Here is a 57,671-nt window from a genome sequence, read left to right as displayed (position 1 = left end):
TTGAAAAGATTCAGGCCCTTAATAAAGACCTGGAGCTGCGAAATGCAGAACTGAATCAAACCATTGCCGAACTGACCGATGCCGTAAACAAAATTACGATTCTGGAAAAGGCAAAGGCCCATATCAAATCCCTTGTCAGAGGGGAACTTCAACGAATGGACCGGGTGAAGCCGTTTGATTTCGTATTGATATTGGCGACGGCGATACTCATCGGATTTTTTTTCAACCTGTCCAGTCCAAACGGAATCCCGCTGATACCGGAATCCTATTTTCAGCCCGCATCCGAGACGATCAACGTCGATCAGGCGCAGGCACTCCTCTACCAGGGAAAAGCCATCATGATCGATGCCCGGCCCAAGGAATTTTACAATCAGAATCACATTAAAAGCGCTATCAATCTCCCGCCCGCTATTTTTGACTTTGTGTATATGATGAAGTTGAACAATCTGAATCCGGATAAGGAAATTATTGTTTATGGCCGCACCATCAGTAAACATTATGATGAAGAGGTGGCCAGCCAGCTGTTACAACGCGGGCATAAAATCGTCAAAGTGCTGGAAGGCGGGCTGTCTGCATGGAAGAAAAAAGGATTTTCAATCGACGCATGAAGGTATTTGAATTCATAACAAAAATCCTGTTTAACAAATACACGGCACTGATACTGCGGCTTTATATCGGCGGCGTTTTTATTTATGCCAGCATGTCCAAAATCAATTATGCCGGAGAATTTGCCGAGACCATTGCCAGCTATCAACTGGTACCATTCTGGGGGGTTCACATCGTAGCGGTATTGATGCCCTGGACGGAACTGATCTGCGGCCTGCTTCTGTTTGCCGGGGTAAGAACCAAGGCAGCGGCTGTTTCCATCATGGCCATGCTGGTATTATTTATTTTTGCCATCGGCATAACACTCATCAGAGATATTCCCATCGGATGCGGCTGCTTTCACACGGTTGAAGAACCCATGGGCTTGTCAACACTGCTGCGCGACATCATCTGGCTGATGATGACCCTCCATGTTTATGTGTATGATTCGGCCCTGCAACTAGAACAAAAATTTTTGTTGACCATCAAGGATATTTAATTATGAAACGGCCCATAGTGATATTCTGCTGCCTGCTCCTGAGCGGCCTTGTTTTCCTGTCCTGCAGCCGCAGGTATGAAACAGCCGGTAAATATGAAGAACTCAACCCTATCAATAAAGATTTTTCAATTGTCCTTGACCTCAAACCCGACGGAAAGGGGGTTTGGACGGCGGGAGATGAGGTCATCGATTTTAAATGGGAAGTCAGAGGACAGGATATATGGCTGCATACAAAATCCGGAGGGGTAATTTCCGGTCGGATAGTAGAGGACAATTCCATTGACATCACGCTGCCCGGAGTTGGAAATTTCTTTTTAAAACGGGTCTATTGACCCGGGCATCATGATTTCCCATGACACATTTCCAAGGTATGCCCAATGAGGTTTCCATTAAAACCGCAACATTTCACCAGGTAAAAGCCCCTCCCCCCGAACCTGCCATCTTTCTTATCACTTAAAAAACAACCGCCGCTGATCCGAATTGGCGTTTTTTCAGGCCTTGATCATATCTTCGGTTACAGTGTCACGAAATCCGTCCCGACGGTTCCAAGCTTCTCCCGCACGATCCAAAAAATGTCTTACGGCGGCAACGGACAGGCCTCCGAAGCTACATGTACCAAAATATGGCCGCAGTATGATCGAGCCCCATTTTCCTGAATCAGCGCCCTGCGGGCGGACTGAAAAGCGCTATTTCTTGAGGCGTACTTCGTTTGAGGTAAAAAACAAGAATGGAAATGCCTGTACTGTCCAGCTATTTTCATACGCTCCGGATTTCCGCCGCGGGAATGACAAAAACGGCAGATGATAGAAGCAATTCCAGAATTATTAATCAGCATAGAATGTGCTTATTGAGGTCGCGGGCACAGCTCGCTTTAAATTCTACATGAATGTAGAATTTCTGGAACAAAACTACAATAATGTAGGAAATAGAGACCTGTTTTTTTGCACTCCTGATTGTTTATATATTATAGCTGATTGAAAATATTAAACATACTGTATTTTTAGGTTATCATCGTCGAACATGGTATATATATTGCAATAAATTATGGGTTTACTTTTTCCAGTAAATATTACTGGATTATCAATACAGCATGGATGCGGAGGCCTGGCCGGGCGGGGAATAAAGGCGATATGCTTGAGCTTGAAATTACCGGAAGAAGCGGTTTGTATGATCAAGCTCCTTTTTGGCAAAAATATTACTTTTTTTGTCAGCCTTTAACGAATACGGCACCGATTTTATTTCGGGGTTAGCAAGCCACCCCTCCCCGATATTAAGGATACCGGCAAGCCATTTTTCAGGCGTTTTCCATGGACTGGTTTATTTATTAAAGGATTTTTATATCGAACAGCTGCAATATTTCACTCAATGGCAAGGGTTCTTTAAAGTTTTAAAATCACCTGAACGCATGCATGCGCCGTCTTTTGTTCCTGCAGCATGCGGCTTCATTTTTCTCACTGTTACCCGTAGTCATTTTTAACAGATTAGACTTATTTTAAAATGTTAGAGGAAGGAAAAAATCATGAGCGACATTCTTCAATTGGTTAAAGAAAAAGACCCCAATGAGCGGGAGTTTCACCAGGCAGTTGGTGAAGTGATGGAATCAATCCAGCCGGTCCTTGACCGAAATCCGGCATATCGCAAAGAAAAAATACTGGAAAGACTGATCGAACCCGAACGGGTTATAATGTTTCGGGTTCCCTGGTTTGATGATAAAGGCGAAATTCATGTAAACAGAGGCTTTCGTATTCAAATGAATAGCGCAATCGGTCCATACAAAGGCGGGCTTCGATTTCATCCTTCCGTCAATCTGGGAATTCTCAAATTTCTCGCTTTCGAACAGGTATTCAAAAACGCCCTGACCACTCTTCCCATGGGCGGAGGCAAGGGCGGTTCAGACTTTGATCCCAAAGGCAAGTCCGACTATGAAGTCATGCGGTTCTGCCAGAGTTTCATGACCGAACTCTTCCGGCATATCGGACCCGATACAGATGTACCGGCGGGCGATATCGGTGTTGGCGGCAGGGAAATCGGTTACCTGTTCGGGATGTACAAAAAGCTGCGCAATGAATTTTCCGGGGTACTGACCGGAAAGAGTCTGAGCTGGGGAGGAAGTCTGATCCGTCCGGAAGCGACTGGATATGGATCAGTCTATTTTGCGGCAGAAATGCTGGCAACTCAAAACGAAACCCTCGAAAACAAGACATGCCTGGTTTCAGGATCCGGAAATGTGGCACAATACACCATAGAAAAAATACTGGATCTTGGCGGCAAAGTCATCACTTTTTCTGACTCTTCAGGTTACATCTATGATGAAACCGGTATCGACAGAGAAAAACTCGCCTATATCATGATGCTGAAAAATATCAAACGGGGACGGGTTAAGGAATATGCGGGAAAATACCCGTCTGCGGTCTTCACCCCGGTAGATCCTGCTCTGGATTATAATCCGCTGTGGAACCAGAAAGCCGACTGCGCATTCCCGAGCGCTACTCAGAACGAAATAAACGGAACGGATGCACAGAATCTGATCAATAACGGCATTGCCATGGTCTGTGAAGGGGCAAACATGCCCAGCACGCCCGAAGCAATTGAAATTTTCCTCAGCAATCACATCCTGTATGCCCCGGGCAAAGCCTCCAATGCCGGCGGGGTATCTGTATCCGGACTGGAAATGTCCCAAAACAGCATGCGCCTGGCCTGGTCCAGTGAAGAAGTGGACAATCGCCTCAAACGGATCATGCAAAGCATCCACAAGACCTGTCTGGATACCGCAGAAGAATACGGCACGCCGGGCAATTACATGAATGGAGCCAATATTGCCGGTTTCGTTAAAATTGTAGATGCCATGCTGGATCAGGGTCTGGTATAAAACAGCATACCCCACCCGGATTAATACCAGAGGTGAATAATACCAAATAAAAGAGCCCTTCAAAATTTATTACGCAAAATTTTGAAGGGCTCTTCAATCATGGCAGATGATGCCATCATCTTGTATAATATTCATCGAACAGGAATTTCCCCGCCATCGTGCCATGACGACACGATATGAATTCAGGGCTTGATCATAACTGCGGCCACCATGTCGCGGAGTCCGTCCCGCCCATTGCCGGCTTCTCCAGCACGATCCGGGGGATGCCGGCAACGGGCGGGACTCAGCGGCTGCGCACGGCAAAATATGGCTGCAGTTATGATCAAGCCCTGAATTTGCATGGACCGGATATTTGACCCTTTCCGTTCAAACCTGATCCATTCTGTTTTGATAGCAATCCAGAAGTATGGTATAGATAGGGGCATCTGCCTGATATTTATATGAACGGAGAAAACGCTGCTTCCCATGGACAGTCTCAACCAACGACCCTATTTTTTTGATCACGGTCTTTATTTCCAATGTCGCCAGTGCGGCGGGTGCTGCACGGGAAGCCCCGGAATCATCTATGTGGAACCGGCTGAAATAGCATGTATTGCCCGTTTTTTAAAGTTGCCCGAACCGGATTTTATTTCGGATTATCTTTATCCCTGCAGACAAAGCTACAGCATCCGTGAACATGCGGACGGAAGATGTTTTTTCTATGAAAACGGCTGCCGGATCTATCCGGTTCGCCCCCGACAGTGCAAAACATTTCCCTTCTGGTTTAGAAATCTTCGTTCGGAACAAACCTGGAAAGCCGTTTCCCGTCAATGCCCGGGCATCGGAGGCGGCCGATTCTTTTCAAAACAAGAAATTATCGAAATCATCGACTGGTCGATTTAACCGTGAATGCTTTAGTGTCTTATCCCTCAAACTCTGTCAAAAAAAACAAAAATTTTCCCGTTATAGTTACCGCCCGCTTCGCTCGAGACGCGAAGAACGCAGAGCCTCGAAACGGTGGTTTTTGTCTCTGCGAGCTCTGTGTCTCGAGCGAAGCGAACGGGCGGTAGAAAATTAAAGAGTTTTTTGTAACGGCAATTCCATGGAAATTGGGTTGCGGGCACGGACCGCATCAGTAAAATTGATCGCACGCGCACCAAAGTCGCAAAGGTTTTAATTTTCTTGCGGCGTTGCGTGATTTTTTTGATTCCGGCCGGATCTGACCTCAGTCCTTAATTTAATTGAAGACAGGCCAGATAATCCCCACTGGCAAAACTGTAGGGAATCGAACAGCTCCACCCGGCGCTCCGGGCATATTCGGCAAGCGTTTCATGATCCACCTGAAGCCATTTAAACGGCAGGCCTTTTTTGCCCCGGTACTCAAATATCAATTGAGTTTCCCCGAAATAACGCCCGTTGCGCCGGTTGTACTCCTGATATGCCAGATGGACCTGGTTGGTTGTTTTTCTCATGTCCACCGAATCCATCAGAATCTGCCCCTCGGGATGGATCAGTCCCCGGGCATGAACCAGAAATCGTTGCAGGCCGTTTAAGTCCTTTACCACACCGATTCCATGCATCATGAGCAAAACCGTATCAAACGATGTTTCATCAAAGTCAAACACATCAACGCACCGGGCATCCGCAACACCTCTTTTTTTCATGATCGCGACAGCCTCAGGACATATATCGATGGAACAGACACGATATCCTTTTTTTTGAAGCGCAAGACTGTGGCGCCCGGCACCTCCCCCCACATCCAGAACATTCCCCCGGCACAGATCAATGGCTGCTTTATTCAACGACGAAAGCGTTTCCCCCTCCTGAAAATAGGTACTGATACAATGATCTTCCCTGTAACCGTCATCCCGGTAGATAATCAGTTTGGCCAGTGTATCCCCGTTATAGCAATCAATCATGGCATGTCGATACGGCGCTAACGATTCAAAATCCATCAGACGTCCTCCTTTGGGTTAGCGGGTACATTCCCCTGACCGGGGTTAACTCCACAATGCCCTCAGCCAGGAGAGCATAATGATAAGGATGCCGGACAACAGGCTGATGCATTGATATCCTGCCGACGGCATACGTTTGACAAACAGCGTCCATCCCGAGCCGAAAACAAGCCCGGCAGAAAAGCCGAACAGATGGGCGGTGATATCCACACGGCTCCCGGAACTCATCAGCCCCAGAAGCGCCAGTCCTGCCGCTACAGGGACCACTGCACTGAATCTGCGGCCCGGCACAGACATTTTTTTAAACACTTGATGAGCACAGAGCAGACCAATACAGCCGAAAACCGCTGTTGAAGATCCGATCGAAATATGGGCTGTTTGATAGCAGACCGCATTGATGAAATTGCCGGCAATACCGGTAAAAAGTATCATCAACAATCCAACGCCCCACCCCGCAATGGAACACACCGCCGATCCGAATATGGCAATGGCTGCCATATTGCCTGCCAGGTGAAGGGCATCGGCATGCAGAAGCATCGCGGTCACACACCGGTAAAGCTCTCCGTTGATTATTTTATCGGCCGAGGCGCCGAACACCGGAATAAAACGATTCAGATCATTTCCCGAAACAATCGCCACATGCCACACGAGCAGGAACAACGCTGCCCATATTCCGGCGTAGCTGCCGCGATAGTCAAATCCTGCGTTTTTATCATTTTTAGCAGGATCCGGATTTTCCTCCAGATAGGCATTGATGGAGCAGACAGCCTTTTCAACATCGGACTGTTTGACCCGTATCTGACTGCCGCAACCCGTTCGAACCAGTTCATATTCGATACCGGCCGACGAGAGAACCAGGCCGTATATATGACTCTTCTGATCAGAAAGATTATCTGCAGCGGTCACCATCCTGTCGCCGTAATGTACTTCCATTGATTGTAACGTCAACGCTTCTGTATCTTTCGTCATTTTGCTTATGCAATGCACCGCTGGGGGTTATGCAGGGTCAGAATAAATCAAGTTTACCCTATCATATCCTCCAAAGGCAAGCGCAGAGTTCCTTGCCTCCGCTCCTCCAATTTACTGCTGTCCGGCTCCGCGTTTTCCCGTTTGCTGCGCGTCGGACATATCAGAAGCAGAGGGCTTGATCATAACTGCTGCCATATTTTGCTGTGCGTAGCCTCGGAGTCCCGCCCGCTGCCGGCGTACGGCATCCCCCGGATCGTGCTGGAGAAGCCGGCAATGGGCGGGACGGACCCCGTGACATTGTGGCCGCAGTTATGATCAAGCCCGAAACAGACAAAAAAAATCTATATAAAACAAGGCGTAAAATTATTGGCTATGTAAAAAATCATATTCAGCCCTTATTTGCCATTCGACTAAAAAGATAAGTAAAGTTATTTCAGCATATTCTGGATTCCCGCCGCGCGGGAATGACGGGTTCAGGTAGTTTTTACGAATTCATCAAAATTGAATTTTCTGAATTCAGCCTGCCAGCAATTCGAAAGGCGTCCATCTATTTGACATAACTTGTCATATATGCTAGCCTCTCATTAAATCAGCACCCTTCGGTCGGACTGGGGAGCAAAATTTTCGACCCTAAAGCGCAGCGCCACTCAGCCTGTAACCAGCTGATAAAATTAACCTATTATTTCACATCGGTCACCAGCTCGCGCCATGGCAGAAACGCTTTTATTACTTAAAAACCTCGACAAGAATACCGGTTTTCAGACATCTGATTATCATTCAACACAATGGAGGAGCCCATGAAAGATTCCTTAAAACCCGGCTTGACGTTTGAATTCAAATTTGAAGTCCCCGACTCAAAAACCGTACCCAGTCTGTATCCCGAAGCTTCCGAATTTCAGGTCATGCCAAAGGTCTTTGCGACCGGCTATCTGGTCGGTTTATTCGAATGGGCCTGTATCCGGGCAATTAACGCCCATATTGAATGGCCCGAAGAACAGACCGTGGGAATCAGCGTCAACATGAGCCATCTGGCCGCCACCCCTCCCGGGCTGACCGTGACCGTTAAGGGGACATTAACGCAGGTCAAAGGCCGTAAGCTTACCTTTGACCTGGTAGCCGATGACGGGGTGGAAAAAATTTCAGACTGTACCCATGAACGCTTTGTCGTCTACGCAGACAAGTTTAATGAGGGCGTCAAAAAAAAACATGCCCGGGCACTGAGATAGCCTCCATCCGGAAACAGAATATTTTTTCAAATGCCGACCGATACGGGGATTCACACCGACACATCCTGATTCCCCGCATCGCGCATTTTGCAGGCCATCCGCGGGCAACTTGTCACCGGCAACATTACTGCCCTGTCATATCCTTTTACCAGCAGTAACTGATTTTCCGCTTGATATAAATACCCATTTTAGCACAATGATGATATTCTGTTTTTTCCCGGTAGATCTTGAACGGTCTGCGCTGCTTCTATTACCCTACAGGATATTGCCACAATGAAACGACAAAATACGGCCTTTGTGAACTCAATACCGACAAGGATATTCGCGTATCTGCTTCTGATATGCCTCCTGCCCATGGATATTTCTGTTTCCTTTTCACAAAATGCGACACCCGAGCGGCTTCCCCCGCCCTCCAGTTATGCCGACCTTGCCGCATCCATGGAAACGGCCCTTCAAACCGAAAAAAGCCAGATCAACGAGCTCAAACTCCAGCTCAAGCAGATTACAGACTACGGCAAGGCCCTGACCACGGAAATCAATGCCTATAAAGTTCTCTTATCCGTTCACAGCAATCTGCTGCTGATGCCGCAGGTTCAGATCGAAAATATAGAGAAAGCCTGGAGAGAAAACAAGCTGGCGGTCGACAGCGTAACCCCACAGTTAAAAATTTCAGCCGAGCAGGCGGAAGTGTTCGGAGAAAAGCTCAAACAGATCCAGGAGCAACAGGACCTGAATAAAAAGCAGCTGTCCGACATACGCACCGATGCCTCCAGAGATCCCAACGGCAAAATTCTTATCAACAAAATGCAGTCACTTACGGATGTCCTCGTTTCAAAGCAGCGGATTCTCAAGAAAATTTATGATGTTTACACCAGCCAGACAAACGAGCTCGACACCACACTGACATCCTTGTCAGAGTTGGCCGACAAATTCGACCAACAAATCAAATCCCGAAAAAAGCAACAGCTGTTTGAACGCAGAGCAAACCTTCTCGGGGTGCTTAACTGGTCGTACTTTAAAGAAGAGTTGCAACTTTTATCCCAACAGTTCATATCCCTCGGGCTGAAACCATTCTGGCAAACCGAACTGCGCCCATTATGGGCGGCTGATGGTCTTCAGGCGTTCACTTTCCTGATTCTGCTGCTCACCACAACAGCCGGGGCCATCCGGCTTGGCTTTTTTTTCCGCCATCTCAGGCAGTGTTATATTTCTGCGGAGAGATACCCGTGGAGATACATAGGGATAAAACTGTTTCAGCGGTCGCTGATTCTGCTGGGCATTGGCCTGTATACATACCTGTTCGCCCAGTTCAACGCCCTGTATGCCACCGTACCCATCATTCGGACCATCTTTCTGATTTTGATGATTCTGCTGGCCACCCGATGGGGCCTGGATGTATTGAAATTTTCAAAACCGTTGAATCTGTTTTCCATCAATGAAACCCGCAGGAGATTGCTTCGTTTCGGCCTGATATGGGTGCGCTGTTTTGCCATCGTTTATCTTTGCATTGAATGGCTGCTCGGCAGTTCCGGTGTATTATTGATGGCCTGGCGGATGTTCTTCGGAATCAGCCTGATCGTATGGAACCTGTTATTCTGGAAAAATATGCAATCCCAGGTCCCTCCTCCGGAAAAACCCGTCTCCAAGCTGTCCCGCGTACTTCAACCCCTGGCCATTCGACTGTGCTACGGCATCATGATCGGCGGTTTTCTCATTGAACTGGCAGGGTATGGCTCACTGGCGCTGTACTGGTATACGTCCTGGGGCCGCAGCGCCATTATCGGACTGTGGGCGCTGATCCTCTTCCATGTGGTAAGAGAGTGGGAAACAGAGTTCCAACAGGAAGCAACGGCCAGCGCAGAAAAGCTCAGAAAACCCGGCTATACGTTAAAATGGCTGTTTATTCGATGCTCCTGGTTCCTGTGGGGTTTGACCCTGATCTTGTCTCTGTTGCTGGCCTGGAGTGCCAAGCAGGCGGTTCTGGTGAACATGTTTTCGATTCTGAAGCACCCGTTTGCCATCGGCCAGATGAATTTCAGTCTGATCGGATTGTTTTACGCAGCTGTCATCCTTTTTCTGACCCTTACCAGCGCCCATCTCTGGCGGTATATACTGCATGAACGGATATTGCTGTACAGCGGCCTGGACCTCGGACTGAAAGATTCCATCACCACCATCAGCACGTATCTGATCTGGACCATGGGCATTCTTTTATCCTTATACGCCATCGGCCTCAGCACCACCTCCCTGGTTGTCGCATTTGGTGCGCTGGGTATCGGACTGGGGTTTGGGCTTCAGACGATCTTCAACAATTTTATCAGCGGACTGATTCTTCTTTTTGAGCGTCCCATTCAGGTGGGGGATGCCATTGAAATCAGCGGCGTCTGGGGAACGGTCAAAAAAATAAACGTGCGCTCCACCCTGGTCCAGACCTATGACAATGCCTCCCTGATTATCCCGAATTCCGAATTTATCAGCGCGCAGGTGACCAACTGGAGTTTCAAGGATCAGAGAATCCGCCGCACCATTACCGTTGGGGTGGCCTACGGATCAGATGTCCATCTGGTCCGCCAAAGTCTGCTTGAAATCGCCGAAACCGTCCCGGATATATTGAAACAGCCGAAACCGGATGTGTTGTTTTCTGATTTTGCCGACAGTGCGCTGATTTTCAAATTGAGAATCTGGGCATTGATCGACAACATACTGACGGTTGAAACCAATATCCGGTTTGCCATCGACCGTCTGTTCCGGGAAAAGGATATTGAGATTTCATTTCCTCAATGCGATATCCATATCCGATCCGTCCCGGACCAAACAAAATTTCCACAGGTCGATGAATCATGAGGGCAGTAGGCAGAGGACGTAAAAAAGAACTTTTTTCTTCAATTTATCAGCTATCAGCCATTACAAAGGATGTTCTTTCATTGCTGTCATATCAACAGCCTCTTTAACATGACCTTTCTGGCTGATCAGGACCCCGGCAAATACCAGCAGGGCAGCCAGATACTGGGAGGCAGTAAACTGCTCCCCCAGGACAAGCCAGCCAAAAAACACGGTCAGCACCGGAATCAGATTGACAAAGGCCGAGGCCTGACTGGCGGGAATGCAGCTGACGCCGAAATTGTAACATCCATAGGCGCCAAGCGTGATAAACGATCCGAGATAGATGATCGCCAGTGTTGAAACCGGGTCAAAGGTGGTCGGCAGAGCGGTTGACGGAAAAAACAGCATTCCAAAATAAAAGACACCGCCGGCAAGGGCCTGGATTCCGGTCAGAAAAAAAGGAGGATAACGACGCGTCAGCCGTTTCATTAAAATGGTATACACGGCAGCACAAATCATTGCCAGAAATTCAAGAAAGTTTCCTAACGCCGGATTGGGTGCAGACTCGGATGTCTGGCTGGCTGAACTCATCCAGCATGCCCCGATGATGGCAATGACAAATCCCGATAGCGTTTTAGCGGAGATACGCTCTTTCAGAAATATCCAGGCCGCTATGGCCACCATCAGGGGCATCATGGGCGTGATCATCCCCGCCTGTGAAGCCGTGGTATTTTCAACGGCCTTTGCTTCCAGGATAAAATACACGCATGGCTCGCAGAGGGTCATCAGGAAAATTGTCCTGATATCCCCTTTGCGGTAGGTAAACGCGCCCCTGAATCGATGAAGGATACATAGAAAACATACACTGGCTACCAGCATCCTTCCGAAAATAACGACCATGGGATCATAATGTCGGAAGGCGATCTTTAATGCGACAAATGAACTGGCCCATAAAATCATTGCCACCAGAAGACTCAGGGTGGGAATCATCCTGGATCGTTCAAATTGCTTATAAATTTGCATTATTTCCACCTGCGGTATAAAAGGTTTTATTCCGGACGTATTTGAAAATATTTTTTATATCACTCATTCAACAGGTTTTAAATTAAAAAACGGGATCTCTGAGGTTCACTTTTCCCCGAGGGGATAGCAGAGGAACGGCAGGCGAGGACAGGCATCCCGACCCAATCATATTCGTACATACTGGACGCTGTTGCCGCAGCTGCTCAGAAATTTTTCAAAATCTTCTAAACTGACTGTTACGGTAGCGGTATTGACGTTGGGATGAAAATTAATTTTTTTCGCCGCTTTCAGATCCGTATCGATCACCACTTTTACCTCGTGCCCGGCGTCATTGATCAGGCCAAAGGGGGAGACCGCACCGGTTTTCAATCCCAGATATTTTTCAAGCCGCTGTTCGGAGGCAAAACTGAGTTTTTCTCCGACCCCGCCTGCCATGACTTTGAAATCCACCTTTTTGGAATCTTTCATGACGATCAGGTAATGGGTTTTCCCCTTCTGATTTTTCATGAACAGGTTCTTGCAGTGAACCCCGGGGATTTCCTTCCAGTATCTGGCGGCTTCATCCACCGTATATACGGGCGGATGTTCATGGCGCTCAAACTCAATACCGAGCTGCCCGAGCGCATCATATACCTTCTGTTCATCATCGCTTATCATCACTTTACTCCACATCGCTTCATTTTTTATTCAAGTACGGCGCGTTATTAAACATGACCGAAGGCAGGCGAGCCACGGCCCGCCTGCAACCGATGGCACGTTCGATTGATTTACCGATGTATTCCCCGTCCGGAGTGTCTGGTGGGTCTACTCGAGAGACTGAAGATAGGTTTGCAGATTAACTTTTTTATTCAGAAGCCCTAACTTTTTACGAATATTGTGCCGGTGAAACTCCACCGAGCTTTCCGAAACATACAGCAATTCGGCAATTTCCTTGTTTCCCTTGTCCTCCTTGATCAGATTGGCCACCTGAATCTCCCTCGGGGTAAAGTTCATGAACCTGGCGGACAGCCGACGTGCAAAGGGGGATATGACATCATCGAGATTGGATCGTAAAATCCCGATATATGATTTCTGAAGATCCGCAGACCGTGTTCGTTCCAATTTGTCAAGGTAAGGAACCACCAGGTCCCTGATGTTGAACATTACCTTTTCCTCCATCTCGGATTTGTCCTCGTTTCTCCGTTTCAGCAGGACCCTGAGCGCCGTGTTGACCTCTTCGAGGTTTTCAGACTTGATTTCAAGTTCTTTTTCCCGTTTTTTCAGGATTTCATTCGCCCTGATGCGCTCGGTAATGTCTTCATAGGTGACCAGATAATTGCCCTCGGCCAGGTAAACGGTCCGGAACGATATAATTTTTTCCTCGCCGTTTTTGCATCTGACATAAAAAATGACCGAAGCGGTCTCTTCATTATTTTCTTCGGCCCTGGCGGCGTTTTCCTTCCATGAATCAATGGCCTTCTGCCGATGCGCATGATCCGGATAGGCATGTTCAAACCAGGACGTCAGATCCCGGATATCCTTCAGATCATAGCAGAAAATTTCGGTAAATTTCGGATTGATGTAATGCACGGCGCCATCTTTATTCATAACCGCCAGCCCGAATGGGTCATGCTCAACCAAGGAACGGAACATCTTTTCACTTTTTCTCAGTTCCAGCTCAGCATTTTTTCTGCGATCAATATCCACATGGGTCCCGATGATCTGCAGGGCAATTCCGTTTTGATCCCTTCGGGTTACCCTGCCGTGCCCGAGAATCCATTTCCATTGACCGGACTTGGTTTTCACCCGATATTCAGCTTCGTAGCAGGAAGTTTTTCCTTCGATATGATCCCGCAACGCCTGCTGGACATGAACCAGATCATCCGGATGCATTAATCTGTCCCATTTTTCCTCACTACACCCCAGCTCATCCAGCGCATACCCCGGCATCGCGGCTGAATATTCGGTAAACCGCATATCGCCTTCCACCACGTCAATAACCCACATACCTTCGTTGGCACCTTCAAGCGCCAGTTTAAGCCTGTTTTTGCTTTCCTCCAGATCCCGGGTCCTGTTCCGGACACGCTGATCCAGCTCCTGATTGAGAAGGTTGAGGGCCTCATTGGCTTTTTTCAGCGCTTCTTCAGCATGCTTTCTGGCGGTAACATCCATCCCCTTAACCACCTGAAGCTCTGTGGGTCGGCCGTTATAATAAATATTGTAGACGCTAAACTCCGCATAGATATTCCGGCCACCTTTCTGCGACATTTTGAATTCATATTCACGAATCTTGATATCGCCCCGGATGACTTTTTTCACCATGTCTTCAGCCGCTTTCCAGTCTTCGGGGGCCGGATAAAGGTTATCGAGCCATGAACGGATATCCGGCATTTCTTCATGCGTGTAGCCGGTCAGTTTCTCCATGGCAGAATTATAGTGGACGATACAACCCGTTGTGACATTTCTGATCAATGTCGGAATCGAACTCAGGGCATAAGTATCCCATACGGCCTGAATGTTGAACTGACTCAGCTGTGCTTCGAGCAGAGCGATTTTTTTCTCGAGTTCTTCATACCCTGGTTTATTGTCCATACAATTCACTCCTGTTGCCGGCCGGCTGACGCAGAATTCGCCAGACCGGGTCCGGTTCACACCGGACGATTTAAGAATCCAATACGGATTCACGTCTTATGGTTCTGTTTTCTCTTTCAATGCGGGGACCAGACAAATCAACAGCAGGCCCGCGACCGCCATGATCATATTCAGGAAAAACGCCAGTGCGTATGATCCGGTTGAATCGCAGATCATACCGGTAATCCAGTGAGCAAAGATGGCGCCAAGGCCATAAAAGGGGGTCCATGCACCGATCACCGTCCCGATATACCGCCGGGGAAAATAATCACCGGCACAGGCACCGTAAAGAACAAACGTGACCCCGAAAAATAACCCGATAACCCCGATGAGGACATACAGAATCTGCCATGAAGTTCCTGCGATAAGAATCCCCGCAAGCGCCAGTGCGATACACAGGTTGGATATCGTGATCATCCGTTTTCGTCCAAAAACATCCGACAGGGGCATCATGGACAGAACGCCGATAAGCTGGCATACCCCGTGGATGGATGCCAGAAAGCTGGCCTTTTCAAAAGAGAGTCCGGCCTGAAGCCTGGCAAAATCCACCATGAAAGTCGTAATTCCGTAAACCGCATACGAAATGGCGAAATAAGAGGCTCCGACAATCCAGAAGATCCTGTTGGCAAACACATGGGCCTTCAGATTTTCACTGTCAGCACCGGTTCCTTCTGACAGGTTCCCGACAGGCTGCCCGCCCCCTCCCCAGGGAACGGTCCCGCAACTTTCCGGATTTTCCCTGAGCAGAACCAGATTAACCAGAAGCATGATGATCGCCGCACCTGCCAGCAGAAACCATGCCCCTCTCCAGGTCCAATATTTGGCAATCCAGGGGAAAAGGGCACCCATCAGGGCAAATCCCAATCCAAAGCCAGATGATAAGATACCCAGCGCCATTCCCCGGCGCATCGGGGTAAACCACCGCTGAACCAGCGCCAGAACCGGGGTCCACATCCCCGAGGCCCCGATACCCGCTACCGCATAGGACATGCAGGCAGCACCTACCGTATGCACGGTACCCATCAGCGCCAGGCCCATGCCGAGCACCGCCAGGCAGATGATTATAATCCGTCGTGTTCCGAATCGGTCGGCGAAAAAGCCGGCGACCGGACTGCAAAGGATGTAGACAAAAAGGTAGGCATTGTAGATGGTACCGCCATCTGTCCGGCCGAAGCCAAGCGTGCGGATCATTTCGGGGAATATCAGACTGTATCCATTCCGAGCGGCATAATTGATCAGAAGGTTGAAAAAACAGACGCAGAGAATAATCCACGCCCAATGGACTCCGCGTCCCGGTTCGGATGGCCTGCAATTTGATCTGATGTCGTTCAAATTTACCATTATAAATAAAAGGCTCTGGGGAATAAGGTTTTTCCAGTTAAATTTCAAACAAAAGCATCAGATTCAGGTACAAGGGCGCATGCCGGACTGAGACGCGGTCTTTAACCGACGGTTAAAACAACTCCCGGATCTGAGCGACACGATCATACACAAAATCCGGCTGGATATCACTGACCAGATCGCTCTGCCTGAATTCACCGGTTTTTACGAGAACCGATTTTAATCCGGCATTGTGCGCACCGATAATATCGGAGGACACCTTATCTCCGACCATCACCACCCGGTTTCGATCTACGGTCATGGTGTCCAGGATCATATCAAACACATACCGGTTGGGCTTGCCGATATAGGTGGCCCGGATTCCGGCCGCATCCTCGAGCATCCGTCCATAGGCACCGACCGTCAGCTCCACCCCTCCGAGGCTGCGATCCACCTTTTCGGTGATCATGACAATGAGTTTGGTCCCCCCGAGAAGCAGCGCCACAGCCCGGTTCATATTTTCAAAATTAAAATCCTCCCGATAGTCTCCCAAAACGATATATTCAGGATGTTCGGTATCCTGATTGAAGTCCTTGAATTCCTGAAGCCCCTCGCGTTTGAGCATGACCCAGCAGGATCGGGGATCAAGCGTTTTCAGATATCTGGCCGTAGCAAAAGAGGCCGTAATCACCTCGTGCTCATAGACGGTGAACCCGGTCCGATTCAACTTCTCACAGCATGACTTTCTGCTCTTCAAGGTACTGTTGGTCAAAATTCTGATCTCTATTGATTGACTCCTGAGATAATCCAGAAGTTCCGGTGCCCCGGGATACACTTTCCCCTGATATTCAAGTACCCCGTTGATGTCAAAAATAATTCCATCGAATTGATAATCCATCAGACTGTCTCCTAAATTTCAAAAATCCTGACTTCACTTCTTGGTTAAAACAACAGCATGCGATCGCATCGCAACCATTCCAACACGTATTCAACTATTCAACCGGGGGATCCGCCCCCCGCTGTTGACTTATACCCCCTTGATCATAATGGCGGCCACGGCAACCGGAATGATCATGACAACAAGGGGTTTCCATGCGCCGGACACTCTGACAAAGCCCCTGGCGCCCACATTGCTTTCATTCATAAAGTGGCTGGACTTCCATACATGCGCAGTATACACGGAAATCATCAAAGCGCCTAACGGCATCAGGATGTTTCCGGAAATATAATCTGCCAGATCAAAACAGCTCCGGCCAAAAATCATCACGTCCTTCCAGGGTTCCTGGGACAGGATGGACGCTACGCCCAGAATGAAGATCAACGTCAGCGTAAAACCCGGTCGACGTTTTTCTGCTCATCCGGAACAGATCCGCCAGCGTGGAGGCCACTGCCTCAAGGTATCCGATCCCGGAGGTCAGGCCGGCAAGCACGAGCAGAAAGAAGAACATGATCCCGAAAAACGATGATAGCCGAATCCGACGGGAGATCTGTATCATCGTTCAGGTAACTTCCGTAAATAAAGGCAGTCGCAACGCCAATGCCGACGGCAAAAAACGCCTGCCCGAGTGCGGGCGGGACGGACCCCGTGACATTGTGGCCGCAGTTATGATCAAGCCCGCAAGGGTATAAAAAATGACTTCAACCGGATTGGACGCAAAGGTCTTAAACGTACACAGATGGCAAAGCAGATGAGCAAATATACAAACAGAAACGCTCCACCGCCGTTCACCCCACCATGCAGGGGAAGCGCCAGACGCTTCCCAGACCGATGGCAAACCCGGCCGTGGCCATGATAAATCCGAACCTGCTGCCCCGGCACGCTCTGTTTTCAGACATTTTTTCAGCTCCTTGAACCCGTTTTATGCCTGTTAAAAAACAACAACCATCCGGGAGGAATCCGATATTCATGGCCCCCCGGATGGTTTCTAAATTTCACCTGTTACTTGATTGACCCGACGCATCGATTGCGCTCAGCAACCCAGAGTAGCCACCATGACTGCTTTGATGGTATGAATTCTGTTTTCCGCTTCGGTAAAAACGATGGATGCCGGAGACTCGAACACTTCTTCGGTCACTTCCATGCCGTCCATGCCGAACTTCTGATAAATTTCCTCACCGATAACGGTTGCACGGTTGTGGAACGCCGGCAGGCAATGCATATATTTGACATCGCGATTACCGGTCAGATCCATTGCCCGTTTGTTTACCTGGTAGGCTTTAAGCAGATCAATTCGTTCTTTCCAGACTTCATCCGGCTCACCCATGGAAACCCATACGTCAGAGTAAAGAAAATCACAGTCTTTAACGCCGGCTTTCAGGTCGTCGGTCACGGTAATTCTGGCACCGGTCTCTTTCGCGATTTCCATCGCCCGGGCGACCAGGTTACCGCCGGTCTGAACCGCTTTCGGAGCAACTGAGCGAAAATCCATACCCATTTTTGCCGCACCGATCAGCAGGGAGTTGCCCATGTTGTTTCTCGCATCGCCCATGTAGGCGAACTTGACCTGGCTCAACGGTTTGTCGCTGTACTCCATCATGGTCAAAAAATCCGCCAGGACCTGGGTCGGATGGTATTCATTGGTCAGGCCGTTCCATACCGGAACGCCCGCATATTTTCCAAGCTCTTCGACGATCTCCTGCCCATATCCACGATATTCAATTCCGTCATACATATGCCCCAGAACGCGGGCCGTGTCTTTCATGGATTCTTTTTTGCCAATCTGGGAGCCTGTGGGGCCAAGATAGGTCACATGCGCGCCCTGATCATATGCCGCCACTTCAAACGCACATCGGGTCCGTGTGGAGGCCTTTTCGAAAATCAACGCGATGTTTTTACCCTTCAGCCGCTGCTGTTCGATACCGGCATATTTGGCTTTTTTCAGATCCAGGGACAGTGCCAGAAGAAATTTTATTTCCCGGGGAGTAAAATCCAGAAGTTTCAGAAAATTTCTGTTTCTCAAATTAAACGCCATGGTATTTTCCTTTCATTACAGAAAGACCGTTGTATTTGATTAATTTTTTTACTATTTACAAAACGATTTTTTTCAGCAGCGCCCCCGCAACGGCGCCATGCATTCAGCTGACAAACTGTCGTTGAAAAAACTTATATACAAACCCGGATGATCAGGAACGCAGCCGCTGGCGTGAATGATAAAAAGGCAATGGCTTTTTACAGCAACGGATCTCCATCCGGAAAATAGAATAACCTTCTTATGGATGGCAAAGGGGGTTAATATAACATAACATCATCAGAAATATCAAACCGTTTACAACAGGAACAACAGCTGCCGGATACCAGCCGGCAGGCATATATTGCATCAGTGCCTGCCGTTTCATCCTTATTTCCCCTGCGAAAATCAAATTGTTGTCAATGGTAATGGATCTGATGGGGGGTAATATTATCGCGCTAACCCTAAAAGCGTTTAAACTTCTTCGCTGTTACAGGCTTGCCGGGTAACCTTTGGGATAAACGCCATCCCACGCTACCTGTTTCGGGAAGTAGTCTTCGCAGACACCTTCACGGTAAACGTCTGCAGTTGCACAGTGCAGACCACCGCCGAACGGATATGCGTCACGGAACGGTACCGGAATAACTTCCATTCCGAGTTTGTCCATCTGCTCCATCACATTGGTTTCGCTGGCTTCGATACAAACGGTCTTGTGGGCGGGCTCGATCATAACTGCGGCCATATTCTCTTACGTGTAGTTTCAAAGTCCCGGCCGTTGCCGGCGTACGCCCCAATGATAAGGGCCTCAACAAGAATAAATTGCTATGCACAATTTATTCTTGTTGAGGCCCTTGACTCATAAACCGGAAGGTATCCTCACACGGACGCTATCAGGAAAATTCTTTCATAATCTCGTTTTCAACTTTGAATACGTAAGCAATGAGGGCCGCCCTCAACCACATGCCGTTTCGTTCCTGCCGCCAGTATGTCGCCCTGGGATCCTTGTCGACAGCAACTTCGATCTCATATCGTCTCGGAAGGGGATGCATAATGGCACAATGGGGCTGGATGATGGGCAGATGCTCTTTTTTGAAATGGAATTTCGGATAGGTACCCGCCTCAGATTCGGGCCCACCCGGATATTCGCTTTGAATCCGGGTCATGTAAATCGCGTCCACCAGAGGCATCACACTTTCAAAATCTTCCGTCTCGTGAAACGGAATGCCGTGCTTGTCGAGAAACTCCTTGATATCATCTCGTATCCGGAATACTTCCGGCGACACGAAATACAGGGAGACATCTTTATAATTTTTCATCAGATAGCTGAGTGAACGAACGGTCCGTCCCCGTTTCAAATCGCCGACAAAAGCAATCTTTTTGCCATCCAGACCGCCGATATTCACGAATGATCTTTCGAGCGTATAAATGTCCAGCAATGCCTGGGTCGGATGCTGATCCGGACCGGACCCCCCATTGATGACAGGCACAGGCCGATCTGTCTGATTCAGAAGCCAGGACATTTTTTCTGCAAAACCGGCCTCCGGATGCCGGACGATAATCATATCCGCATAGCTTGAAAATGTCCGGATCGTATCCTCCTGAGATTCACCCTTGACCTCTGAGCTGGTAGATGTCGCACGGATTTCCGATATATCCACGCCGAGAATCTGACAGGCATTTAAAAAGGATAAAAATGTACGGGTGGACGGCTGAACAAAATAAAGCATGGCACGCTTGTGCGCAAGAAGCCCTTTCAATTTTATCAACCCGGTTTTGGTCTTTGCCATGATCCTGATTTTGTCGGCAAGTTGACACATCAGGTTTAAAAATTCACGATCAAACTGCTGGGCAAAAATAACATCAAAAATACGGTCATCCCGCATCAAAACGGATAATTTTTCCGTTATCGGTTTGCTGTAAAATTCTTCCCAGCCCTCATATTCCTGGGCCGTCGGCTCCACAAAATAGTTCATAAGAATCACCTGTTCACTTAAAATGTTTTTTTTAGCATTCTGAACTAACCAATACCTATAAAATTCAAACGATTAACGATCGGTCCCCATTTGGCGGTCCATCAGGCTATCCGATCAATATGATATTATTGGAATATTATCTTCAGATTTGCAGGGCGTCAATAAGAAAGGATTTGCGCGAGAAACTTTTCAGGGCAGTCGATGGATTTTATTGCGAAAAAAGATACGGCTGCACGGCTCAAACCAACCGCGTTACAATTCTTTAATCATACCAATTTCGTCACAATTAAAAAATTTCGGGCAACAGCTGCATTCCGCCCAGACCACATGCGGAAGCTGTTCCCGACTCCTGGCTTCAAAGCCCAGTGATCTGAAAAATTCTTCTGCAAGGGTAAAGGTAAACAATTTTTTTATCCCCAGACGCCTGGCATCTTTCTCCATATATTGAACCAGTCGCGTCCCCAATCCCCGACGGTGAAAAACAGGATGCACCGCGACCGAGCGAATTTCGGCCATATCACCCCACAGCACGTGAAGCCCGCCGCACGCAATAATGGTTTCTTTCTTTCCGGATGCGCTGCCATCCTGCCCGTCGTTTTCCCCGTCCGACTCATTACAGACCACAATAAAATCTCTGATATTTTCATACAGCGTCCGGGGCCCCCGGGGGAGCATCAATTTGGAGACGGCAAAGCCGTTGATCAGTTTCATTACCTCCTGGACATCGGATACGCAGGCTTTTCGAACGGTCAGGTCCAGATCAATTTCACTGCAAATCCCGATTTCGGGAAACCCGACGGTACCCGGACCGGCCTGGGGCGGACATTCCGGAGGAAGGTCAACATAATGCATATGCGTCCTTTCCAACGTTAATTTACATGCGATATTCTGTTCCATTTGCTCCCTCCTGAACCGAAAAAATCCCCTGTATTCTACATAAAAAAACACCCGGTTTTTTTGGGCAACAAAGGAAAAGTTTTGTACTTTGAAACGTTTTCCCCTTATTGTCAAGAACTAATCCTGATTAGGCCAGTTTGTGCTTTTTAACAAAATTTTCTACGATTTCTGCCAGGGCTGGATTACCGATTTCCTGCAGGTCACAGTAAACCCGGGTATTGGGTTTCTTGATGTCAATAATGCAGCGGTAAAAGCAACGACATTATATGCTGCATTGCCACGATAACAGGTGTTGAAATTGTGGAAATCTCTTCCAGCTGCACCGATAATGATTACATTTTTTTCGCCATTTTAATTTTCCTCCTGTCATGTTTATTAAAATATTGTATCGGGGGGTACCTATGGTATGCTAATCTTAATTTACAACACATGACCATTCGATCCATTATGTTGTGAGTATCACAATTTTATTTGACGATGTTACCCATAATACAGGTAGTTATTATCAGTATATTCCTATTGGTAACCACCCGGATCGCACCGGCCGCAAGGGCCGGTCTAACCCGATAAGCAGGCATTGCTTGCCGTTTTTTCCGGCGGGTCAACGCATTTTACGGCCTATTCACTTTTTTCCTTTATTAATCCCGGCACACGATATGGCGCAATCCCGGGAAAAGATGCCGGCAATGGGCGGAACGGAGGCCGCGACATTGCGGCCGCAGTTATGATCAAGCCCCTCTTTCCATTTTTCATTGCGGTGTTAAAGCATCAGTATCAGTATTTAACTGATGCTTTAGCTGTAGTTTCCTGGCAACACACCCGTAAAAAATCATGATACATTTCATATGATTAACTGCCTTTACAAAACATTTATCCGAAAGAAGGCCTGAGGGCCCGCACATCCGGTTTAAGCGCCTGCTCTTTAAACCCGTTATTCTTAAGTTTATCGGATGATATACGTCATCTGACATAAATTCGGCTAAACACAAAATTAAACATGTCAATCCTCGGATGGAGTAAACCAAGATGAAAAATAAAAAAGAAACGATCCTGATTGCACTGGGCGGGAATGCCCTCATACAAAAAGGGCAGAAGGGAACTGCAGAAGAGCAGATCCGGAACCTCAAAAAACCCTTGGATATCATTGCAAAGCTTTCCAGAGAATATCGCATTGTCATCACCCATGGAAACGGGCCGCAGGTTGGGAATCTGCTGCTTCAGCAGGAAAGCTGTGATGCCGTACCTAAAATGCCACTGGATGTCGTCGGGGCCGAAAGCCAGGGTCAGATCGGCTACCTGATCGAATCCACCCTGGATACGGCACTGATGAACATCGGCATTGAAAACAGTCAGCCGTTTGCCACGCTGATCACCTATACGGTCGTTGACCAGAACGATCCGCTGTTTCAAAATCCCACCAAACCGGTCGGGCCGTTCTACACCAAAGAGCAGGCCGAAAAACTCCCCTACCGGATGGTCGAAACCATTCACGGGTACCGCCGGGTCGTGGCATCACCAAAACCGGTTGACATCATCAACCACCGGGAAGTGAAAACACTGATCGACATGAACTTTATCGTCATCTGCTGTGGCGGCGGCGGCATTCCGGTTATCCGGGAAGGAAAGAGTTTCCAGGGTGTCGATGCCGTTATCGATAAAGACCTTGCCAGCTCTCTGCTGGCGTCTGAAATCGACGCGGATCTGTTTATTGTCGCGACTGATGAAAAAGGCGTCTATGTCAACTTCGGAAAACCCGATCAGAAATTCATCGAAACAATGACGGTTGCAGAGGCCCGAAAGCATATCAGCGACGGCCAGTTCCCTGCCGGCTCCATGAAACCCAAAGTCGAATCAGCCGTCAATTTTGCCGAAGCTACCGGAAAACGAGCTGTCATTACAGCACTGGACGACATTCTTGAAGCTGTTGCCGGCAAATCCGGAACGGCCGTTATCCGATAGCCAACACCCGAAGCCATAATATTCTGCCATAACAGATGCGTACGCCTGCGCCCGTCTCTTATCAGGGAAACTCGCTGTTGGGCATGGGATATAACGAAAAACGCCGATAATCTGTCAAAGATCCTCCTCCAAGTCACTGTCTTGACATTATTTTTTATCGGCGTTTTTTCGTTTAACACTGACCGGAAAATTTCAGCCCCCCTGCCGGTTAAAAAATCCATCATTTAACTTATTGAATACCAATCCAGTTCCTTGCCAAAAAGCGTTTCAAATCTCTGCTTAACCATAACGTCAGGCCCCTTTCATTTATAGCAGGTAACGGTCTAAGGCGGTCCGTGCCCGCAACCCAATTTCCATGGAATTGCCGTTACAAAAAACTCTTTAATTTTCTACCGCCCGTTCGCTTCGCTCGAGACACAGAGCTCGCAGAGACAAAAACCACCGTTTCGAGGCTCTGCGTTCTTCGCGTCTCGAGCGAAGCGGGCGGTAACTATAACGGGAAAATTTTTGTTTTTTTGACAGAGTTTGAGGGATAAGACACTAAGGCGGGCGAAGCCCGCAACCCAAACAGGCACATTTTATGCTTATTCATAATTTGGGAATTGGTTCTATCAACGGCCATTTCATAATCACCGTGGGAATCCATTCCTATCCCGGCAAAGAAAAATCAAGCACCTCCGTAAAATACCAGCTTTCTTTTCCGAGCGTTAACGGGTAAAGCACAAAAAATTTTAAGGGTAACGGGTTTTTGACTCCGGCAGAAGCGTCAGTCATATTCCACGAAGTAAAAATGTCGTATAGCCGGTGACTTCAGCCACCGGTAGCCCCCCCATTTCTCAAGTCCCGAAGGGACGATGTACACCCGTTATAGCCAGCGCTATCATCCGTCATATTCCACCCGACGACATTCAGAAAATCGAAAAATCCTTCTTTAAATCTTGCATCTCAGTAGGTATATAACGTGCATTTTGACGCCGTCCTTTCAGGACTGCGGTCCGTGTGATGAATGTAACCGGGCTCTTCCCGCAGATATAAGTAATTGGTACTTTACAAAAAATGAAATCGTGGTAATAGGACTATGAAAGTCCTGCGGAAAATGTTTTTAATAGCTATGGCAAAAGTCAATGCGTGGCAAATTCACTACCGAATTCTGATTATCATTCTCCTCATCTGCTCGCCTCTGCCACGAAAAAAGCTATAACAAATTTGGCCGGTTCATGAAATCCGGTTTGATATTCAGACAGGGCAAATATGCCCGAAAAGGCCCTTAATATCAACTTATCAGGGCAAATTTACCTGATAATTAGTGGTTATGCATTAAGGAGAGATGATGCAGTCACATGAATTTAATGCGTTAAGACAGGCATTAAGTGACGATATGGATTTTCATACTGTTCAGCTATCGGATAACAGAGAAAGCTTAAACGTCCTGCGTTCGTACATCCGCGCAGTATTTTCATATATCGAAGGCAATGTAAATGGGTTCAAGTCCATTTCTTTAAAAATTTCAAATGAAGAATATGGCATTCAAATTAAAGAAAATGAAGAAAGAAAATTAAGAAACGTTAAACTTGATAAGCAAACTGAAGAGGAACGCGAGAGTTATATTACAGCAAAAGATAACCTATCTTTAGCTCTAAAATCAATCTCTACGCAACACGAATGTGACTACGTGTTGAATAAGCAATCTAATGACTCGCAAAACTATCTTACGTCAATCAAAATCCGAGATAGATTGACGCACCCTAAGAGTATACAAGACTTCAAAGTAAGTGAAGAAGACTTGGCAATAGTTGAGTCTACCTATAATTGGTTTATTAATGAAATCAGGTCGCTTGGAGAGTCAATTGACAAAGTTAGGCGCCGGAATTATGCATAACAATGCCCTTTCACAGCCGACCGGGCTTACGGCGCGGCTTTTTTAAGGGTTTCATTTTAACAAATTGCACAGTCCTTTCAACCGTTTTGGCATTCCCGCCCGGCGGGTGAAGGGCGACGTTCGCTGTAATGAACACGAAGAAAGGACAAGGCAAGTATGTCACGAGACTGGGAAGCACAATTCAGGGAATGGGCGAAGCCGCCGGGGAAGACCGAACAAGACCGTTGCGACAATGCCGCCTCGGCGATCCGCAACGCAATCAAGGCCAGCGACAAACTCCGCACCCGTGGTGTTTCCATCTTTGCCCAAGGCTCCTATCGGAACAATACAAACGTCCGCAAAGACAGCGACGTTGATATCGGAATTCTTTGCACTGACACCTTCTTCCACGACCCTCTTCCCGAAGGCTGGACCCAAGAAAGGCTTGGATTCCCGGACGCCACCTATCATTATGACCAGTACAAGAACGAAGTAGAAGAGGCCCTTGTCAACTACTTCGGACGCTCCGCCGTGAAGAAGGGAAACAAAGCTTTCGATGTTCACGAAACGAGCTACCATGTCGAAGCAGATGTAGCCGCGTTTTTTGAGCATCGCCGTTACCAAGCAAACGGCACCTATCTTGAAGGCGTTGAATTGCTGACGGATAAAGAAAACCGCCGCGTCATCAACTGGCCGGAACAACACTACGAAAACGGCGTCAGTAAAAACAAGACCAACGGCACACGTTTCAAGTCCATTGTTCGCGTGCTGAAATCCCTTTCAAACGAAATGACTGTGCAGGGGATCGGCGCAGCTGATGTTCCGGGCTTTTTTCTGGAGTGTCTTACCTACAATATCCCCAATGACCGCTTTGGAAACTACACATACACAGCCGACGTGAAAGCGGCGCTCGTATTTATTTACGAGAACACGAATACACCCGACGCATGCGCAAAGTGGCTCGAAATTAGTGAGTTGAAATGGCTCTTCCATGCGACACAGAAATGGACGATAGAGCAGGCAAATGCTTTCACATATGCTGCATGGAACTATGACGGACTCGGGGGGGAGTCATGAAGAATCTTAACATGAAGCCCTTCCTCTACCTGCTTGCCGGTTTCTCTGCGGTTGTACTCTTCTTGGCCGCTATTGTTCAGGGGTTTGACCTTCGGAACTTTTTTGACGTGCTTCGGCTCATCCCGGTTGTTGCCACGGCGGACGGTATCGCCTACTTCCTCTTCACTGTCTGGCTTTGGCGCTGGAAGCGTCTTCAAGGCTGGCTAATCCCGTTCCCCGACTTGAATGGCACATGGCAAGGGAACATTCAAACGAACTGGAAGGATGTTGAAGGAAAGACGCCTGGTCCTATTCTCACGATCTTGACAATAAAGCAGAGCTTCGGGCGAATGAGTTGTGTTATGCGAACCGAGGAAATGGAAAGCTACAGCTATCTTGAAGGATTTTGCATCGACAAGGACGCCCAAGTCCGGCGGCTCTGCTACTCGTACACGAGCAGACCAAAAGCTTCATTGCGCGAAAGAAGTACGCCACATGATGGTACGATGCTGTTTAACATTATTGGGACGCCCGTTCACAAGCTTGAAGGTGAATACTGGACGCAACGCCAAACAGCCGGATCGGTAACACTTTCTTTCCGGGTAAATGAACTACTTGACGAAATGCCAGGCGATCTTCCGACGCATCCAGTGACAGGCGGCGAGGGAGATGCTGGCTGTGGAAGATCATGATGAAATACATAACACACAGCAGCGAACAACCGGCTGCATTGGACCGCAAAATGCGGTCGATTTGAGAATTTCCGTAGGCATCATTTAACTTGTCTTTAATTCCGGCCATGTTTCTTTTGCGGCCCATGAGCCGAAGCGTTAGCGAGAGAAAAATGAATACATTACAAAACGATAAGGAAGAACAAGATTTTCGTTCACGTTCATATTACGACATACCATCTAAAGAAAAAATTGAAAGCATGTCAGGTATTGATTTGGCGGTGTTACAATTAAAATATAAGCCAGATGACCCAGGGTCGATAGTCGTACTAAATGAATGGCGGAGACGAGACAAAATTGAACAACACGAACTCAACAAAAAACTCATAAAATCGCAAAACAAGACAGCTGTAGTTGCAAGCATTTTTGGCATCACGGGTACAATTATCGGTGCTATACTTACAGTCATTTTAACTAAAGTTTTTAAGTAGTAATGCCCAAAGATAATTTTCGCTAACCACCGGGTGAACATTGTCCGGTCAAAACGACGCGCCCGGCAAGTTACCCGGAACGTTGTGCACGAAATAAATATCAAGGATTTGATTTGTGATTAGAGGCTATGAGGAGCAATTTAAAGGCAAGATTGTGAAACAAATCCAGGGTCTGCTATGTCGTATCAACTCCATAAAACTGTCTCAGAAAGTATCCAGATATTATCTTGTAGATTTGTCTCTTTGCCTGCAAGCTGGAGCCTTGCTTGGAGCCCTTCATCTATCATCCACAATATTGGAGCTTACAATTAGAGAAATGGTTATTAAGCTTACAACGGATGCTCTTCCGAAAACAAATAACAATAGGAACATAGAAAAAGAATTAGAAGACAAGAGACATTTGGGCTTCTCGAAGCTGGTGGAAATATTAGAATCCGAAGGATTTTTTGATTCAAAAGACGCCGAACTATCCCTGCAATTTTACAAAGATGTCCGAATTCCATTACACCATGGACTTCCAAGGCGATTTGTTTCTAATCATGATGATTTTCTTTTTGATTTTCATGAAAAAATCTTTGGCGGAACCTACCATACAACGATGCATGATTTTGAAAGAGTTATTGAGGAAAAGTCCCTGAGTTTAATTGAAACAGCTATTGGTATAATTGAGAGAAATCAAAAATTAAATGCGCGCAACCATGGGGTGGAGAGGGACGCGGAATAGCGGGTCCGTTTTTACGGCAAATGGTCACGCGCGCGCCTCACCCCAACCGTTCACTGAGAAATGAAGAAGAAACAAATTGGAGGCGGTGTAATGGCAGGTACCTCAAAACCATATTCTGATTTCCTGAGGGTGGATCTTCATATCCATACGGATATGAGCAAGCTGACCAAAGCAAATGACTACAAAGGCACCTTCTCTATACAGACAGTCTACAGCAAAATGGTGGAGAACGGTGTCGAAATATTCTCATTAACTGATCACAACATCATCAATGTCGCAGCCTATACTGAATACTATGAGACCTTTGCGAGTGAAGATGGCCCTCTCCTATTAATTGGAATAGAGCTTGATGTGACTGTGGATGGAGCACGATACCATTCACTATTCATTTTCTGCCATCATGATATTGATAACGTCAATCGACTTAGTGATGCACTGGAGGGTTACTATTCGGAGAAAGAACTGGCGCATGCTGATCGTGTAATAACTCTTGATGATATTGTTACTTTGTTTCCGACTGATGATTTCTTCTTTATTCCCCACGCAGGCAACGGCTCTAACAGTCTGGTTGATGCTTATCGCGCTGATATACCTTATGCACAAAAGATGCTTTTGCTTATGCCGAGTTGTGCTCTGGAGAAGGTGAAACAAAAAGCTATTGCCCATTACAATGACTCGTTCGGCAAGCAAATGCCAGAAGCCCATCGTGATAGGAAAGACATCGCATACATACAGTTTTCCGATAATCACAACATAGAGAAGTATCCCCTCGTGCATAAGGGAGGAACTGAAAATCCTCCGCATGAATTCAATTATGTTAAAGGCGGTAAGAATTACGAGACGCTTAGGCAAGCATTCATTGATCCTGAGTCGCGCATTAAGTCCGAAGCTCAACTGGCGACTTTTCCTCGTAACCAAAACCATTTGGAGGGGCTAAAGATTTCGGGATGTGACCACATTTCAGACACACACCTTATGTTCAGCCCTCATCTCAATGTCATTATCGGGGGACGTTCCAGTGGAAAAAGCTTGTTAATGAGCTTGTTCGGTAAATGTATCGACAGGCTTCCTGAAGACCATACTTACGAAGGTCTGCTATCCACCGCTACGGTGCAGACCAAGACTCAACGTGAAGCTGCATATTCAGGCGAATCAACCTTGGATGCAGAGCCTATCTGGATTAAGCAAGGCGACATCATTCGATATTTCGAGCAGTTCCACCTCGATGAGCTTGCTGACAAAGTGGGGAAAAAAGACGAAAGGAATTTGGCGCGGCAGAACCTGATTGAAAAACGCAATCAGCTTAGAAATGAGGTAGACGCTCTATCTAAAGCTTACAGTGAGGCTTATGAAAGCCTGAAGGAACGAAGTTTTGTGCTTCATGAACAGACTATCGCAGAGAGCTTAAGTGATGAATACACTGTAAAGTTCGACAAGGAAACAATCCTTGAAGAAATCGGCAATTCCACAGAGCTTTTGAAAGAGACAGATGAGCAGTTTCTCGCAGTCTTAAAAGCCGTGGACGCCTTGAAAGAGAATGCTTTCATTTCGTTCACCGATGAAGAATCTCAACTCACTGAAGCCTTTGAGAAGTTGATTCAAGATAAGCAACAGCATTATCGCAATAGAGGGCTTGTTTCTCTAAGAAAACAAACCTTTGTCGAGTGGGTAGAAAAGACTCTTTCAGAAAAGAACACCGGCTTGGGAAATGCTGCCGAGGACAAGGCCAATGCGACTCAGACAATCCAAGCTATCGCTGTAGATGTAAAAGATAAGCTTGAGTCCGCCGCGAAGCTCTTATTGGTAAGCAACCAGACAAGTAGCTTGTTATGCCATGAAGTTGAGGAGTTCGACCTTCATGGGGAAACAAGGTTTGTTGTCGAGGCCACAGCCAATACCTCACCGCGTGATGTCGTTTTGGATGCTATTCGAAACGCAGACACGGCAAAGAGCCTTTACAGCAACCTGCTTGCTCTCATCTCAGACGAAAAGAGTGTTAAGAACCTCGGCGGCAATACACCTGATGCGTTGAGCCGCAAGTTAGGAACCCTTTTTACTCCGCTTTATGAGTGTTACAGCAATCCGAATGAGTCGTTAATATATGCAGACGCATCAACCTCGAAAGGCAACAGTCCGGGCTATAACTCTGAAAAATATTTGGAAATCCTTCTCTCTCAAGCGGACAGCAAACTCGTCTTCATAGACCAACCAGAGGACAACTTGGGTAGCAACTTTATTGCTGAAGCTCTCGTTTCCATGATTCGGGAAAAGAAGTTCCGAGGTCAGGTATTTCTTGTAACCCACAATCCCGCTATTGTCGTCTATGGGGATGCCGAGTCCATCATTGTGGCAAGCAATGACGATCAACGCATCAGCTACCGGCAAATCGTGCTGGAAGATCGACAGGCACAAAAAGAGGTTTGTCAAATATTGGATGGTGGCGAATACATTTTTGATCGGCGGGCCAAGAAATATAACATCAAACGCATTCTAACTGAATTGAGGCAAGACCATGTGTGAAATAAACTGCACCGCAACCATCACCGAAGAATCCATTGAAATTGCTTTGGATGGTACGGCGATTTTGATCTCATTGGATGGAGACATAGATTTCACTCCTTTAGCCAAACACTTAACCCATCTAATTGAACGCAAATGCGGCATAGCAATCACATGGGCTGAGGTTGAGGAACCAACGGATAAGGCAAATATAGCCAAAGAGGTAGTCGATGGGATAATCGAATCTTTCAATCAGGTTATCGAAGAACAGTTTGACGAGGTGAAAAAATAGCGGGGTCAGGTCTTCATTCTTGACAGAATTGGAAACAACAACGGCTTCGCCGAACCATCGGGTGAACTTGACCGGGCAAAACAACGCGCCCGGCAAGTTACCCGCACGTTATACGAAGGAACATAAAATGAGTGAACAAATTAAGAGAGCAGTTTATTCAAAGATTTGTGGAACGCAAAATTGGGTCCCTTCTGGTCGAGCAAAAATAAGAATAGGGAATAATGTTATTCACGTTCGATTTTGCTCAACAAATAGTCGTTCACCTTCAAAATAAAAATTTAACATTAACTCCAACACATTAACTACAGCTTTTGAGTTGTGGATTTGCGGGGATCAGGAAACATATTATCTTACACCGATCGAAATAATAAAAAAAATATACACTGATCCTGATGCATATCAGGATTATCACCACGAAGGAATAAAAGTCGTTTCAATAGACACGGATAGCAATTATGTAATGTATGCACGGGGTGGGAAATCAATTAGCTTGAAACCATATCTAAAGGGAATAATCCAATAATTGTATAATATGTGGTTTCACATAGGACCGATCGTACCTCGCTGCCTGTCAACCACGGCGTTATATGGTGAATATTCAAAGATCGGTGTCAGATCTTATATAGTAAATAAGACTCAGCTACATAGGCTGATCAGGATTAAGCACAAATAGTGTTACATCTTGCATAGTGTACTATTTAACCTTTTTACAGCACTATTCACTATGCAAGATCTGACACCTTTTCTTACAGTTTTCGGCCTTGATCATCGTCTCGGCCATATATCCAGCTGTGGAGTCCCGCCCGTTTCTGGCGTACGACGTTGCGCGCTCCGGGGAAAAGATGCCGGGGTCATGAAGCGTTAAGAAGCGCAAACTGTCTGAGGCGCGCCGAATTTTTGCGCTTTAGCTTTATGGCCCCGGCATCCCCCGGATCGTGCTGGAGAAGCCGGCAATGGGCGGAACGGCTCCCGTGACGACGTGGCCGAAATGATGATCAAGGCCATTATTTATAATTGACGCCAGCCGGCATATCGCTATAATTAATACTATCCAACCGGTTATGAATCCGTATAGGTTCCGTTTTCCCCGCACTGCGACAAACGGTCGATCCAACAGGATGGCTGTGTGCATTACAAAGTGTATTTCTTCCCCGGGATTTAGCACCTCAGCAATTCACCAACCAAAACCAGGAGGTGAATACCATGAACAGCAATGAGCTTAAAAAAATTCTGGCAGGATTTTGTATCGCCGGGCTGATTGCCGGTACGGCTCTCACGCTCAACGGATGTGAGAAGGCAAGCGCATGATCCGGTGAGAAACCGGGAGCTGGAAGCTCCCAGAGCAGTTGAAGCGGCGGATCTTCCTGTGCCGGTGGCACAGACAAGGAAAAGACCGAGTAAGAATGATGTTTTCCAGATTTAACGTAAAAAAAGGAACCGGTTGTGTCAACAACTGAGGTTGAAACATTTGAAACGGTCTACCCCACATGCCGCTCAGTCATAGATGATAAAGCCTGGGGAAGAATACAGGCGGCGTGTGGGACAGGACTGCCGCCGGATGATGTCCCGCAGCTGCTGCAACGCCTGGCCGCACCGAACGGCCTTCCGGATTTTCTGTCCGAACTTGCCCGGATCGAAAGGGCATTCCGGCAGCTGAGTACCGAAAAAAGCCAACCGTTTCCAGCCGTCTCATCCTATACGGTAAACCCGACACTTAAACTGTATCCGGTTTCCTTTAAACGCCTTGCCAGCCTGATCGATCCGCCTTCGGCCGCCCGCGCTGCCGATCCGGAACCGGGTGAGTCTGTCGTCATGATCTGGAAAAATCCCGAATCAAACCGGCCGAACATTGCAGAGGCCGTAAGCGCAGATCTGCTGGCGCTTAAACTCGTGGTTGAGCATATCGACATAACCGCAGCCGCCGATGAAAAAATCACCTCATTGGGGCTGATGACCGGAGCACTCCGGCAGGCAGCCGACAAGGGGATACTGCTTTGCCCGCCTTCAAAAATTCATCGCAGCAGCGACTATGATTCGTCAAATGAAATCCATCACAACAGATTTCTGTCATCTGCCGTTTTTACCCTTCAGTGGCATATCACCCAAACCTGCGATCTTCACTGCCGGCACTGTTACGACCGAAGCGACCGGGCGGTCATGCCTCTTGAGCAGGGGGTGTCCGTCCTCGATGATTTTTTTGATTTCTGCAGGCAGCGTTATGTCAGGGGGCAGGTAACGTTTACCGGCGGAAATCCGCTGCTCTACCCCCATTTCACCCAACTTTACCAGGCAGCGGCAGACCGGAGATTTACGATTGCCATCTTGGGCAATCCATCCCCGAAACACCGGATCGAGGCATTGATCCCTGTCTGCAAACCGTCCTTTTTCCAGGTCAGCCTGGAAGGGCTTGCGCCCTACAATGACTGGATCAGAGGCCAAGGGCATTTTCAACGCACCCTTGAATTTCTTAAAATTCTCCGGGAGCTTGACATCTACTCGATGGTGATGCTGACCTTAACCCGTGACAATATGGACCAGGTACTGCCTCTGGGCGAAATGCTTCGCAACCGGACAGATTCGTTTACATTCAACCGGCTGTCCATGGTGGGAGAAGGGGCAAGCCTGATGCTTCCGGAAAAAGATCCGTTTCGCCGGTTCCTGACCGATTATGCCGCTGCGGCGAAAACCAATCCGGTATTGAGCATCAAAGACAATCTTTTTAACATCCTTCGATACCGGAACGGCCAGCCGCCCTTTGGCGGCTGCACCGGTTACGGGTGCGGCGCCGCCTTTAATTTCGTATCCGTACTTGCCGATGGCGAGGTCCATGCCTGCAGAAAATTTCCTTCCTGTATCGGAAACATTTTTCATCAGCCCCTTGAAGACATATACGATTCGGCAACCGCACACCGCTACAGGCAGGGAAGCAGGGCTTGCCGGCGCTGCGCCCTGCGCCCGGTCTGCCGGGGATGCCTGGCCGCCACTTACAGCGCCGGCATGGACCTGTTCGAAGAGAAGGACCCCTGGTGTTTTTTCAGCCCGTCCGGATAACCCCCATCCGTGGCTACGAGCCTATCCGAATATCTTAGACAGCTCATCCTGCTGATATATGGGCAGCGGAATCGTTTGCGCCTGTTTTATCAGCCGGATGCCGTCCGCCGGGTCCATGAATTTACCGATACAGGTGGCCTTGATGCCATGTTCGTTCAACTTTCCGATAACCTCCCCGGACACATCGGGCGCCGAGGCAATCAGCAATGATCCCGAAGCAAAGGTGCCCAGCGGATCGATATTATAAAATTGACATAGCGCCGCTGTCTCGCAGCTGATCGGAATCCGGTCATGGTACACCTCCATCCCCAGGTGGCTGGCATACGCCATTTCATATATGCCGGTTGCAATGCCCCCTTCGGTGGGATCATGCAGCGCATGAATCTCCGGATACCGTGAAACGATCCGTGAATCCAGAGTTACGCTGATTCCCGGATCATACAGGTACTGCTGGGCACGGGTAACCAATTCATCAGAAAAATGGGTTTTTAATGACTGCCCGTGTTCATTGGCGATGATGGAAGTCGCCTCTATCGCCGCCCATTTGGTCATAATCAGGTCATCGCCTTTTTTTGCACCGGCCGTGGGTTTAAGCCCTGTTTTTTCAACCTCCCCCAGCATCTGCCCCACCACCACCGGCTTGGTGACACTGCTGGTCACTTCGGTGTGCCCCCCGCAATAGATAATCCCAAGTGCTTTGCAGCTTCCGGATATCTGTGAAAATATCCTCTCGAGTTCTTTTTGTTCCGTATGCTCCGGCACCAGAATCGTCGCGAGAAACCACAGCGGAACCCCCCCCATGGCCGCGATGTCATTGGCATTGATATTGACCGCATAATAGCCGATTTCAGCGGTTGCATGCGTGATGGGGTCGGTCTTTGCGATCAGATAGCGGCTGCCGTCCATATCGATAACCGTTGCGTCCTCACCGATTCCTGAGCCGAGAACGATCCGGTCGCTGACCTGGGTATAGTCTGAAATCAATTTTTCGAGGATATTTACATTAATCTTGCCGATCTGAAGCACTGCCATAAGCTATTTTTTCACCTCTCCTTTCACTGACAGATGTCAGCACCTGGTATAATAATCCGGAAACAATAATCGAGGGAAGCGTGCCCCCGACCGTGTATTGCATGTGCGCTACCGTCTCGAATACGGCGAACCCGATTGCCCAGGATATGATGGCCGACACATTGTATCCTTTGACGTACCAGTATTCACCGCAGCGCTTATAGAGCTGGCCGACATCGATCCTGCGTTTACGGATAATGAAATAGTCAGTCAGAACCACTCCGAAAAGCGGCACGAACATGGCGCCGATCAGCAGCAGAAAATTTTCAAACTGCTCAACCGGCGTCAACAGAGCAACGACAATGGTAACAATGCCGGAACCCCACATGACCGTATTGGGTTTGACTTTTGGTGAAATATTCATCACCGAACAGGTGGTCGAATAAATATCGGGAAAATCGGACGTGACAGTTGACAGAACAATCAAAACCAGCGCCGGCACGGCAAGGCCGATGGTTCCCATGGTCTGAAGAATCAAAAACCCCGGATCGGTCGATCCCGTCATCAGTGTGGCGACCAGTCCCAGGATATACATCCAGGAGGAGATGATAAAATATCCCCACCAGGTATTCCAGAACGCGGACGAGGTGCTTTTTGACATCCTGGAATAATCGGCCACCAGCGGCATCCAGGATATGGGCATGGCAATCACCAGGTCCAGACCCGTCATGAACGGCATCGGATCGGCAGCGCTTTTTATCAAATTTAATTCAAGACCGGTAAAGGACACCCAGCTCATCGCCCCCATGATCAGAACCATGGCCACCATGGAAATCGACTGCATGGTCTTCCAGATTGTTTTACCGGTATACAGTGCCCACAGCAGCGTGCCGACGCCAAGAAGGATGATCCAGAACCGGCTGGTGGCAAAAACGCCTCCGATGCCCTGTCCAAGCGCTGCGCCGGCCCTGCCGCCGATAATCAGCATGATCGATGCCCATCCGACCAGCTGGATGATATTGAGCACCGCGGCAATTCGGGAGCCACGGATTCCGAATGACGGTCTGAGCGATACCATGGACATGATGCCATGATCCGATCCGATAATTCCTCCCAGCCCCATCAGGGTGTTTCCGATGATATGACCGATGATAATCGCCGATAACCCGAGCCACAAGCCCATCGTGGAAAGAAATCCCCCGGCCCAGATTTCCGCCAGTGAAATACCGACCCCGGCCCACAAAAGAAAATAATCCAGTCCGCCCCAATGCCTTTCCGCTGCCGTTACCGGTCTGATATTCATGTCACCTATCCTGTTGGCCTTTCCGTATTAAAACTGATTTCATGTATGGTTTATCCATATGATTTATCGGCAGGGGTCCTGCAATTGAATTTCAAGGCACCTGAGCCCGAGTTGATGACATGGCGGTGTTCAAAAAACCGTGGAATCAGAATTCCCGAATTTAGCAGGACATCGCCATACGCCCCGACCATGGTCAGCGGTCAAAAGTTCTGTCATCTGAACGACACATTGATAAACCCAAAATGCGCTGTCCCCACGACCTGTCCGGGCCTGCCGACAACTCATTTGGGTAAAATACCACATACGTTATGACATTTCCAGTATCATATACATTTCATTTAGACAGCTTATTTTCAATAATCGTTGATTTGCCATCATCATTCCTTCAAAATCGACTTGACGGGCATTCCAGGCTTAACTCGCTTAAACGTTTACCAGAAAATTCTGCCCTCGGCGGCGGCTCAAGGCCATGGAGGATTCCCGCGCCCGAAGTGTCCCAACCGGCAAAGGGGAAAGCGCTTGCGCAACAAGCATGCTGTTTGCATTTTCATGGGAATTGTACTATCTCCAATACGTCACGCTGTTGAGGGATCATAGCAACTCCTCTTTTATTCTAACAACTGTAAAGGAAAAAAATATCATGACCTATCATATAGCCCTCATCCCGGGCGACGGCATCGGCTGCGAGGTGGTTCCGGAGGGTGTGCGGGTATTAAACGCGCTGGCTGACGGGCACGGTTTCAAGGTGGCGTTCACCGAATTTCCCTTCTCGTGTCGCTACTACCTGGACCATGGAGCAATGATGCCCCCGGATGGGCTGGACACACTCAAGCGCTTTGACACCATTCTTCTGGGCGCCGTGGGAGACCCCAGAGTTTCGGATCATATTTCTTTGTGGGGACTGCTGCTGCCCATCCGGCGCGTATTTGATCAATACGTCAACCTGAGGCCGGTCCGACTCCTGCCGGGAGTCAAAAGCCCCCTGGCCGGACGCGGCAGCAAAGACATCGACTTTGTGGTCATTCGGGAAAATACCGAAGGCGAATACTCGGATATCGGCGGAAGTCTCTTTCCCGGCACCGACAAGGAGATAGTCGTGCAACAGACCCTGTTCACCCGAAAAGGCGTGGACCGGATACTGCGCTATGCCTTTGAGCTTGCCCGAAAACGGCCGCGAAGGCATCTGACATCGGCCACCAAATCCAACGGAATCAGATACACCATGCCGTTCTGGGATGAACGTTTTGCCGCCGTCGGAAGTGAATTTTCCGATATCCGGTGCGACCGGTTTCACATCGACATTCTTACGGCCAATTTCGTACTTCACCCGGACTGGTTTGATGTGGTGGTGGGAAGCAATCTTTTCGGTGATATTCTCTCTGACCTGGGACCAGCCCTGGCGGGCGGCATCGGCATCGCTCCCTCAGCCAATATCAATCCGGAACGCGAATTCCCGTCCATGTTCGAACCGGTACACGGCTCGGCCCCGGACATCGCCGGCAAGGGCATTGCCAACCCGATTGCCACGCTGTGGTCGGTGCAGATGATGCTCGAATTTCTGGGAGAGGCGGCAGCGGCAACTGACCTGATGAAGGCCATCGAAGCCGTGACGGCACGGGGGGTCTTTACACCGGACCTGGGAGGCAGGGCGACCACCACCGAAGTGACCGACCAGGTACTGGCTGAACTTGACCGCACGGCAGGGAGCTGATCCCGAAACGTTCAATTGAGAAGCGGCACCCGGTCCGGTCACCGCAAAAACAGTTTCAGCAGCAGGCGCTGAAGCAAGGTGCCGTAGGGCGGGTGAGCCATCCGGCCGGTATTGAAAAAACAACCCCGCTTGAGAACAGTTTTCGCCTTTGAAAAAGCAAGGAACCCTTCCCGGCCATGATACTGCCCCATACCCGACGGGCCGATCCCGCCGAAAGGGGCATCATCAGCGGAAACATGCATGAGCGTATCGTTGATGCAGACCCCGCCGGAATGGGTTTCGGCCAGCACCCGCCTCTGAAGCGACCGGTCAAAACTCATCAGATACAGGGCCAGCGGCCTCGGGCGCTGTTGAATGTATTCGATGGCCTGATCCATGTTCCCGCAGGTCACCAGCGGCAGGACAGGGCCGAAGATTTCCTGCTGCATCAGCATCATGTCATCGGTCACCTTCAGCACCAGCTGGGTGGCCAGTTTGCGCTGGTCCGGATCAGGCACACTGCCCCCGGGATCGGTGTCGATCACCACCGCGCCCTTGTCACGGGCATCCTTGAGACAGTCCTGAATCCGCCGGAAGTGAGCCTCATTGATGATGCTGGTGTAGTCGGGATTGTCGGAGACGTTTCCGTACCTGTCGGCAAAGGCGCGCGTGTAGGCGGCAACAAATTCGTCCACCCGCTGTTTCGGCAGCAGCACATAGTCCGGAGCGATGCAGATCTGCCCGGCATTCATGCACTTGCCTAAAATCAACCGCGCCACGGCAATATCCATGGGGATATCCGCATCGATGATCACCGGGGATTTACCGCCCAGCTCCAGGGTCACCGGCGTCAGGTTGTCGGCAGCCGCGTGCATGACGTGGCGTCCGACCGCTGTTGAGCCGGTAAACAGCAAATGATCAAAGGGCTGCCGGCTGAACGCCTGCGCCACTTCAATACTGCCGTCGATCAGCGCCACCTCGTCTTCCCGGAAAATCTTTCTCATCAGGCAGCCCAGAACCTTATTGGTGGCAGGGGTAAACTCACTCATCTTGATCATGGCCCGGTTGCCGGCGGCCAATGCAAAGGCCAGCGGCCCTGCCGAGAGCATCAACGGAAAATTCCACGGCACAATAATACCCACCACCCCCAGGGGCTGATACACCACCCGAACCCGGGCCGGCAACAGCAGCATTCCTGCCCTGCGCCGCTCCGGCCGCATCCATCGCCGGACATGCCGGGCGCAGTAACGAAGACTGTTGACCGCCGGCAGAATATCCCCCAGCAGAGAGTCGTAGTCTGCCCGGTGCCCGAAATCCCGGCTCATTGCCTGAACCAGATCATCCCGGTAGGCAACGATGGCCTTTCGAAGGGCATTTAACCGTCGGATGCGGGAGGCGGCATCGGGCATGGGATCGGCCAGAAATGCCTGCCGCTGCCTCAAAAAAATCTGATGCGGCCGAAGCGCCTCATACTGTTTGCGGGCAAAAGCCAGTTTTCGGAGTGTCATGGCTGTCTCGTCAGGGTTTGAGAAACATGAATTGTGCAAAATTTCTGAATTCCGCAAGGGGCTTGATCATAATTTCGGCCATGGTGTCGCAGGCTCAGGTCCCGGCATCTTTTCCCCGGATCGTGCCATATCGTACCCAGGGAACGGGCCGGATTCCACGGCCACGCTTCGGAACGATGGCCGAAATTATAATCGAGCCCGTTAATTATAGCGCGGGGTCCGATATCCGCCCAGGAGCCCTTCGGAAGAAAACACCAGCTGCCATAGCTGAATGCCCCTGGCACGAAAAGCTCCGGCACATGACAACAGATAATATTGCCACATTCGGTAAAATCGATTGTCATAGTCTGTTTTGAGTGTATCCCAGTTTTCACGAAAATTTCGAAACCACTGCATCAGAGTCGTATCATAATCGACGCCGAAACTATGCCAGTCTTCGAGAACAAAAATGCCCTCGACAGCCGACATCAACTGTTCTGCAGACGGCAGCATGGAATTTGGAAAGATGTAGCGTTCTATCCATGGATCGGATCGGGTTACGGACCGGTTTCCACCGATGGAGTGTAACAAAAAGAGTCCGTCGGCCTTCAGGCATCTCCGGACTGTTCGCATGAAGGTCGCATAATTTTTATACCCGACATGCTCGATCATGCCAATAGATACAATGCGATCGAATGTTTCATCTATCTGACGATAATCCTGTAAGCGGATATCGACCGGAAGCCCCCGGCACTGTTCCCTTCCAAATGCGGCCTGCTGTTCGGAAACGGTAATCCCGACCACTTCAGCCTGATATCGTTCGGCGACAAATCTGGCGGTTCCGCCCCACCCGCATCCGATATCCAGAAGCCGCATTCCCGGCTGCAGATTCAATTTCCGGCATATCAGGTCCAGCTTGGCCTCCTGCGCAGCGTCTAAATTATCCGCGTTTTTCCAGTAACCACAGGAATAAATCATGCGTTTATCAAGCATACACTGATACAGCTTATTGCCGATATCATAATGATGTTGACCAATTTGAAAGGCACGGGAGGGCTTCTGAAGGTTGCACAATCTGGCCTTCAGGGCAGCCAGATACCATGTCCTGGACCGGACCCGTTCATCCAGTCTGGCGCGTAAAATCTGACAGAAAAATTTATCTATCCTCTGGCAGTCCCACCAGCCGTCCATATATGCCTGCCCGAAAGCAAGCGATCCTCCGGAAAAAACTCTGGCAAACAGATCATCGTTATGTATCTGAATATCCCAGTCACGATCCCCATTGATTCTGACATCAGCCGTTTCCAACAGTTTTTCAATCTTTGCACGAAAATTATTCTCAGACATGACCTCCCTCTTTTAGCGTTATACCTGGTTAAAATGATAGACGTATACCCTGATATTTCAAAAATGAGCTGAATTATTCATATGTGTCAAGGAGAATGAACGCATACCGTGAGGTTTCGGTGATTTCGGCCAGCTGCCGAACCGGTTCATACCACCTGCTTTTTCCAGTTATATCGGCGCATTCGATCCAGATTAATCTGATGATTATGAAACGCATTTCGAATCATGAAATGCAGACGGTTGTATACGTTGACCTCGCTCGTGCCGGCTTCAAAATCGAGAAAAAGAAGATTGACTTTCGGATACAGCTGCTTGAGCCGTCGTTCGATGCCTTTGGCAATCACATGGTTGGCAATACATCCGAACGGCTGCAGGCATACCACATCCCAGATGCCCTCCCCTGCAAACCCGGCGATCTCCGCCGGAATAAGCCATCCTTCACCGAACTGACTCGTAAGGCTGACGACCCGAGATGCGGATCGGGCCTTCTGCCAGATCCCGATCGGGGGTTCATAGCAACAAAACCCGGACAGCACCTGCTCAAAACGACGAATCCATTTATGGCACTGTCGTTCCAGGAACGTCTGTTTCAGAACGCAAACCCCGCCGCGCTGGATGAAGCTCTCCCGGTTCACCTTCTCGTTGACGAAAAACTGCATGACAAAATCAAGCAGACAAGGGACGACGACTTCCACGCCCTGGGAGACAAGCCAGTCGATCACGTGCATCTGGCTGAAACGATTGTATTTAAGAAAAATTTCGCCCACGATCCCGATCCGCGGGCAATGGATCGGTCCGGCAACCACATCGTTAAAATCCCGGACAGCGTTTTTCAGAAGCTTCAGGAGCCCGTCAATATCCTTGTTTTCAACGAGTACCGGGGCAACCTTCAGATAGTGATCTCGAACTTTCCCGGCCTGCCCTTTCAGGCGCTCCCGCACAACGGACCGATAGTACATGCGCGCGATGGCATCGGCATACAGCAGGCTGGTGAAGGCGGGCCGGATGATTCGGCGAAAATCAAATTCAAAACCCGGTGGGTTATTAACCATTTCATCTGCGTATGACACGCTCATGACAGGCACCGACGGATAGCCGGCGGCGGCCAGAGCCTTTTTGATCAGGGCCAGATAATTCGACGCGCGACATTGCCCCCCGGTCTGCGTCATCCCGACCACGGTCTGCTCCGGATCGTATTGCCCCGTTTTAAACGCCTTGATGATATCCCCGACCACCACAATAGCCGGGTAGCAGACCTCGTTATTGGCATAGGCAAGCCCGTATTGCACGGACAGCTCATCCGCCGGCGGCAGGTTTTGCAGATCATAGCCGAGTAAACGAAAAATCGGCGGGAAAAACGGTGAATAAAAATCGGAAAAATATGGCACAATGATCGGTTTTCGGCGGTCATTCGGCCTACAGGACGCAGTGGTCACCCGACAATATCGATCCGGAAGCGGTTTGGAAACCGACCGGCTGTTGCGCGTTTCGACCAACGATCGAAGCCGCAATCGAACCGATCCGGTACTGAAAATTTCGTCGATTTTGATCAGGGTAAACGTTTTTCCGGCCGCCGAGAGCACATCCCGGATCTCGTCCATGATAAAGGCGTCCGGCCCACAGCCAAATGAATTGAGCATTACATATTGGATATCGGTATTCCCCTGCCCGGCTACCCACTGCGCCGCCTTGAGCAACCGATTCGGCCAGGCCCACTGAGGAACTGCGACCAGGTCCCGGAGGCTTCCCCGGGACATCCGCGCAGCCGGATCGACCGGAAGCACATCAACCCCCAGATCGGCCAGGAGGTCCGATGTCTGATGTTCAATAAGCGGATCCGCATGGTAAGGACGGCCGGCCAGCACGATCACCATCCGCCCCTGCGCACGGGCCTGATCCAGAAGTTCCTGCCCCTGCCGACAGAGTGTGTCCCGGAATTCGCACTGTGCCGCCAAGGCCTTTCGAAAGGCTTTTTCGAATCGATATCGGGAAACCTTCAGTGATTTCAGGTACTGCCAGCAGGCTTTCTCCAAAAGGCCTTCGTCCCTGAACGATACGGCCGGCGTGTCAAAGGGAATTGTCTCCCGCCCTTTTTCTTCGACAATGCCTTTCAGCACATCCGAATATCCGGTGACAATCGGACAGTTGAAACTATTGACGGCCCCGGCCGAATCTTTTGGCTCATGGATGGTCATCGGGTAAAAAATACGATCCACCCCCCGTTCCACCAGATCGACAACGTGACCGTGGGCCAGTTTGGCCGGAAAGCAGATGTTATCAGACATGACGGTTCCAAGGCCCTTTTCATAAATCAAGTGGGTCGATTCGCCCGACAATACCACCTTGAACCCGCAACCGGTCAGCAGGCTGCACCAGAATGGAAAATCCTCATACATTCCCAGAATGCGGGGAATGCCGATACATCTGCCGTCGGGGGGCGCCTCGGAAGCCATGGAACGTTCGAACAGATATCTGTTTCTGGCGACAAACAGGTTCCTGCCCCGGGGCAGGTTGCGTCCCCGATTACTGAAAATCCGCTCACACTTGTTGCCGGTATGAAAGATTCGGCCCCGGTCAAAGTCAAATCTCGTGACCACACATTGATTGGTGCATCCCCGGCACTGAATTGCCCGGGTGGTATACCGGCTGCAGGTGTCAAGAATCGCTGGATCGATCGGGCGACACAAAGCAGGATCTGCCTGAAACGCTTCTTCGGCAATCAGGGCGGCCCCAAAGGCACCCATCATCTCGGGCCGATCTGCGGATGTAACCGTTCGATCTGCCATCACTTCCAGGGCTCTCAGGACGGCACGATTGCGAAACGTACCTCCCTGAACCACAATGCGATCTCCCAGTTCAGACGGATCGCGCAGTTTCAGTACTTTGTAGAGGCTGTTTTTGATTACCGCGTACGCCAGTCCGGCGGCAATATCCTCGATGGTGGCATTTTCACGTTGTGCCTGTTTGATACGCGAATTCATAAATACGGTACAGCGGGTTCCCAGATCACAGGGCGCGGTTGCGCAACAGGCCCTTTGAGAAAAATCGCCGGCAGTAAGGCCCAGCGACTGGGCAAACCCTTCGATAAACGAGCCGCAACCCGATGAGCAGGCCTCGTTGATTTCAATCCGATCGATGCCGTGCTTGCCGACAAAAATCGCCTTCATGTCCTGCCCGCCGATATCCAGAATGAATGATACCTTCGGATCACATTCAGACGCCGCCCGCCAGTGAGCCAGGGTTTCCACAATCCCGTGATCCAGATCCAGGGCTGCCCGGATCAGGTCCTCCCCGTAACCGGTTACCGCAGCGGCCGCAAGCAGCATCCGCCGGTCGGGGACCCCGCTCATACAATCCCGAAAACTGCGAACTGCATCCAGACAGGCACCGATCGGATTGCCGCGGTTCGGTCGGTAATCGCTGAAAACAATTCGTCTCCGGCAGTCGATAACCATGACCTTGGTCGTCGTCGATCCGGAATCGATGCCCAGGAAAAACGGCGTCTCGGCTTCGGCAGGCGACACATCGGTCAGCCGCATAACGGCCCGCCCTGTCTCCCAGTGCTGATACGCTGCCGGGTCGGCAAACAGCGGCGGCAACCGATGCCCTCCGGCCGGCTGCGCCGAGGCTGGCGCCCGCACCCGCCGTCGCCACTCGCTGAGCAGCTGTGCTTCAGCATCGACGCATGTTTGAAGCGCTGCACCCCGTGCAGGAAAAAATTGACTGCCTTCCGGAAGCACGATGTCTTGTGCACAGAGCTTAAGACAGGTTTGGAATCGCGTTCTCAGAGCAGATAGAAAGGTAAGTGGCCCCCCACAGAACAGAACTTTCGATCGGATCTCGATCCCTCGGGTCAGCGAATTGAGATTCTGCACGGCAACGGCATGAAGAATCGAGGCACAGATATCAGCGGTATCGATCTTACGGCTGACCAGATTCTGCACATCGGTCTTGGCAAATACCCCGCATCGAGATGCAATCGGATGGATATAAGCATGACGTTCGGCAAGGACATTTAACTCGGATAATGACAGATCCAGCAACGTCGCCATTTGATCGATAAACGCCCCGGTTCCGCCCGCACAGCTTCCATTCATCCGGATATCGGGAGGCCGGTCCGGTACGAAGAACATCATCTTGCTGTCTTCACCGCCGATATCAATCAGGGTCCGCACATCGGGAAAATGGCGCTGCACCACTTCCCCTGCGGCAATGACTTCCTGAACAAACGGCACGCAGGCCCTTTCGGCAATGCCCATGCCGGCCGAGCCCGTGACAGACAGGCACACCCGACAATCTCCCAGCGTCGCCACGGCTGACTCAAACATGTCAGCCAGCGTATTTCCGATGGCCGCACCGTGCCGGCAATACAATGAAAACCGATTTTGACCGTCTTCATCCAGAACCATCAACTTTGCAGTTGTGGAACCCACATCCAGACCCGCCCGAAACGTCTCCAACTCAACACCGCCTGGTTTCACAAATCTGTATCAGATACAAGTCGTCGCTCAAAAGGAGTTCTGCTAGTCGCTCTCCCCCATGAGGGGCATCGCGTCGATATAGCACATCAGCATATCGACAATAATCCGCTTCCGCTCTTCTATAAACCGATTAAACGCCTCCGGTTCAGGATTGATGAATAATTGTTTGACCACCGGTTCGGCAATAAATGGAAACACACACATACTGACCAGATCCATAACAAAATGGGGAGCGGAAACGTGAGGATTCAGATCACGCAATTCCTGTTCAATGTGACGTATGACCTTGGTCGACAACAGTTCTCCCTTGGCAAAATACCCCGCCACTTTATCCGGGTCCCGGTTCAGTTCATTCATGATAAAATTAGACAAATACGGATTTTCTTTGAGCAAATCAAGGTATTCATTCACGAACCGGGGCAGTTTTTCCCTGAAGGAAATCGGCTGATTCAAAATTTCATTGGCCTTGGGGAAAAACCGAGCAAGCAGGTCCTGGAAAACAGCCCCGAAGAGTTTTTCCTTGCTCCTGAAATAGTAATGAAGCGCCGTTCGGCTGATTTTGGCTTCATCGGCAATATCCTGCATCACGGCACCATCCACCCCTTTTCGAACAAACACCCGTTTGGCAGCCGCCAGAATTCGCTGTTCAGTATCCGATCGACTATCAGGTGCTGTTGTCATTACAAACGCCCATGTTATTCTTTTATGTCTGACATTAGTGTCAAACTAATAAAACACTCAGTAATATCATCTTAATTCGCTTGTCAAGCATTTTAACAGAATTTGATATCCGGATAGCTGAACGGATTAATCCATTAACCGGGAAGCAGAAAAATCGTATGGCGTTCGGGTACGCATCCGTTTATATTCGGCCCTCCTGCAGAAATTTTGGGCTTGATCATAACTGCGGCCATATTTTGCTGTGCGTAGCCTCTGAGTTCCGCCCGTTGCCGGCGTACGACATGGCGCGATCCGGGGAAAAGATGTCGGGGCACGCCGCGCCAACCGGTTATTATGCTGCCGCTCCCGGCCCGCTATCATCGAAAATGAAGCCTTATCCCGAAACCTCATCCAATTCTCAACTGAAAACCGTATAATCATTTTTCTCGATTTCTATCCGAAATTTTATACCCCAATGTCCCCCAGCCACTTACTTCTTCCGCTTCTCCCGCTGCAATTTTTCCAGAGCAGCCAGGGGGCGGGCCTGGAGTTTGAGCGGGCCGGGAGCGGTTTCCCAGCGGTAGACGCTGGCGGCGGTTACACCGAGACGTTGACCGAATTTCTCGGCAGACAGGCCCAGCTTTTTGCGCAGCCGGGCAATGGATTTTCCGGTAGGCGGCGTTGGAATGGACTTGCCCAAAGACCGGGGCGATGCGGCGCTGGCTGCCGGCGCTTCCGGAGCCATCTCCATGTCCAGATCGATCCCGAAGATATCGCCGAGCTGATCATCGGAAAGGCTGTCTCCGGATAGATCTGCGGCGGCACCTTGCAGGATGATGTCGGCTTAGATCAATTCCTGGGCATCGACCCCCCGCAGCAGAAACAGGAGCTCCGGCTGGCTGTCGAGCCGGCTGCCCACGCCGTAGAGCACGGCCGCCACATGCTTGCACATCACCGCCCAGTCCGGGCAGCTGCAGTCAAATTGGATCTCTCCCGGCTGGGGAAACAGGCCGGTTTTACGGTCGGTTACCACGCCCATGACCTGGTCTGAGAGTTTGCCCTGAAGCAGTTCAAGCATGGAGCCGATCTGACCGGCGCACTGTTTTTGGATGGATTCCCATATAGCGGGTTTCAGCTTCTGAATGCTGATGCTCACGTTATACAGCGAAGAGCCGCTGACAATGGCCTCGATGCAACCGGGCCCGATCTCGAGATGGCAGACCGAACCGTTCCGGACATAGGTGCGCCCGCGCGGCAGACGGTTTGCATAGTCGGAAAACGATTCGAGATGATCGCACCATCCCTTTCCCCAGAAACTTCGGGCAATGGTTCTTCCCTCGATTTCCACGGGCTGGATGTGTTTTCCCTTTTTACAGAGTTTTTTCATCTGATTGCGGGCCTTGGCCCGTCGTTCCGCCACCGGCACATATCTGCCCCAGAATCCCATAAACTGTTTCCTTATACTGTTGCGCGGGTCACGTCGAGACGGACCAGTTGTATCAGTTCCTCATCGGATAATTCCGTCAGGTTCACCTCGCTTCCGCCCGAGAGAATCTGCTCTGCCAATTGCCGTTTTTCCGAAATCATCGCATCGATCCGTTCCTCGATGGTTCCCCGGGTGATGAATTTATGGACCATCACGTTACGTTTCTGACCGATACGAAAGGCCCGGTCAGTGGCCTGATTTTCCACGGCCGGATTCCACCAGCGGTCAAAATGAATGACATGCGAGGCAGCCGTCAGGTTCAGGCCGGTTCCGCCGGCCTTGAGCGACAGGATAAAAAACGGCGGGCCGTCATCGTCCTGAAACTGATCGACAATGGCCTTTCGCTGTTTGATGCCGGTGCCCCCGTGCAGCACCAGACCGCTGCGTCCAAAAACCCCTGCCAGATGTGCTGCCAGTGGTTCGATGATTTCACGAAACTGGGTAAATATCAGCACTTTTTCCTGACGGTCGGCCAGTTCCTCACAGATTTCGGCAATCCGCAGAAACTTTCCGCTGTGATCCGGCCGGTACTCGCCATCCCCGGACAGCTGGCTGGGATGGTTGCAGATCTGCTTCAGGCGCATCAGCGACTGCAGCACCAGCCCGCGCCGCGCCATGCCATCGGAAGCCTCGAGCGCGCGTTTCATGGCCTGAACGGTCTTCTCATAGAGCTGAACCTGTGGTCGGGTCAGGCTGCAGTAACGCGGAGTTTCCGTTTTTTCCGGCAGGTCTGAAATCACCGAACGGTCTGTTTTCAAGCGACGCAAAATGTACGGCCCGACCAATTGACGCAGCGGCGCGAACGGATTGTCCTTTCGCATCTGAAGCCCCTTGATAAAGGACTTGAACACGGCTGCCGACCCCAGAAGACCGGGATTGAGAAAATCAAACAGCGACCACAGGTCCCCCAGACGGTTTTCCACCGGCGTTCCGGTCAGGGCGATGCGTGCGCGGGCGGAAAGTTTCTTCACGGACCGGCTCTGGCGCGAAGCGGAATTCTTGATTGCCTGGGCTTCGTCGAGAATCACCAGCTGCCAGTTCACCTGAGCGAGCCACTCCAGCCGGGCCACCATCGAGTAGGTCGTCACCACCAGATCCACGTCAGCCAGCAAGGTCTCAGGCGATTCAGCCATCGCTTCCAGTGTCTTACGGTCTGTTTCGGCCGGGTGCGCAAAGACCAGCTTGAGCGAAGGAGCAAAGCGCGTGGCCTCATTTCGCCAGTTGCCCAGCAGGGATGCGGGAATCACCAGCAGGGCGGCCGATCGTCGTCCGGATTTACGCTTCGACTCGCTTTCCAGCAAGGCCAGCACCTGAAGGGTTTTTCCCAGGCCCATGTCGTCGGCCAGACACGCGCCCAGCCCCAGCTGCGTCAAAAAGCCCAGCCAGGCCAGCCCCTCCCGCTGATACGGCCGAAGCACGGCCTGCAACCGGTCTCCGGCATCCACCGGCATAAGCTTCGACGGATCGCGAAGCCCTGCCAGCACCTCCCGCATGGCATCACCGGCTTTTACATGCACCCAGGGCCTCTCGGCATCGACCTGATCCTCGTGCGTCAAGTCCGCAGAAGCGCCTGCCAGCAGCCGCATGCCTTCGACAAACGATATCTGATTACCCTCGGCCTGCTTTCGAAGCGAGTCCCAGTGATCGATGGCCGCTTTTAATTTTTCCCGATCCACCTCGACCCACTGGCCCTTTAGAAACACCAGGCCCTCTTCACTGTTGAGCAGAGCGGCCAGTTCCCCGGCTGACAGCGTCTCGTCTCCCAGGGCCATCTTCACGTCAAAATCCAGCACGGCGGCTGCGCCCAGCCCTGCTTTTTTCTGCGCCCCGATGGTGACCGACACCTGCGGCCTTGGACGCTTTTTCCACCAGTTGGGCAGCCGGACCGTCAGGCCGCTGTCTTCCAGTGCCGGAACGCTTTGCAAAAACCGGTAGGCGCGGCCTACTGGCCATGCCATGGGGCGGTAAATATCCCGGGTTTCAATGAGATTTTTCACCCACGGGCAGGCCCCGGCCGCCTGCTGAACCGGAGAAAGCAGTTTAATCAGCGCCGGACGGTTTTTCGCCCCGGCATACTGCTCGAGCGCCTTTCGCAGCGGCAGGTGTTTCAGCTGCCCGGCGGCGCCGAACCCGGCCGCATAGGTCGCCATGAACGCAAAGGGCCTCGCCGCATCGTTTTTATTTTCCGCCAGATGAAAACACACGCTGCCGACCTGATGCCATCTGGGCGCCCGTGCCTGTAAAAATGCCTCCAGGCTCCCCGCTGCCGCCACCCTCTCGTGAACCCAGCCGTCCAGAGCGTTCCAGATATTCTGCAGCACCTCAACGGAAAGATACTCACCCCCCTGCATGGGCGGTGCCGTCAGAATCCGGCTCAGACACTCGGCCGTTTCCAGTCCCCGGACCTCAAAATTCTCCTGAGACGCCGAAATATGGCACAACCGGGTCAGATAGCACGCGCCCACATCCTGCCAGAACCGCAGGGCAGGGCATTCCGCCACGCGAATTTTTTCTGCCGCCAGAGTAAAGAGTCCCTCTCGCCAGTCGGCCTGAAATACGGGTTGCCACGCAGACAGCCCCTGGCCTTCAATAACGCCTTCGGTATGTTCCCAGCACAGACGCCCGGTCGGCGTCAGCCGGATGTCCGGGGCCTGTGATCCTGTATCTGTCCTGTCAATTTTCATATATTGCGTCATTTCAATTTTTGAGTAAAAATATCCACACGATGGACTCGATCATAACTTCGGCCATAGTTCCAGCGTGTGGCCGGGCGGAGCCCACGACAACGTGGCCGGAATTATGATCAAGCCCCATACGAGCAAACATCTGCCGCTGAAGCGGTCATGTCTTTTTTAAAGATTTATCAACCGCCTGTCGAGCGTTTTCTTAAAATCCGACAGACGGCCACAGGTAAAAGCAATTGATTTAATCGTTCGTTTAAAATATATTTTCGTCATTTCAGCACCCGTTTCCTTCAATCGATAAAAATGCCGGACAGAAAGACTGACGTCATGAAAAAAATCATCATGCCCATCGTTCTCGGTATCGCAATTGCCGGCGGCATTGCGGGGTACCGGTCCTGGACCCGAAATCACATGCCGGCAGAAAATAGCCTCCTTGAACTCTACGGAAACGTGGATATCCGAAAGGTGGACCTTGGATTCCGCGTACCGGGGAAAATTACCGAAGTTTCCATCGAAGAAGGTGAACGGGTAGCCCCGGACGATCTTATCGCTGTGCTCGACAGCGCGCCCTATGATGAAGAAATGGATCTGGCCGTTGCCGTAAAAAACCAATCCGCGGCCGAGCTGGAGCGACTGAAAAACGGACCGCGACCCCAGGAAATCCGGCAGGCCACCGCACGGGTTGAAGAGCTGAAAGCCAGCCTGAAAAACCTTCGACAGGAATACGATCGCATCAAGACGCTGGTTTCAGATGGCGCCACCTCCCGGCAATCATTTGACGATATCTCGGCCCGCCGCGACGAGGCGCACGCACGGCTCAACAGTGCTGAAGCGCAACTGGCCCTGGCGCTGGAGGGATCACGCAGGGAAGACATCGCCGCCGCTCGCGCCCGTCTTGAAGCATCGGCTGCAACGATCCAGCGGGCGCAACGGCAACTGGCCGATACCCGGCTCACGGCGCCTGCCGGCGGCATTCTTCTGACCCGCGCCAAAGAGCCCGGATCGATCGTGGCCGCGGGGCAGACAGTCGCCGTTGTATCGTTGACCGATCCGGTATGGGTGCGGGCCTATGTGGCTGAACCGGATCTGGGCCACATCTGGCCGGGCATGCCGGCCGAAATCATCACCGATACCCGGCCGGATACACCCTATCAAGGCCATGTGGGATTCATATCACCGGAAGCCGAGTTCACCCCGAAAAACGTGGAAACGCCCCGGCTCCGGACCGATCTGGTCTATCGGTTCCGGGTGGTTGCCGACAACCCGGACCAGGGATTGCGTCAGGGCATGCCGGTGACCGTCCGAATCGATACGTCGGCAACCCCGCCACCTGTCCGTAACACAGCATCTTCCGAAACCGCAGAGTGATCTCGGGCATGATCGCCATAGACCATATGACAAAATCGTTCAAAGGAGCAGCCCGTCCGGCACTCGACGATATTCATGCGGTCATTCGACCCGGCATCATCACCGGCCTCGCAGGCCCGGACGGGTCGGGCAAAACCACGTTAATGAGGCTTCTCGCCGGGCTGCTGGCAGCCGACCGGGGAACCATCACGGTCGACGGGCTGGATGCCGTCAAAGATACCGCCTCGCTTCATCAAATCCTCGGCTACATGCCCCAGCGGTTCGGACTTTATGAAGACCTTTCCGTTCTGGAAAATCTGAGGTTGTATGCGGACCTGCGGGGCGTTGCCGGAAAAGACCGCGAAAAAACGTTTAAACGGCTCCTGAACTTCACCGGGCTGGAACCGTTCACCTCCCGGCTGGCCCACCGCCTCTCCGGCGGCATGAAGCAGAAACTGGGCCTGGCATGTACGCTGATCAAAACACCGAAGGTGCTCCTGCTCGATGAACCCAGTGTCGGCGTCGATCCCATCAGCCGCCGCGAATTGTGGCGCATGGTGCGTGAACTCGTAGACGAAGACATCGCCGTGCTCTGGAGCACCTCGTACCTGGACGAGGCCGAACAGTCCGATGAGGTGCTGCTCCTGAACGAAGGCCGGTTGCTGTTCGATGGAAACCCGGCAGACCTGACCGGACGGGTCGCAGGACGGGTGATCCGGATCGAGGGCCTCCCCGAAGAAACAAAACGACAGGTTCTGGCCAATTGCCTGCGAAGGCCGGACATCATAGACGGCGTGGTCCAGGGGCGCGCCCTGCGCCTGGTTATGAAACCGAAGGCGCCCCTGCCGTCTGCCGACCAGTTGAATGCGGGGCCCCATGCGACAGTTGTCCCTGTCTCCCCCCGATTTGAAGATGCGTTTATCGATATTTTAGGCGGCGGTCCCGGAGGCGATTCCCAGCTGGCAGATCAGACGGTACCCATTCAGGACGACGGAAAGCCTGTGGTCGAAGCCCACGGGCTGACCAAACGGTTCGGATCATTTACCGCGGTCCGGGACAACACCTTTTCAATCCGGCGAGGTGAAATATTCGGTCTGCTCGGTCCCAACGGCGCGGGCAAAAGCACCACCTTTAAAATGATGTGCGGTCTGCTCAAGCCCACAGAGGGAGACAGTTTCGTAGCCGGCGTGAACCTGCGGCATTCACCCGGAAAAGCCCGGTCCCGACTGGGATACATGGCGCAGAAATTTTCACTCTACGGCAACCTGACCGTCAGACAGAATCTGAATTTTTTTTCAGGCGTTTACGGCCTCAAAGGCCGAAAGCAGCAAGAGACCATCGGACGCATGATCGAGGCGTTTGATCTGGGCACGTATACTTCTGCCGGCGCATCTGAGCTGCCGCTCGGCTTCAAACAGCGACTGGCCCTGGCCTGCGCCGTGATGCACGCTCCGGACGTGCTGTTTCTGGACGAGCCCACCTCCGGGGTCGATCCGATCACCCGCCGCGAATTCTGGACCCACATCAACGGTCTGGTGGAAAAAGGCGTCACAGTCCTGGTGACGACCCATTTCATGGATGAAGCCGAGTACTGCGACCGCATCGGACTCATTTTCCGGGGAGAAAAAATTGCCGAGGGGTCTCCGGATGAATTGAAAAAAATCGCATGCTCCGAATCATTGCCGGACCCCACGCTGGAGGATGCCTTTATCGAACTGGTCAGACGCTCTGAGCTTATGGAAAGCGAGGGTACATGAAACCGTCTGCTTCCCGTGCGCATGCGGGCAGAATCCGCCGGCTGAAAGCCCTGATCATCAAGGAAAGCCTGCAGGTGGTGCGCGACCCGAGCTGCATTCTGATCGCCTTTGTGCTGCCGCTGATATTTTTGTTTCTGTTCGGCTACGGCGTATCCCTGGATGCTCAAAACATCCGGATCGGCATCGCCCTTGAGGATAGCAGCCCGGAGGCGCACAATCTGGCATCCTCATTTATTGCATCGCGATTCTTCGATACCCGTATTGCCCGGAACCGGCGCGAGCTGGAACCGGACCTGGTCAGCGGCCGGCTCAGAGGCGTCGTGGTCATCCCCCAGAATTTTACCCGGCTGTTAAAGGCAAAGGAATCGATCGCCCCGATCCAGCTGCTGACCGACGGCAGTGAATGCAACACAGCCAATTACGTGGAAAACTACGCCCGGGGCGCCCTTGCATCATGGCTGAGTCAGCAGGGTCTGACCTCGGCTGCGTCAACGAACCCGCCCGTGGAACTGATCTCCCGGGTGTTTTATAACCCGTCACTCAACAGCCGCAACTCGCTTGTGCCCGGGTCCCTGGCCGTGATCATGGCCATCATCGGAACGCTTCTAACCGCTCTGATCGTCGCCCGTGAGTGGGAGCGCGGCACCATGGAGGCGCTGCTGGCCACCCCGCTGACTGCCGGGGAGATCATTATTGGAAAATTGGTGCCCTATTTCTGTCTGGGCATGGGCTCCATGGCCGTGTGTACGGCCATTGCGGTATTTTTACTCGATGTTCCGCTCAGGGGCTCTTTTGCGGCCCTTGCCATAGTTTCAGCCGCGTTCATGCTGACCGCACTGGGGCAGGGCTTTTTGATTTCCACCCTGTCCAGAAATCAGTTTATCGCCTCTCAGATCTCGATTATTTCCGCTTTTCTACCGGCGTTCATCCTCTCGGGCTTTGTGTTTGAAATCGCCTCAATGCCATGGCTCTTGAGGCAGCTGACCCGTATCATCCCGGCACGCTATTTTGTCACCAGCCTCCAGACCCTTTTTCTGGCCGGCGATATCTGGCCCCTTCTGCTGCCGAACACGATCATTCTGCTGGTCATCGCGGCAGTTATGTTTGCCCTGACCCTGAAAAAAACCCACAACCGTCTGGAGTGACGTGTCATGTTTGTCCGCCTGAAATCGCTGATCAAAAAAGAATTTCTGGTCGCGCTGAGAGACCCCAAAGCCCGGATGGTGCTGATCGTTCCCCCGCTGATCCAGATCTTTGTATTCTCCTTTGCCATGACGCAGGAGGCCAGAAACGTTTCCCTGGGCGTTCTGAATCTTGATTCGGGCAGCGCCGGCTTTGAACTGGTTGAGCGGTTTCAAAGCGCCGTCACCTTCACGAAGATCCTGCGCCTTGACGGAAACGCTAATATTCGGCCCATACTCGATGAACAGCGGGCAACCGCCGTGCTGATCGTTCCCTCCGATTTTTCGGCTGATATCAGCTCCGGGCGCACTGGCCGGGTGCAGCTGCTGCTGGACGGGCGCAAAACCAACACCTCGCAGATCGTCCGGGGCTATGCCATGAAAATCGTTCAGCAATTTATCGATGATATGACACCGGACGACTACCAGAGCGCACCGGCGGCGATGATCACCCGCCACTGGTTCAACCCGAATCTGAATTTTAAGTGGTACACGGTCCCCAGCCTGGTCTGCGTGCTGGCCACCATCGTCGGCCTGATCCTCACATCGCTTTCAGTCTCGCGGGAGCGGGAAATGGGCACCTTTGAGCAGATTCTCGTCACCCCCCTGAGGCCGGTGGAAATTCTGATCGGAAAAGCCGTTCCCTCCCTGATCCTGGCCGCAGGGTCCGCCACCCTGCTGATTACCGTTGGCATTTTTGCCTTCCGCATCCCGTTTCAGGGGTCTCTGGCGCTTCTTTTCGGCGCACTGACAATTTTTCTCCTGTCGATCATCGGCATCGGGCTGTTCATCAGCGCCCTTTCCATGACCCAGCAGCAGGCCATCCTCGGCGTATTTGTCTTCATGCCCCCAGCCGTGCTCCTGTCCGGATTTGCCACCCCCATCGAAAACATGCCGGCCTGGCTCCAGACGGTCACCGCCGCCAATCCCCTCAGATGGTTTCTGGTCATTGTCCGCGGGATTTTTCTCAAAGATATGCCGGCAGCAGACGTGCTCTCAAACGCCTGGCCCCTGGCCGTCATCGCACTGGTTACCCTGGCCGCCGCCACCTGGCTGTTTCGGCACCGGATGGAATAGATGGGAAAATATTATCATTTATAAATTCAGAAAGATTCATGCACGACATTCCTATTCATTTTGTGGCTAACAGAATGACCACAAAGTCGAACCAGCCGTGCCACTGGTAAAACCCATTCACCATTTCATTTCAGTAATACTGCCGTATATATTCATAGGCTTTGTCGAAAAGGTCCTGGTCCTTAATCTGGTACTTCACGTAAATCACCTTACGCAACCCCTTCTGGACTTCGCGTTCCCCGGCCTTGGTGTTTTGCCAGCCGGGAAAGCGGACCAGCCGGACAATCTCGTCGATGTCGGTCACGATGCGTTCGACAATGGCGGGTGTTTTTTCGCCCTTCACCTCACTGAACAGTTCGGTCAGCGCCGTTTTGGCCTTTACCTGCTCATTCTCCGGTTCAACCTTGCGCTCGGCCTCCACGACTTCGCGGGCCAGTTCCAACAGTTGCTTGAGAAAGTCAAGGCTGTGCAGCAGCCCCTGCTCATGCTTCTCCTTGAGTTTTTCCAGGCGCTCGCCCAGTGCGATAAATTTGGGGTTGTCCATGTGCTTACGCAACCGGGCGATGAGTTTGATCTCGATCTCCCTGGACTTCTTGTCCGGATCCTTGGGGTCGAGCAATCCTTCGAGAACTTCAGCATCCATCACCAGGGTCTCGAGATCATCGCGAACAGTCTCCAGATGCACATTTTCATGGACCAGGGCGATGGTCTTGGCCCCAAGCGCGTGCCAGAGCAGTTTGCCGTTGCCGCTGGGCGGTTTCACCGATTCATAGACCTGAGTCAGCCACTTGTAGTCGGTCTCATAGGATCTCAGACAGGGGTCCGGAGACAGCGCTTCCCACAAACGAGAGAGCACCGAATATTCGGCAGCAAGCTTGTCCCGGGTTTCGTTATCCGGCAGGCAATCCTGCGCCGCGATCAATCCCTCATAGCCTCCGACGGTGCGGTCCACGCCCGGGAAAAACACAAGGCATCTGGCAACCTGACCCGGCAATTCCTTCTTCAGCTCATCCAGATTAGTGATGACCTTCTGCACAGCCTTCTCATCAAAATCAAGCGCCATGGCCACATCATCAAAGATGCCAAGATAGTCCACAATCAGCCCATGGGTCTTGCCAGAATAGACGCGATTGGTGCGGCAGATGGCCTGCAGAAGGCTGTGATCCTTCATGGGCTTGTCCAGGTACATTACCTGCAGGATGGGTGCGTCAAAGCCCGTCAGCAGCTTGGAGGTGACGATCAGGAATTTGAGCGGATCAATGGGGTCGCGGAAGCGATCGAGCAGCTTTTCCTCTTCATCCTTGGAGAGCTTCCACTCAGCATAGTCATCGGCTTTCCCGCCCTGAATGTGCATATCGATGGCGCTCGCCTCCGGGCCGATCAAGTCATCCATCGCTTTCTTGTAAAGCACGCAGCACTCCCGGTCGAAGGTGACCACCTGGGCCTTGAAACAGTTGGGCTCCACCTTTTTCTGATAGTGGTTCACGATGTGCCGGCAGATGGCCTGCACACGTTCCGGGGCCTTGATCAGCACCGCCATCCTGGCGGCCCGCCTGGCCAGATCATCGCGGTCCTGCTCGCTCAGATCTTCAGTAATCTGAGAATAGGCCTCGTCGATGGCATCCTTATCGATATGCAGTTTCACGTCCACCGCCTCGAAGTGCAGCGGCAGCGTCGCCTTGTCCCGGATGGATTCCTGAAACGAGTAGCGACTCATATAGCCCTGCTCATCCTCGTCCGCGCCAAAGGCCCAGAAGGTATTGCGGTCGCGTTTGTTGATGGGTGTGCCGGTCAGACCGAAGAGAAATGCGTTGGGCAATGCCTCCCGCATCTTCCGTCCGAGGTTGCCTTCCTGGGTGCGGTGCGCCTCGTCCACCATCACG

General features: G+C 50.8%; 48 protein-coding genes (1 of these 48 running past the window's edge). 25 read left to right on the top strand and 23 right to left on the bottom strand.

Annotated elements, in window-relative coordinates:
• From PHQ97_03975 to PHQ97_03950, 6 genes are all read left to right on the top strand, one after another.
• Positions 1-608, top strand: the final stretch of a protein-coding gene (locus PHQ97_03975; GenBank protein ID MDD4391893.1) for a rhodanese-like domain-containing protein. The gene continues 1,147 nt to the left of window position 1, outside the view; the window shows 608 of its 1,755 coding nt (coding positions 1,148-1,755); its start codon lies off the left edge, out of view; it ends in the stop codon at positions 606-608.
• Complete coding sequence (locus PHQ97_03970; GenBank protein MDD4391892.1) at positions 605-1,084, top strand: DoxX family membrane protein; 480 nt, start codon at positions 605-607, stop codon at positions 1,082-1,084. Before PHQ97_03975 ends, PHQ97_03970 begins: the two co-directional genes overlap by 4 nt.
• Positions 1,085-1,086: 2 nt before the next feature.
• Positions 1,087-1,416, top strand: coding sequence for a hypothetical protein (locus PHQ97_03965; protein ID MDD4391891.1), 330 nt, complete (start codon positions 1,087-1,089; stop codon positions 1,414-1,416).
• An 851-nt stretch (positions 1,417-2,267) separates the two neighbouring features.
• Positions 2,268-2,561, top strand: a complete 294-nt coding sequence (locus PHQ97_03960) for a hypothetical protein (protein ID MDD4391890.1) — start codon at positions 2,268-2,270, stop codon at positions 2,559-2,561.
• Between the two features lie 42 nt (positions 2,562-2,603).
• On the top strand, positions 2,604-3,953 hold the full coding sequence (gene gdhA / locus PHQ97_03955) for an NADP-specific glutamate dehydrogenase (protein MDD4391889.1): 1,350 nt from the start codon (positions 2,604-2,606) through the stop codon (positions 3,951-3,953).
• 465 nt (positions 3,954-4,418) lie between these two features.
• Positions 4,419-4,835, top strand: coding sequence for a YkgJ family cysteine cluster protein (locus PHQ97_03950; protein MDD4391888.1), 417 nt, complete (start codon positions 4,419-4,421; stop codon positions 4,833-4,835).
• 329 nt (positions 4,836-5,164) lie between these two features.
• Here the strand turns inward: PHQ97_03950 and PHQ97_03945 are convergent, their stop codons facing one another.
• Together PHQ97_03945 and PHQ97_03940 are read right to left on the bottom strand one after the other, a co-directional pair.
• Positions 5,165-5,887, bottom strand: a complete 723-nt coding sequence (locus PHQ97_03945; GenBank protein ID MDD4391887.1) for a methyltransferase domain-containing protein — start codon at positions 5,885-5,887, stop codon at positions 5,165-5,167.
• 45 nt (positions 5,888-5,932) lie between these two features.
• Positions 5,933-6,856 carry a rhomboid family intramembrane serine protease gene (locus tag PHQ97_03940; GenBank protein ID MDD4391886.1) on the bottom strand — a complete coding sequence of 308 codons (924 nt, stop codon included), beginning with the start codon at positions 6,854-6,856 and terminating at the stop codon, positions 5,933-5,935.
• 797 nt (positions 6,857-7,653) lie between these two features.
• Between PHQ97_03940 and PHQ97_03935 the strand changes: the two genes are divergently transcribed.
• Together PHQ97_03935 and PHQ97_03930 are read left to right on the top strand one after the other, a co-directional pair.
• Positions 7,654-8,082, top strand: coding sequence for a thioesterase family protein (locus PHQ97_03935; GenBank protein ID MDD4391885.1), 429 nt, complete (start codon positions 7,654-7,656; stop codon positions 8,080-8,082).
• A 273-nt stretch (positions 8,083-8,355) separates the two neighbouring features.
• Positions 8,356-10,926, top strand: coding sequence for a mechanosensitive ion channel (locus PHQ97_03930; GenBank protein MDD4391884.1), 2,571 nt, complete (start codon positions 8,356-8,358; stop codon positions 10,924-10,926).
• 60 nt (positions 10,927-10,986) lie between these two features.
• Here PHQ97_03930 and PHQ97_03925 read toward each other — a convergent pair whose 3' ends face one another.
• From PHQ97_03925 to PHQ97_03900, 6 genes are all read right to left on the bottom strand, one after another.
• Positions 10,987-11,928, bottom strand: a complete 942-nt coding sequence (locus PHQ97_03925; GenBank protein MDD4391883.1) for a DMT family transporter — start codon at positions 11,926-11,928, stop codon at positions 10,987-10,989.
• A 165-nt stretch (positions 11,929-12,093) separates the two neighbouring features.
• Positions 12,094-12,585, bottom strand: a complete 492-nt coding sequence (locus PHQ97_03920) for a prolyl-tRNA synthetase associated domain-containing protein (protein MDD4391882.1) — start codon at positions 12,583-12,585, stop codon at positions 12,094-12,096.
• 147 nt (positions 12,586-12,732) lie between these two features.
• Positions 12,733-14,499 carry a PAS domain S-box protein gene (locus PHQ97_03915; GenBank protein ID MDD4391881.1) on the bottom strand — a complete coding sequence of 589 codons (1,767 nt, stop codon included), beginning with the start codon at positions 14,497-14,499 and terminating at the stop codon, positions 12,733-12,735.
• 96 nt (positions 14,500-14,595) lie between these two features.
• Complete coding sequence (locus tag PHQ97_03910) at positions 14,596-15,870, bottom strand: MFS transporter (GenBank protein MDD4391880.1); 1,275 nt, start codon at positions 15,868-15,870, stop codon at positions 14,596-14,598.
• 121 nt (positions 15,871-15,991) lie between these two features.
• Positions 15,992-16,756 carry an HAD-IIA family hydrolase gene (locus PHQ97_03905; GenBank protein MDD4391879.1) on the bottom strand — a complete coding sequence of 255 codons (765 nt, stop codon included), beginning with the start codon at positions 16,754-16,756 and terminating at the stop codon, positions 15,992-15,994.
• A 129-nt stretch (positions 16,757-16,885) separates the two neighbouring features.
• The gene (locus PHQ97_03900; GenBank protein ID MDD4391878.1) at positions 16,886-17,122 is read right to left on the bottom strand and encodes a hypothetical protein; all 237 of its coding nucleotides are present in this window, start codon (positions 17,120-17,122) and stop codon (positions 16,886-16,888) included.
• 46 nt (positions 17,123-17,168) lie between these two features.
• Here PHQ97_03900 and PHQ97_03895 point away from each other — a divergent pair, with 46 nt between their 5' ends.
• Positions 17,169-17,324: a hypothetical protein gene (locus PHQ97_03895; protein MDD4391877.1), complete on the top strand. Its 156-nt coding sequence runs from the start codon at positions 17,169-17,171 to the stop codon at positions 17,322-17,324.
• Complete coding sequence (locus tag PHQ97_03890; GenBank protein MDD4391876.1) at positions 17,305-17,487, top strand: hypothetical protein; 183 nt, start codon at positions 17,305-17,307, stop codon at positions 17,485-17,487. Before PHQ97_03895 ends, PHQ97_03890 begins: the two co-directional genes overlap by 20 nt.
• A gap of 96 nt (positions 17,488-17,583) precedes the next feature.
• On the opposite strand, the gene PHQ97_03885 is transcribed toward PHQ97_03890, so the two are convergent.
• The 5 genes from PHQ97_03885 to PHQ97_03865 all read right to left on the bottom strand — a co-directional run bounded on the left by PHQ97_03885 (position 17,584) and on the right by PHQ97_03865 (position 21,676).
• A complete protein-coding gene (locus PHQ97_03885; GenBank protein MDD4391875.1) occupies positions 17,584-17,694 on the bottom strand; it encodes a hypothetical protein in 111 nt (36 codons plus the stop codon).
• 134 nt (positions 17,695-17,828) lie between these two features.
• Complete coding sequence (gene argF / locus PHQ97_03880) at positions 17,829-18,830, bottom strand: ornithine carbamoyltransferase (GenBank protein MDD4391874.1); 1,002 nt, start codon at positions 18,828-18,830, stop codon at positions 17,829-17,831.
• A gap of 466 nt (positions 18,831-19,296) precedes the next feature.
• Complete coding sequence (locus PHQ97_03875; protein MDD4391873.1) at positions 19,297-19,548, bottom strand: hypothetical protein; 252 nt, start codon at positions 19,546-19,548, stop codon at positions 19,297-19,299.
• A 148-nt stretch (positions 19,549-19,696) separates the two neighbouring features.
• Positions 19,697-20,779: an aspartate carbamoyltransferase gene (pyrB, locus tag PHQ97_03870; GenBank protein MDD4391872.1), complete on the bottom strand. Its 1,083-nt coding sequence runs from the start codon at positions 20,777-20,779 to the stop codon at positions 19,697-19,699.
• A 252-nt stretch (positions 20,780-21,031) separates the two neighbouring features.
• A complete protein-coding gene (locus PHQ97_03865; GenBank protein ID MDD4391871.1) occupies positions 21,032-21,676 on the bottom strand; it encodes an N-acetyltransferase in 645 nt (214 codons plus the stop codon).
• Between the two features lie 1,026 nt (positions 21,677-22,702).
• Between PHQ97_03865 and arcC the strand changes: the two genes are divergently transcribed.
• The 10 genes from arcC (at position 22,703) to sbtM (ending at position 34,277) form a co-directional block, all read left to right on the top strand.
• On the top strand, positions 22,703-23,635 hold the full coding sequence (gene arcC, locus PHQ97_03860) for a carbamate kinase (protein ID MDD4391870.1): 933 nt from the start codon (positions 22,703-22,705) through the stop codon (positions 23,633-23,635).
• Between the two features lie 1,327 nt (positions 23,636-24,962).
• Positions 24,963-25,514: a hypothetical protein gene (locus tag PHQ97_03855; GenBank protein MDD4391869.1), complete on the top strand. Its 552-nt coding sequence runs from the start codon at positions 24,963-24,965 to the stop codon at positions 25,512-25,514.
• A 156-nt stretch (positions 25,515-25,670) separates the two neighbouring features.
• Complete coding sequence (locus PHQ97_03850; GenBank protein MDD4391868.1) at positions 25,671-26,570, top strand: nucleotidyltransferase; 900 nt, start codon at positions 25,671-25,673, stop codon at positions 26,568-26,570.
• Positions 26,567-27,241, top strand: coding sequence for a hypothetical protein (locus PHQ97_03845; protein MDD4391867.1), 675 nt, complete (start codon positions 26,567-26,569; stop codon positions 27,239-27,241). The genes PHQ97_03850 and PHQ97_03845 overlap by 4 nt, the downstream gene beginning before the upstream one ends.
• A 152-nt stretch (positions 27,242-27,393) precedes the next feature.
• Positions 27,394-27,711, top strand: a complete 318-nt coding sequence (locus PHQ97_03840; protein MDD4391866.1) for a hypothetical protein — start codon at positions 27,394-27,396, stop codon at positions 27,709-27,711.
• Positions 27,712-27,826: 115 nt separating this feature from the next.
• Positions 27,827-28,435, top strand: coding sequence for a hypothetical protein (locus PHQ97_03835; GenBank protein ID MDD4391865.1), 609 nt, complete (start codon positions 27,827-27,829; stop codon positions 28,433-28,435).
• Positions 28,436-28,525: 90 nt separating this feature from the next.
• Entirely contained in the window at positions 28,526-30,955 is a 2,430-nt protein-coding gene (locus PHQ97_03830; protein ID MDD4391864.1) for a hypothetical protein, read from the top strand.
• The gene (locus PHQ97_03825; GenBank protein ID MDD4391863.1) at positions 30,948-31,226 is read left to right on the top strand and encodes a hypothetical protein; all 279 of its coding nucleotides are present in this window, start codon (positions 30,948-30,950) and stop codon (positions 31,224-31,226) included. The genes PHQ97_03830 and PHQ97_03825 overlap by 8 nt, the downstream gene beginning before the upstream one ends.
• Before the next feature lie 1,203 nt (positions 31,227-32,429).
• The gene (gene sbtA / locus PHQ97_03820) at positions 32,430-32,576 is read left to right on the top strand and encodes an SbtA family thio(seleno)oxazole RiPP natural product precursor (GenBank protein MDD4391862.1); all 147 of its coding nucleotides are present in this window, start codon (positions 32,430-32,432) and stop codon (positions 32,574-32,576) included.
• A 93-nt stretch (positions 32,577-32,669) separates the two neighbouring features.
• Complete coding sequence (sbtM, locus tag PHQ97_03815) at positions 32,670-34,277, top strand: thio(seleno)oxazole modification radical SAM maturase SbtM (GenBank protein ID MDD4391861.1); 1,608 nt, start codon at positions 32,670-32,672, stop codon at positions 34,275-34,277.
• A gap of 21 nt (positions 34,278-34,298) precedes the next feature.
• Here sbtM and PHQ97_03810 read toward each other — a convergent pair whose 3' ends face one another.
• Together PHQ97_03810 and cytX are read right to left on the bottom strand one after the other, a co-directional pair.
• Positions 34,299-35,309, bottom strand: a complete 1,011-nt coding sequence (locus tag PHQ97_03810) for an AIR synthase family protein (protein ID MDD4391860.1) — start codon at positions 35,307-35,309, stop codon at positions 34,299-34,301.
• Entirely contained in the window at positions 35,281-36,591 is a 1,311-nt protein-coding gene (cytX, locus tag PHQ97_03805) for a putative hydroxymethylpyrimidine transporter CytX (protein MDD4391859.1), read from the bottom strand. The genes PHQ97_03810 and cytX overlap by 29 nt, the downstream gene beginning before the upstream one ends.
• A gap of 640 nt (positions 36,592-37,231) precedes the next feature.
• Here cytX and PHQ97_03800 point away from each other — a divergent pair.
• Positions 37,232-38,302, top strand: a complete 1,071-nt coding sequence (locus PHQ97_03800) for a tartrate dehydrogenase (protein ID MDD4391858.1) — start codon at positions 37,232-37,234, stop codon at positions 38,300-38,302.
• 38 nt (positions 38,303-38,340) lie between these two features.
• Here the strand turns inward: PHQ97_03800 and PHQ97_03795 are convergent, their stop codons facing one another.
• From PHQ97_03795 to PHQ97_03765, 7 genes are all read right to left on the bottom strand, one after another.
• Positions 38,341-39,789, bottom strand: a complete 1,449-nt coding sequence (locus PHQ97_03795; GenBank protein MDD4391857.1) for a coniferyl aldehyde dehydrogenase — start codon at positions 39,787-39,789, stop codon at positions 38,341-38,343.
• A gap of 201 nt (positions 39,790-39,990) precedes the next feature.
• Complete coding sequence (gene cfa / locus PHQ97_03790) at positions 39,991-41,115, bottom strand: cyclopropane fatty acyl phospholipid synthase (GenBank protein MDD4391856.1); 1,125 nt, start codon at positions 41,113-41,115, stop codon at positions 39,991-39,993.
• Positions 41,116-41,261: 146 nt separating this feature from the next.
• Complete coding sequence (locus PHQ97_03785) at positions 41,262-45,575, bottom strand: acyl-CoA dehydratase activase-related protein (GenBank protein MDD4391855.1); 4,314 nt, start codon at positions 45,573-45,575, stop codon at positions 41,262-41,264.
• A 63-nt stretch (positions 45,576-45,638) separates the two neighbouring features.
• Positions 45,639-46,277 carry a TetR/AcrR family transcriptional regulator gene (locus tag PHQ97_03780; protein MDD4391854.1) on the bottom strand — a complete coding sequence of 213 codons (639 nt, stop codon included), beginning with the start codon at positions 46,275-46,277 and terminating at the stop codon, positions 45,639-45,641.
• A 469-nt stretch (positions 46,278-46,746) separates the two neighbouring features.
• Positions 46,747-47,001, bottom strand: a complete 255-nt coding sequence (locus PHQ97_03775; GenBank protein ID MDD4391853.1) for a helix-turn-helix domain-containing protein — start codon at positions 46,999-47,001, stop codon at positions 46,747-46,749.
• A gap of 99 nt (positions 47,002-47,100) precedes the next feature.
• Positions 47,101-47,703: an SWIM zinc finger family protein gene (locus PHQ97_03770; GenBank protein ID MDD4391852.1), complete on the bottom strand. Its 603-nt coding sequence runs from the start codon at positions 47,701-47,703 to the stop codon at positions 47,101-47,103.
• Positions 47,704-47,714: 11 nt separating this feature from the next.
• On the bottom strand, positions 47,715-50,426 hold the full coding sequence (locus tag PHQ97_03765) for a DEAD/DEAH box helicase (protein MDD4391851.1): 2,712 nt from the start codon (positions 50,424-50,426) through the stop codon (positions 47,715-47,717).
• Positions 50,427-50,753: 327 nt separating this feature from the next.
• Between PHQ97_03765 and hlyD the strand changes: the two genes are divergently transcribed.
• From hlyD to PHQ97_03745, 4 genes are read left to right on the top strand one after another with little or no spacing between them, the layout of a single operon-like run.
• Positions 50,754-51,794, top strand: a complete 1,041-nt coding sequence (gene hlyD, locus PHQ97_03760) for a secretion protein HlyD (GenBank protein ID MDD4391850.1) — start codon at positions 50,754-50,756, stop codon at positions 51,792-51,794.
• A gap of 8 nt (positions 51,795-51,802) precedes the next feature.
• On the top strand, positions 51,803-53,530 hold the full coding sequence (locus PHQ97_03755) for an ATP-binding cassette domain-containing protein (protein ID MDD4391849.1): 1,728 nt from the start codon (positions 51,803-51,805) through the stop codon (positions 53,528-53,530).
• Entirely contained in the window at positions 53,527-54,675 is a 1,149-nt protein-coding gene (locus PHQ97_03750) for an ABC transporter permease (GenBank protein ID MDD4391848.1), read from the top strand. The genes PHQ97_03755 and PHQ97_03750 overlap by 4 nt, the downstream gene beginning before the upstream one ends.
• A 6-nt stretch (positions 54,676-54,681) precedes the next feature.
• Entirely contained in the window at positions 54,682-55,788 is a 1,107-nt protein-coding gene (locus tag PHQ97_03745) for an ABC transporter permease (GenBank protein ID MDD4391847.1), read from the top strand.
• Positions 55,789-55,918: 130 nt separating this feature from the next.
• Here PHQ97_03745 and PHQ97_03740 read toward each other — a convergent pair.
• The coding region (locus tag PHQ97_03740; GenBank protein MDD4391846.1) for a type I restriction endonuclease subunit R at positions 55,919-57,671 on the bottom strand (1,753 nt) is incomplete at its 5' end.

It is taken from the genome of Desulfobacterales bacterium (assembly GCA_028704555.1).
Taxonomy (GTDB): domain Bacteria; phylum Desulfobacterota; class Desulfobacteria; order Desulfobacterales; family JAQWFD01; genus JAQWFD01.
This window is presented reverse-complemented; position numbering and strand designations above follow the sequence as displayed.

Coding starts and splice junctions, on each gene's coding strand:
- cfa (MDD4391856.1), bottom strand. CDS start 41,115: ATGTCTGAGAATAATTTTCGTGCAAAGATTGAAAAACTGTTGGAAACG.
- PHQ97_03900 (MDD4391878.1), bottom strand. CDS start 17,122: ATGATTTTTGGCCGGAGCTGTTTTGATCTGGCAGATTATATTTCCGGA.
- PHQ97_03745 (MDD4391847.1), top strand. CDS start 54,682: ATGTTTGTCCGCCTGAAATCGCTGATCAAAAAAGAATTTCTGGTCGCG.
- PHQ97_03840 (MDD4391866.1), top strand. CDS start 27,394: ATGAATACATTACAAAACGATAAGGAAGAACAAGATTTTCGTTCACGT.
- PHQ97_03935 (MDD4391885.1), top strand. CDS start 7,654: ATGAAAGATTCCTTAAAACCCGGCTTGACGTTTGAATTCAAATTTGAA.
- PHQ97_03810 (MDD4391860.1), bottom strand. CDS start 35,309: ATGGCAGTGCTTCAGATCGGCAAGATTAATGTAAATATCCTCGAAAAA.
- PHQ97_03850 (MDD4391868.1), top strand. CDS start 25,671: ATGTCACGAGACTGGGAAGCACAATTCAGGGAATGGGCGAAGCCGCCG.
- PHQ97_03970 (MDD4391892.1), top strand. CDS start 605: ATGAAGGTATTTGAATTCATAACAAAAATCCTGTTTAACAAATACACG.
- PHQ97_03765 (MDD4391851.1), bottom strand. CDS start 50,426: ATGAAAATTGACAGGACAGATACAGGATCACAGGCCCCGGACATCCGG.
- PHQ97_03770 (MDD4391852.1), bottom strand. CDS start 47,703: ATGGGATTCTGGGGCAGATATGTGCCGGTGGCGGAACGACGGGCCAAG.
- PHQ97_03915 (MDD4391881.1), bottom strand. CDS start 14,499: ATGGACAATAAACCAGGGTATGAAGAACTCGAGAAAAAAATCGCTCTG.
- PHQ97_03950 (MDD4391888.1), top strand. CDS start 4,419: ATGGACAGTCTCAACCAACGACCCTATTTTTTTGATCACGGTCTTTAT.
- arcC (MDD4391870.1), top strand. CDS start 22,703: ATGAAAAATAAAAAAGAAACGATCCTGATTGCACTGGGCGGGAATGCC.
- gdhA (MDD4391889.1), top strand. CDS start 2,604: ATGAGCGACATTCTTCAATTGGTTAAAGAAAAAGACCCCAATGAGCGG.
- PHQ97_03930 (MDD4391884.1), top strand. CDS start 8,356: ATGAAACGACAAAATACGGCCTTTGTGAACTCAATACCGACAAGGATA.
- cytX (MDD4391859.1), bottom strand. CDS start 36,591: ATGAATATCAGACCGGTAACGGCAGCGGAAAGGCATTGGGGCGGACTG.
- PHQ97_03920 (MDD4391882.1), bottom strand. CDS start 12,585: ATGATAAGCGATGATGAACAGAAGGTATATGATGCGCTCGGGCAGCTC.
- PHQ97_03925 (MDD4391883.1), bottom strand. CDS start 11,928: ATGCAAATTTATAAGCAATTTGAACGATCCAGGATGATTCCCACCCTG.
- PHQ97_03885 (MDD4391875.1), bottom strand. CDS start 17,694: ATGTCTGAAAACAGAGCGTGCCGGGGCAGCAGGTTCGGATTTATCATG.
- PHQ97_03875 (MDD4391873.1), bottom strand. CDS start 19,548: ATGGCCGCAGTTATGATCGAGCCCGCCCACAAGACCGTTTGTATCGAA.
- PHQ97_03890 (MDD4391876.1), top strand. CDS start 17,305: ATGATCCCGAAAAACGATGATAGCCGAATCCGACGGGAGATCTGTATC.
- PHQ97_03775 (MDD4391853.1), bottom strand. CDS start 47,001: ATGGCTCCGGAAGCGCCGGCAGCCAGCGCCGCATCGCCCCGGTCTTTG.
- PHQ97_03830 (MDD4391864.1), top strand. CDS start 28,526: ATGGCAGGTACCTCAAAACCATATTCTGATTTCCTGAGGGTGGATCTT.
- hlyD (MDD4391850.1), top strand. CDS start 50,754: ATGAAAAAAATCATCATGCCCATCGTTCTCGGTATCGCAATTGCCGGC.
- PHQ97_03895 (MDD4391877.1), top strand. CDS start 17,169: ATGAAGATCAACGTCAGCGTAAAACCCGGTCGACGTTTTTCTGCTCAT.
- PHQ97_03945 (MDD4391887.1), bottom strand. CDS start 5,887: ATGGATTTTGAATCGTTAGCGCCGTATCGACATGCCATGATTGATTGC.
- PHQ97_03865 (MDD4391871.1), bottom strand. CDS start 21,676: ATGGAACAGAATATCGCATGTAAATTAACGTTGGAAAGGACGCATATG.
- PHQ97_03755 (MDD4391849.1), top strand. CDS start 51,803: ATGATCGCCATAGACCATATGACAAAATCGTTCAAAGGAGCAGCCCGT.
- PHQ97_03845 (MDD4391867.1), top strand. CDS start 26,567: ATGAAGAATCTTAACATGAAGCCCTTCCTCTACCTGCTTGCCGGTTTC.
- argF (MDD4391874.1), bottom strand. CDS start 18,830: ATGGCGTTTAATTTGAGAAACAGAAATTTTCTGAAACTTCTGGATTTT.
- PHQ97_03825 (MDD4391863.1), top strand. CDS start 30,948: ATGTGTGAAATAAACTGCACCGCAACCATCACCGAAGAATCCATTGAA.
- PHQ97_03800 (MDD4391858.1), top strand. CDS start 37,232: ATGACCTATCATATAGCCCTCATCCCGGGCGACGGCATCGGCTGCGAG.
- PHQ97_03855 (MDD4391869.1), top strand. CDS start 24,963: ATGATGCAGTCACATGAATTTAATGCGTTAAGACAGGCATTAAGTGAC.
- PHQ97_03965 (MDD4391891.1), top strand. CDS start 1,087: ATGAAACGGCCCATAGTGATATTCTGCTGCCTGCTCCTGAGCGGCCTT.
- PHQ97_03940 (MDD4391886.1), bottom strand. CDS start 6,856: ATGACGAAAGATACAGAAGCGTTGACGTTACAATCAATGGAAGTACAT.
- PHQ97_03780 (MDD4391854.1), bottom strand. CDS start 46,277: ATGACAACAGCACCTGATAGTCGATCGGATACTGAACAGCGAATTCTG.
- PHQ97_03905 (MDD4391879.1), bottom strand. CDS start 16,756: ATGGATTATCAATTCGATGGAATTATTTTTGACATCAACGGGGTACTT.
- PHQ97_03795 (MDD4391857.1), bottom strand. CDS start 39,789: ATGACACTCCGAAAACTGGCTTTTGCCCGCAAACAGTATGAGGCGCTT.
- pyrB (MDD4391872.1), bottom strand. CDS start 20,779: ATGAACTATTTTGTGGAGCCGACGGCCCAGGAATATGAGGGCTGGGAA.
- PHQ97_03750 (MDD4391848.1), top strand. CDS start 53,527: ATGAAACCGTCTGCTTCCCGTGCGCATGCGGGCAGAATCCGCCGGCTG.